This is a genomic window from Mesorhizobium sp. M1252, from assembly GCF_040318265.1.
GTDB lineage: Bacteria > Pseudomonadota > Alphaproteobacteria > Rhizobiales > Rhizobiaceae > Mesorhizobium.
Map to the genome: position 1 here is coordinate 1 of NZ_JAMYLX010000009.1, position 56,167 is coordinate 56,167.

54 protein-coding genes, 2 tRNA genes and 3 pseudogenes (1 of these 59 cut by a window edge) are annotated in these 56,167 nt (G+C 61.9%); 30 read left to right on the forward strand and 29 right to left on the reverse strand.

All coding sequences use genetic code 11. The features are described 5' to 3' along the window. Positions 1-472: 472 nt before the first annotated feature. The 3 genes and pseudogenes from NKH22_RS18650 to NKH22_RS18660 all read right to left on the reverse strand — a co-directional run bounded on the left by NKH22_RS18650 (position 473) and on the right by NKH22_RS18660 (position 2,095). On the reverse strand, positions 473-1,270 hold the full coding sequence (locus NKH22_RS18650; RefSeq protein WP_156936044.1) for an alpha/beta fold hydrolase: 798 nt from the start codon (positions 1,268-1,270) through the stop codon (positions 473-475). Positions 1,271-1,413: 143 nt separating this feature from the next. Beyond that, positions 1,414-1,587, reverse strand: a pseudogene (locus tag NKH22_RS18655) (IS110 family transposase); the annotation flags it as partial. A 262-nt stretch (positions 1,588-1,849) separates the two neighbouring features. Further along, positions 1,850-2,095, reverse strand: a complete 246-nt coding sequence (locus NKH22_RS18660; RefSeq protein WP_023804518.1) for a hypothetical protein — start codon at positions 2,093-2,095, stop codon at positions 1,850-1,852. A gap of 679 nt (positions 2,096-2,774) precedes the next feature. Here NKH22_RS18660 and NKH22_RS18670 point away from each other — a divergent pair. Continuing rightward, positions 2,775-3,287 carry a helix-turn-helix domain-containing protein gene (locus NKH22_RS18670; RefSeq protein WP_081740608.1) on the forward strand — a complete coding sequence of 171 codons (513 nt, stop codon included), beginning with the start codon at positions 2,775-2,777 and terminating at the stop codon, positions 3,285-3,287. A 14-nt stretch (positions 3,288-3,301) separates the two neighbouring features. Here the strand turns inward: NKH22_RS18670 and NKH22_RS18675 are convergent, their stop codons facing one another. The 4 genes from NKH22_RS18675 to NKH22_RS18690 form a co-directional block, all read right to left on the reverse strand. Continuing rightward, positions 3,302-4,555, reverse strand: coding sequence for a CapA family protein (locus tag NKH22_RS18675; protein WP_352910467.1), 1,254 nt, complete (start codon positions 4,553-4,555; stop codon positions 3,302-3,304). 73 nt (positions 4,556-4,628) lie between these two features. Beyond that, the gene (locus NKH22_RS18680; RefSeq protein ID WP_023690243.1) at positions 4,629-5,477 is read right to left on the reverse strand and encodes a transporter substrate-binding domain-containing protein; all 849 of its coding nucleotides are present in this window, start codon (positions 5,475-5,477) and stop codon (positions 4,629-4,631) included. 50 nt (positions 5,478-5,527) lie between these two features. Then, entirely contained in the window at positions 5,528-6,277 is a 750-nt protein-coding gene (locus NKH22_RS18685; RefSeq protein WP_352910470.1) for an ABC transporter permease, read from the reverse strand. 12 nt (positions 6,278-6,289) lie between these two features. Beyond that, positions 6,290-6,949: an ABC transporter permease gene (locus NKH22_RS18690; protein ID WP_023683618.1), complete on the reverse strand. Its 660-nt coding sequence runs from the start codon at positions 6,947-6,949 to the stop codon at positions 6,290-6,292. Between the two features lie 269 nt (positions 6,950-7,218). On the opposite strand from NKH22_RS18690, the gene NKH22_RS18695 reads away from it, so the two are divergent. The 6 genes from NKH22_RS18695 to NKH22_RS18720 all read left to right on the forward strand — a co-directional run bounded on the left by NKH22_RS18695 (position 7,219) and on the right by NKH22_RS18720 (position 11,839). Further along, entirely contained in the window at positions 7,219-8,157 is a 939-nt protein-coding gene (locus tag NKH22_RS18695) for a LysR family transcriptional regulator (RefSeq protein ID WP_023690241.1), read from the forward strand. A gap of 973 nt (positions 8,158-9,130) precedes the next feature. After that, complete coding sequence (locus NKH22_RS18700; RefSeq protein WP_023684828.1) at positions 9,131-9,391, forward strand: metal-sensing transcriptional repressor; 261 nt, start codon at positions 9,131-9,133, stop codon at positions 9,389-9,391. After that, complete coding sequence (locus tag NKH22_RS18705) at positions 9,388-10,419, forward strand: cation diffusion facilitator family transporter (protein ID WP_023694080.1); 1,032 nt, start codon at positions 9,388-9,390, stop codon at positions 10,417-10,419. Before NKH22_RS18700 ends, NKH22_RS18705 begins: the two co-directional genes overlap by 4 nt. A 39-nt stretch (positions 10,420-10,458) precedes the next feature. Next, a complete protein-coding gene (locus tag NKH22_RS18710) occupies positions 10,459-11,172 on the forward strand; it encodes a HoxN/HupN/NixA family nickel/cobalt transporter (RefSeq protein WP_023690239.1) in 714 nt (237 codons plus the stop codon). 134 nt (positions 11,173-11,306) lie between these two features. Next, positions 11,307-11,495 carry a hypothetical protein gene (locus tag NKH22_RS18715; protein ID WP_023699951.1) on the forward strand — a complete coding sequence of 63 codons (189 nt, stop codon included), beginning with the start codon at positions 11,307-11,309 and terminating at the stop codon, positions 11,493-11,495. 98 nt (positions 11,496-11,593) lie between these two features. After that, a complete protein-coding gene (locus NKH22_RS18720; RefSeq protein ID WP_023723634.1) occupies positions 11,594-11,839 on the forward strand; it encodes a hypothetical protein in 246 nt (81 codons plus the stop codon). Between the two features lie 1,018 nt (positions 11,840-12,857). Here NKH22_RS18720 and NKH22_RS18725 read toward each other — a convergent pair. From NKH22_RS18725 to NKH22_RS18745, 5 genes and pseudogenes are all read right to left on the reverse strand, one after another. Then, positions 12,858-13,151, reverse strand: coding sequence for a helix-turn-helix domain-containing protein (locus NKH22_RS18725; RefSeq protein WP_081731668.1), 294 nt, complete (start codon positions 13,149-13,151; stop codon positions 12,858-12,860). 323 nt (positions 13,152-13,474) lie between these two features. Beyond that, positions 13,475-13,774 (reverse strand): DUF1236 domain-containing protein, encoded by a 300-nt coding sequence (locus NKH22_RS18730; RefSeq protein ID WP_023669226.1) that lies wholly within the window; start codon positions 13,772-13,774, stop codon positions 13,475-13,477. Between the two features lie 382 nt (positions 13,775-14,156). Continuing rightward, on the reverse strand, positions 14,157-14,423 hold the full coding sequence (locus NKH22_RS18735) for a hypothetical protein (protein ID WP_352910473.1): 267 nt from the start codon (positions 14,421-14,423) through the stop codon (positions 14,157-14,159). Between the two features lie 651 nt (positions 14,424-15,074). Then, entirely contained in the window at positions 15,075-15,200 is a 126-nt protein-coding gene (locus NKH22_RS18740) for a hypothetical protein (protein WP_023690236.1), read from the reverse strand. A 341-nt stretch (positions 15,201-15,541) separates the two neighbouring features. Beyond that, positions 15,542-15,739 (reverse strand): annotated as a pseudogene (locus NKH22_RS18745) (DoxX family protein); the annotation flags it as partial. Between the two features lie 608 nt (positions 15,740-16,347). Here NKH22_RS18745 and NKH22_RS18750 point away from each other — a divergent pair. The 3 genes and pseudogenes from NKH22_RS18750 to NKH22_RS18760 all read left to right on the forward strand — a co-directional run. Continuing rightward, positions 16,348-16,560: pseudogene (locus NKH22_RS18750) on the forward strand (nucleotidyl cyclase domain-containing protein); the annotation flags it as partial. A gap of 261 nt (positions 16,561-16,821) precedes the next feature. Then, positions 16,822-17,112 (forward strand): hypothetical protein, encoded by a 291-nt coding sequence (locus tag NKH22_RS18755; RefSeq protein ID WP_023690232.1) that lies wholly within the window; start codon positions 16,822-16,824, stop codon positions 17,110-17,112. Beyond that, positions 17,105-18,292 (forward strand): site-specific integrase, encoded by a 1,188-nt coding sequence (locus tag NKH22_RS18760; protein ID WP_050588517.1) that lies wholly within the window; start codon positions 17,105-17,107, stop codon positions 18,290-18,292. Before NKH22_RS18755 ends, NKH22_RS18760 begins: the two co-directional genes overlap by 8 nt. A gap of 45 nt (positions 18,293-18,337) precedes the next feature. Here the strand turns inward: NKH22_RS18760 and NKH22_RS18765 are convergent. Further along, positions 18,338-18,414 (reverse strand) — tRNA-Asp (locus NKH22_RS18765). Positions 18,415-18,632: 218 nt separating this feature from the next. On the opposite strand from NKH22_RS18765, the gene NKH22_RS18770 reads away from it, so the two are divergent. Continuing rightward, positions 18,633-18,708, forward strand: a tRNA-Val gene (locus NKH22_RS18770). Between the two features lie 59 nt (positions 18,709-18,767). On the opposite strand, the gene NKH22_RS18775 is transcribed toward NKH22_RS18770, so the two are convergent. Further along, positions 18,768-19,349: a hypothetical protein gene (locus tag NKH22_RS18775; protein WP_245260656.1), complete on the reverse strand. Its 582-nt coding sequence runs from the start codon at positions 19,347-19,349 to the stop codon at positions 18,768-18,770. A 57-nt stretch (positions 19,350-19,406) separates the two neighbouring features. Here NKH22_RS18775 and NKH22_RS18780 point away from each other — a divergent pair, with 57 nt between their 5' ends. Continuing rightward, positions 19,407-20,228, forward strand: coding sequence for a M15 family metallopeptidase (locus NKH22_RS18780; protein ID WP_155921664.1), 822 nt, complete (start codon positions 19,407-19,409; stop codon positions 20,226-20,228). On the opposite strand, the gene NKH22_RS18785 is transcribed toward NKH22_RS18780, so the two are convergent. The 5 genes from NKH22_RS18785 to NKH22_RS18805 form a co-directional block, all read right to left on the reverse strand. After that, positions 20,229-20,999: an SDR family oxidoreductase gene (locus tag NKH22_RS18785; protein ID WP_023731526.1), complete on the reverse strand. Its 771-nt coding sequence runs from the start codon at positions 20,997-20,999 to the stop codon at positions 20,229-20,231. 13 nt (positions 21,000-21,012) lie between these two features. Continuing rightward, complete coding sequence (locus NKH22_RS18790) at positions 21,013-22,008, reverse strand: ABC transporter permease (protein WP_023711512.1); 996 nt, start codon at positions 22,006-22,008, stop codon at positions 21,013-21,015. A 160-nt stretch (positions 22,009-22,168) separates the two neighbouring features. Further along, positions 22,169-23,209 (reverse strand): sugar ABC transporter substrate-binding protein, encoded by a 1,041-nt coding sequence (locus NKH22_RS18795; RefSeq protein ID WP_023694097.1) that lies wholly within the window; start codon positions 23,207-23,209, stop codon positions 22,169-22,171. A 40-nt stretch (positions 23,210-23,249) separates the two neighbouring features. Next, positions 23,250-24,014 (reverse strand): ATP-binding cassette domain-containing protein, encoded by a 765-nt coding sequence (locus NKH22_RS18800; RefSeq protein WP_023694098.1) that lies wholly within the window; start codon positions 24,012-24,014, stop codon positions 23,250-23,252. Beyond that, positions 24,011-25,177, reverse strand: coding sequence for an ROK family transcriptional regulator (locus tag NKH22_RS18805; RefSeq protein WP_352910478.1), 1,167 nt, complete (start codon positions 25,175-25,177; stop codon positions 24,011-24,013). The genes NKH22_RS18800 and NKH22_RS18805 overlap by 4 nt, the downstream gene beginning before the upstream one ends. A gap of 212 nt (positions 25,178-25,389) precedes the next feature. Here NKH22_RS18805 and NKH22_RS18810 point away from each other — a divergent pair, with 212 nt between their 5' ends. Further along, positions 25,390-26,571: a M24 family metallopeptidase gene (locus NKH22_RS18810; RefSeq protein ID WP_352910481.1), complete on the forward strand. Its 1,182-nt coding sequence runs from the start codon at positions 25,390-25,392 to the stop codon at positions 26,569-26,571. Between the two features lie 423 nt (positions 26,572-26,994). Here the strand turns inward: NKH22_RS18810 and NKH22_RS18815 are convergent, their stop codons facing one another. Both NKH22_RS18815 and NKH22_RS18820 read right to left on the reverse strand, forming a co-directional pair. Continuing rightward, entirely contained in the window at positions 26,995-28,278 is a 1,284-nt protein-coding gene (locus NKH22_RS18815; protein ID WP_023694101.1) for a M23 family metallopeptidase, read from the reverse strand. Between the two features lie 164 nt (positions 28,279-28,442). Then, positions 28,443-28,910: a peroxiredoxin gene (locus NKH22_RS18820; protein WP_023694102.1), complete on the reverse strand. Its 468-nt coding sequence runs from the start codon at positions 28,908-28,910 to the stop codon at positions 28,443-28,445. A gap of 162 nt (positions 28,911-29,072) precedes the next feature. Here NKH22_RS18820 and NKH22_RS18825 point away from each other — a divergent pair, with 162 nt between their 5' ends. After that, positions 29,073-32,459 carry a hypothetical protein gene (locus NKH22_RS18825; RefSeq protein ID WP_352910484.1) on the forward strand — a complete coding sequence of 1,129 codons (3,387 nt, stop codon included), beginning with the start codon at positions 29,073-29,075 and terminating at the stop codon, positions 32,457-32,459. Positions 32,460-32,476: 17 nt separating this feature from the next. Here the strand turns inward: NKH22_RS18825 and tyrS are convergent, their stop codons facing one another. Continuing rightward, positions 32,477-33,730, reverse strand: coding sequence for a tyrosine--tRNA ligase (tyrS, locus tag NKH22_RS18830; protein WP_352910486.1), 1,254 nt, complete (start codon positions 33,728-33,730; stop codon positions 32,477-32,479). Between the two features lie 254 nt (positions 33,731-33,984). On the opposite strand from tyrS, the gene NKH22_RS18835 reads away from it, so the two are divergent. The 4 genes from NKH22_RS18835 to NKH22_RS18850 are packed head-to-tail and all read left to right on the forward strand — an operon-like array spanning position 33,985 to position 37,682. After that, the gene (locus NKH22_RS18835; RefSeq protein WP_023694104.1) at positions 33,985-34,719 is read left to right on the forward strand and encodes a glycosyltransferase family 2 protein; all 735 of its coding nucleotides are present in this window, start codon (positions 33,985-33,987) and stop codon (positions 34,717-34,719) included. Next, positions 34,712-35,044, forward strand: coding sequence for a lipid-A-disaccharide synthase N-terminal domain-containing protein (locus NKH22_RS18840; protein WP_023669132.1), 333 nt, complete (start codon positions 34,712-34,714; stop codon positions 35,042-35,044). Before NKH22_RS18835 ends, NKH22_RS18840 begins: the two co-directional genes overlap by 8 nt. A gap of 58 nt (positions 35,045-35,102) precedes the next feature. Then, positions 35,103-36,746 (forward strand): ArnT family glycosyltransferase, encoded by a 1,644-nt coding sequence (locus NKH22_RS18845; protein WP_352910489.1) that lies wholly within the window; start codon positions 35,103-35,105, stop codon positions 36,744-36,746. A 30-nt stretch (positions 36,747-36,776) separates the two neighbouring features. Next, positions 36,777-37,682 carry a phosphatase PAP2 family protein gene (locus tag NKH22_RS18850; RefSeq protein WP_023826176.1) on the forward strand — a complete coding sequence of 302 codons (906 nt, stop codon included), beginning with the start codon at positions 36,777-36,779 and terminating at the stop codon, positions 37,680-37,682. A 30-nt stretch (positions 37,683-37,712) separates the two neighbouring features. Here NKH22_RS18850 and NKH22_RS18855 read toward each other — a convergent pair whose 3' ends face one another. After that, positions 37,713-38,360 (reverse strand): FMN-binding negative transcriptional regulator, encoded by a 648-nt coding sequence (locus tag NKH22_RS18855; protein ID WP_023700865.1) that lies wholly within the window; start codon positions 38,358-38,360, stop codon positions 37,713-37,715. Positions 38,361-38,572: 212 nt separating this feature from the next. After that, positions 38,573-39,247 (reverse strand): alpha/beta hydrolase, encoded by a 675-nt coding sequence (locus NKH22_RS18860; RefSeq protein ID WP_023669128.1) that lies wholly within the window; start codon positions 39,245-39,247, stop codon positions 38,573-38,575. Positions 39,248-39,502: 255 nt separating this feature from the next. Here NKH22_RS18860 and NKH22_RS18865 point away from each other — a divergent pair, with 255 nt between their 5' ends. The 9 genes from NKH22_RS18865 to sufA all read left to right on the forward strand — a co-directional run bounded on the left by NKH22_RS18865 (position 39,503) and on the right by sufA (position 47,465). Continuing rightward, on the forward strand, positions 39,503-40,666 hold the full coding sequence (locus NKH22_RS18865; protein ID WP_027049529.1) for a cysteine desulfurase family protein: 1,164 nt from the start codon (positions 39,503-39,505) through the stop codon (positions 40,664-40,666). A 185-nt stretch (positions 40,667-40,851) separates the two neighbouring features. Then, positions 40,852-42,369 carry a Fe-S cluster assembly protein SufB gene (gene sufB, locus NKH22_RS18870; protein WP_023684859.1) on the forward strand — a complete coding sequence of 506 codons (1,518 nt, stop codon included), beginning with the start codon at positions 40,852-40,854 and terminating at the stop codon, positions 42,367-42,369. 306 nt (positions 42,370-42,675) lie between these two features. Beyond that, on the forward strand, positions 42,676-42,840 hold the full coding sequence (locus NKH22_RS18875; RefSeq protein WP_156033695.1) for a hypothetical protein: 165 nt from the start codon (positions 42,676-42,678) through the stop codon (positions 42,838-42,840). Positions 42,841-42,844: 4 nt separating this feature from the next. After that, entirely contained in the window at positions 42,845-43,132 is a 288-nt protein-coding gene (locus NKH22_RS18880) for a hypothetical protein (RefSeq protein ID WP_155929798.1), read from the forward strand. Further along, positions 43,125-43,880, forward strand: a complete 756-nt coding sequence (gene sufC, locus NKH22_RS18885; RefSeq protein ID WP_023684862.1) for a Fe-S cluster assembly ATPase SufC — start codon at positions 43,125-43,127, stop codon at positions 43,878-43,880. Before NKH22_RS18880 ends, sufC begins: the two co-directional genes overlap by 8 nt. Before the next feature lie 43 nt (positions 43,881-43,923). Next, positions 43,924-45,192 carry a Fe-S cluster assembly protein SufD gene (sufD, locus tag NKH22_RS18890; RefSeq protein WP_023684863.1) on the forward strand — a complete coding sequence of 423 codons (1,269 nt, stop codon included), beginning with the start codon at positions 43,924-43,926 and terminating at the stop codon, positions 45,190-45,192. A 137-nt stretch (positions 45,193-45,329) separates the two neighbouring features. Beyond that, complete coding sequence (locus NKH22_RS18895) at positions 45,330-46,571, forward strand: cysteine desulfurase (protein WP_023697558.1); 1,242 nt, start codon at positions 45,330-45,332, stop codon at positions 46,569-46,571. Between the two features lie 21 nt (positions 46,572-46,592). Beyond that, the gene (locus NKH22_RS18900) at positions 46,593-46,979 is read left to right on the forward strand and encodes an SUF system Fe-S cluster assembly protein (protein WP_023684865.1); all 387 of its coding nucleotides are present in this window, start codon (positions 46,593-46,595) and stop codon (positions 46,977-46,979) included. Between the two features lie 105 nt (positions 46,980-47,084). Further along, a complete protein-coding gene (gene sufA / locus NKH22_RS18905) occupies positions 47,085-47,465 on the forward strand; it encodes a Fe-S cluster assembly scaffold SufA (protein WP_013532156.1) in 381 nt (126 codons plus the stop codon). 149 nt (positions 47,466-47,614) lie between these two features. Here sufA and NKH22_RS18910 read toward each other — a convergent pair whose 3' ends face one another. Beyond that, positions 47,615-48,112 (reverse strand): GFA family protein, encoded by a 498-nt coding sequence (locus NKH22_RS18910; protein ID WP_023697559.1) that lies wholly within the window; start codon positions 48,110-48,112, stop codon positions 47,615-47,617. 83 nt (positions 48,113-48,195) lie between these two features. On the opposite strand from NKH22_RS18910, the gene NKH22_RS18915 reads away from it, so the two are divergent. After that, on the forward strand, positions 48,196-48,519 hold the full coding sequence (locus NKH22_RS18915; protein WP_023669120.1) for a TfoX/Sxy family protein: 324 nt from the start codon (positions 48,196-48,198) through the stop codon (positions 48,517-48,519). A gap of 201 nt (positions 48,520-48,720) precedes the next feature. On the opposite strand, the gene NKH22_RS18920 is transcribed toward NKH22_RS18915, so the two are convergent. Then, positions 48,721-49,638, reverse strand: a complete 918-nt coding sequence (locus NKH22_RS18920) for a pseudouridine-5'-phosphate glycosidase (protein ID WP_023822401.1) — start codon at positions 49,636-49,638, stop codon at positions 48,721-48,723. A 70-nt stretch (positions 49,639-49,708) separates the two neighbouring features. Next, positions 49,709-50,653 carry a carbohydrate kinase family protein gene (locus NKH22_RS18925; RefSeq protein WP_023669118.1) on the reverse strand — a complete coding sequence of 315 codons (945 nt, stop codon included), beginning with the start codon at positions 50,651-50,653 and terminating at the stop codon, positions 49,709-49,711. A 282-nt stretch (positions 50,654-50,935) separates the two neighbouring features. Here NKH22_RS18925 and recA point away from each other — a divergent pair, with 282 nt between their 5' ends. Both recA and alaS read left to right on the forward strand, forming a co-directional pair. After that, entirely contained in the window at positions 50,936-52,039 is a 1,104-nt protein-coding gene (gene recA / locus NKH22_RS18930; RefSeq protein WP_023669117.1) for a recombinase RecA, read from the forward strand. A gap of 260 nt (positions 52,040-52,299) precedes the next feature. After that, positions 52,300-54,966 carry an alanine--tRNA ligase gene (alaS, locus tag NKH22_RS18935; protein WP_352910493.1) on the forward strand — a complete coding sequence of 889 codons (2,667 nt, stop codon included), beginning with the start codon at positions 52,300-52,302 and terminating at the stop codon, positions 54,964-54,966. 113 nt (positions 54,967-55,079) lie between these two features. Here alaS and NKH22_RS18940 read toward each other — a convergent pair whose 3' ends face one another. After that, positions 55,080-55,661 carry a demethoxyubiquinone hydroxylase family protein gene (locus NKH22_RS18940; protein ID WP_352650355.1) on the reverse strand — a complete coding sequence of 194 codons (582 nt, stop codon included), beginning with the start codon at positions 55,659-55,661 and terminating at the stop codon, positions 55,080-55,082. Positions 55,662-55,679: 18 nt separating this feature from the next. Continuing rightward, positions 55,680-56,167: the 3' portion of a glutathione S-transferase family protein gene (locus NKH22_RS18945; protein WP_352910495.1), read on the reverse strand. Its footprint extends 127 nt past the window's final position; 488 of the gene's 615 nt are visible here — the last part of the coding sequence; the start codon falls outside the window, past its right edge; it ends in the stop codon at positions 55,680-55,682.

A 56,167-nucleotide genomic window follows, 5' to 3' on the forward strand; every position in this document is an offset into this window, starting at 1 on the left:
GTCTTGGTCATGGTGGCGTTCCTTCCAGGGAATCGGTGACGTTGAACATCACCAGCCTGCCATGACCGCCCTCTCTCAGCGAATTTGCAGAACTCTCAGCACACTACCGAGTCTTGTCCGGGTTCATGACGAATGCCTCGCACATTTCAGTTGCGGGCGATCGGCGCTTCGGCGCGCCGGTCACCAGCTATTGCACCAGGTATCGGTCATACTTTTGGATTGGTTCGACGCCTGATTGCGAAACGCAATGTGCGGGTGTCGGCGCTGGAGCCGGGCCACACCCCGCGCGCAGATGTCTGGCCTTTAGAATTCGGTTTCGCGACGTGACGTCAGCGCAGCGGGTGTCGAGGCGCCCGCTGCGCTTTCAGTTCTGCAATGCCAGGTCGCGCTATGATCGCGACGATCTGCCTGACGCCTCGGCAGGTTCCTGTTGGCCGGGAGGAAGCGCCCTACCTGCCCCCGCTGCCAGATGTCATTTGGCGGCTTCGACCGCTTCCAGAATGACCGCGGCTACTTCTTTTGGGTGCGACAGCATCGGGACATGGCTGGACGCAATGGTTTTGACATGGGCGTTCATGGTCTTCGCGCTGTCTGCAAGCAGCTTGGGATCGATCATCTGGTCATTCTTGGTGACCACTGCCCAGCTCGGTTTCGACTTCCAAGCCGCCGTCGTCACCTTCTCGTCGAAGTTCCCACCGCGCACTGGGCCTTGTGTGACCGCGATCAGATTGGACTCCGCCTTCGGAACATCCGGAGCGAAGTATTTGGCGATATCGTCGTGCGACAGCGTCAGAAAGCCCCCGGCATCAACCTGCGGGTGCGCCAATCCGGGCGGGGTCGGGTAATTTTTGTTGAGATCGGACGTCGACTGCCCATCGCCAGGAGAGAAAGCGGCGACATAGACCAACGCCTTGACGTGGTCGTCATTGCCGGCCTGGGTAATAACGGTCCCTGCCCAGGAATGGCCGACCAGAATGACAGGGCCTTTTTGCTGCGCGATGGCGCGCTGCGTGGCGGCCACGTCGTCGGCAAGCGAGGTCAGCGGATTTTGAACCGCGACAACGTTCAGGCCCTTTGCCTGAAGCAGTGGAATGACTTTGTCCCAAGACGAGCCGTCGGCGAATGCGCCATGGACAAGAACGACTGTTGTCGGGGCAGTCTGCGCCAGCCCCGGTGTCGAACCGCCGGCGGCAGCCAGGAGCGTGGCTGCTGCAAACATCCCGATGCCTGCTCGCCGAATGCCAAGCTTTGAGATGGCAATCCTTATCATGACCTCTCTCCTTTTCATTTGCTTATGATGCCCAGACAGATGCCCGTTCAAAGAACGAAGTGCCATTGCACGTTGGTATAGCCTATACTTTTGGATTGGGCCTGACAGGCGCGCCTTGGACGAGCCAATGAGGATTGCCCCATCAGCGGCCCCGTCTCGAACACGATCCGCCGGGCATACGGTGCGCGCTTGCGGATCACCGCCGCGAGCAGTTGCGGGTCGGACGCGCACTTGCCCCGCCAAATCCTCTTGCCGCCCTGCCGGATCGATATTGCCGTCTCTTTCATGGATACGTCGAGACCGATATACTGTTCCATGGCTGTCCTCCGTTCGATGCCTGGGCCCGGTGTCGATCGTGAGCCCGTTCTTCATCCTATCGGGGGACAGCCAGCCGGCTAGAGGTTCGAACATCGCCGCCACATCGAAGGTGGCCACCGCTCCCGCGATTACGTCATGTTCGTTCTCCGGCCCCTTTTCAGTCGTTCAATGTCACCTGTGCGGATGGCCGCACCTAGTGCAAAAAGCAAGCGGACGTCGGCGATGAGATTTAGACGATCGCTCGAAGCTGCGCCTTGTTCGCTATTGCCGTTTCGCCAAGCGCACGCCAGCGCCACCGCCGTTTTCCGAAATGAACTCGATGCCCGCCCTTTCCAGGGCACCACGGATCGCATTCCGATTTGCTATTGTGATTGGAGGGACGCCATCCGCAGCTTCTGCGCGCCTAACTGTGGCTACTCCCACGCTCGCCGCATCGGCCAAATCTTCGGCACTCCAACGTATTAATCCTCGCGCTCCTCTGATCTGGGCGCCCATAATTTCTTTCATATCATCTAATTTCAAGTTGATCACTTATGGCTCATGTGATATGAAATCGCTCACATAGTTTTTCTGCTTCCAAAGTTTCATAGGAGCAGGGGCTCACATTTGGACTCGGCTGAGGGACGTGCGTCGGGGGGGCATCCCAGCCTGACCACAACCAAGCTTCAGGAAACTCGGATCATGGCTGATTCCGACAATATCACGACTTTGCCTCTCGTCACCCGCCGGGGGGTAGTTGTGGCGGTTGCAGCTACGAGACCTGTCCTTCCGCCAACGGGACATTCAAACCTGAGGATCTAAGAGCCGAACACCTTCACCCTTTTGACCAGCGGACAAGAATTCGACACCTGCTTTTATCAGAGCCGCCTCAATGGCCTGCAAAGTGCTGATCCGGGAATCTACCGTGCCGTTTTCCAACCGGACCAACGCATTCAAAGACACAATTGACTTGGTCGGCAAGCTCCTGCTGCGACCAACCAAGCAAAGCCCGTGCGGCTCGAATCTGTCGTGGACTGACCATAAGTCCACAATCGGCAGGCAGATTTTCTTTGCCACCAATAGGGTAATTTTGAACCCTATAAGGTATTTTTAGTGGCGATTCGACCTGCAGATCACATCGGTGCGAAGAGCCCGGCGCGTAGCGACAGACTCTCTGTTCGGCTGACTAGTGGAGGATCGAAAGGCCTTGTTGAAACAGCAACGCTCCGTCCTCCTTCGGACGGGGCCGAAGCCAAATATCGACAGAGACCCTCATCTCGCCGATCAGCATGTCGGCAGGCAGATTGCGACCGTTCGCGTCCAGTCTGACGTATCGCAAGCCCAGCTTGCCCGATCGATAGGCATCAGCTTCCAGCAGCTCCAGAAATATGAGAACGCGCGGAATCGCGTGAGCGCTTCGATGCTCTACGAGATCGCCAGCTCGCTCGGCGTTCCTGTCAGCCGCTTCTTCGAAGGCCTGCCGGGAAACGATGAGACCCGCGTCGAGGCGCGGCCCCTCCCGGTCGATGAGCGCCTGGATTTCATTGCCAGCGCGGAGGGCCGGCGCCTGATCGAGGGGCTTGTCAAACTTCCGCCGCGTGTGCGCGGTCGCGTCTCGTCCCTAATCACAGCGTTAGGAGAAGAACTGGCCGTGATGGACACAAAGGCGGATAGCGAGACAGCCGGCGAATCCGCGCCGGCTGAATTAAAGACGCCCTGAGGGCAGGCGGCTTGTCAGCCGAATTTTCGTGCAGCGGGCACGGCGATGCGGCCGCAAGCCGAGGACACTTCGATTTCGACCCCGAACGCCCGCGAGCGGGTCGCGAATCCCTCGAGGACCTCTCTCGCCGCGCTTCCCGTCACGGCGACGGGCACCAGTCTGCCTGTTGCCGATCCGAGAGACTGAGGGTCCGAACCGATCGCGACGGGCAAGAGATCTATGCCTGCGAGGTTTCCGCCCGCATCATAGCGGCACGCGGCGACGATGCTTTGCCAGACTTCCGGTGGGTTCCATTCGGTTTCGTCGGGGTGGACGTGGAATAGGAAGTTTCCGAGGCCGTAAAAGATCGGGGAGCCATTGTAGATTTCCACGGCCTGCAGCACCGGAGCGCCGTGGCTGACGAGCAGGTTCGCGCCGGCGTCGATGCACATCCGCGCAAAGGTCTGCACCCAGCGGGGCACGTCCTGCCAACCTGGTTCCCAATGATGGTGGTGCAGATAGGCAATGACGAAATAGCCTTGTGCCGCCGCGTGCCGGATGGCGGACAAATGGACACTCGCGCTCCACTGATCGACTTCGATCAGCCGGCCGAAATCGGCGGCTTGCGTGAACACGGTGCCGTAGAAATTGATCTCCTTGCCGGCCGCCACCTCCATCGGGTCCTCCGGTTGCGCATAGTTGGCCAATTCAAACGGGGAGCTTTGCAAATGAGCGCCCAGCCTTGCCAGTCGCCGGAAATGTCCGTCAGGCACCCCTATCTTGCGAACGGTGTTCAGGCGATTGACGCCGGGCCGAGCCGGCCGGAAGGCCGTTCGGTCTTCGGCATACATGCTGGTCGGGCCGGGGCCTGCATCCATCGCAAGAAGCGCGACCTCGCGCGCGCCCAGCCGGCGGCGACCCGGTTTCCTGGCGTCAGTCTCGTCGGCTCCGATGCCGGCATGCAGGAAACCGCGTGCTTCCACTTCCTCCAGGGTCGAGAGGATACCGCCGGCGCCGAGATCGAAGGCGTGGTTGTTTGCCAGAGCAAGCGCGTTGAAACCGATGGCCTGCAATGCGTCGAGCACTTCAGCCCTGGAATATCCGAAGTATTTGCCCTTGGTCGGCCACCCGCCGTGCTTGCCCAGGATCGTCGACTCGAAGTTGGTAAAGACGACGTCGCCTTGGCGCAGGAAATCCGTAACCGCGATGAAGCGTTCGTCTTTGAGGTCACGGATGTCGTGCTTGATCAGGGATTGGCCGGTAACGACCGCGCAGAACTGGTCTTTCATGGAGCTCGCCTTGAAGGAGGGGAGGGCGCTGGCGTTCCGGCCGGCACCTCGTCAATGTCGAAGTCGGTTGCCTCTATTGCGAGATGGCTGGCGAGATATCGCTTTTGAACCATTTCAGGCTCAGCGCCTTGATCGTTCCATCCTTCGTGGCCGCGTCGATGGCGGCGTTGAACTTGGCGAGCAACTCCGTATCGTCCTTGCGCAAGCCGGCGCCGACGCCCGGCCCCCAGAGCCCGCCATTAAGTTCAGGGCCGAAAAACACCACATCCGAACCGGAAGGCGTCTCCAGAAAATCGCGCCAGGTGAAATAGTCGGCGAGGCCGCCGTCGATGCGACCCGCGGCAAGATCGAGCTTCATGTTGTCCTGGCTGTCATAACTTCGAATGGTCACGACATCGCCCAGCATTTCCTTCACGACTGCTTCCGAATTCGACGAGCGCAGGGCCCCGATCGCCCTGCCGGCGAGTGTCGATCTGAGGCGTTCGATGGTCGCCTTTTCCTTGTCGCCGATGGTCGAAAGGTTGACCTTTTCCTTGGTGTCGCCGGCGACGAGACCCAGGTCCTTGCGCACCACGAACTGGTTGAAGCCGGTGGCGTAGGGGATCGAGAACGCGATCGACTGCTTGCGTTTTTCCGTGATCGCCATGCCAGACATGATCACGTCGAACTTGCCGACAAGCAGTGCCGGGATGATCCCGTCCCAATCCTGCGGGACAAAGGTACATTTGATCTCGATGCGACGACACAGCTCCTGTCCAACATCGATATCGTAACCGTAAAGTTGACCGTTCGCGTCGGTGCCGTCCCAGGGCGGCGAGGCGCCTTCAGCGGCAATCGATATGACGCGCTCGCTTTGCGCGCTCGCCGGGACTGCCGACATCAGGGATACGATAGAAACAGCAATAGCCAGGGGTATGCGCATGATGCACCTCTTCGTTGGTTGGATGGAAAGGGGAGCCCAGAACCTGGGCGTCAGGGCAGGGGCGTCGTGATCTCTGGGTCAGGTAGGGCGGGGCGCAATCGCGCCTTTCGTCGGCGAACCGGATGGCCGTCGGTCGACAGCCATCGCTCCAGCAACTGGATCGCTTTCACCGCGATCGAGGTGAGCGATAGGTAGATCGCTCCGGCGACGATGAAGATTTCGTACGGCGCGAACGTGGTCGACACCATCTGTCTCGCCATGCCGGTGATCTCAAGCAGCGTCACGGTGCTCGCGAGCGACGAGCCCTTGATCATCCCGACGATCTCGTTGCCGTAGGCCGGGAGCGATATCCTGAAAGCGATCGGGAAGGTGACCAGGCGAGCGATCTGGAAGCGTTTCAAGCCGAGAGAAGTGGCCGCCTCGGTGACACCCTTAGGCACGGACTGGAGACCACGGCACAGGATCTCGGTGGTGTGTGCCGCGCTGTTCAGCGAAAATGTCAGAAGGGCACACCAGAAGGGGTCGCGCAGGATCACCCAGAAGATGCTTGTTCGCACCGCCTCGATCTGAGCGAGGCCGTAGTAGAGCAGAAAGAGCTGAACCAGCATCGGCGTTCCGCGGATCACATAGGTGTATGCGAGCACCGCGAGCGAGAAGCCGGGACGTCCGAACGCGCGGATGAAGGCCAGCGGCACGGAAAGAAGAAATCCGGCCGTCAGCGACAAGACCGTCAGGGTCAAAGTGAGACCAACGCCCGAAGGCAAGACAACCACTGCGTCAAATATCAAGCCGAGGTTCATGGGCCTTCCCTCCTACCGGCCGAGAGCCGGATAGCGCCGCTCAGTCAGCCGGATCGACAGCAACGTGACGGTGGTCAGCGAGAGATAGAGAGCGGAGGCCGCAAGGTAGAAAGTCAATGGTGCGCGCAAGGATCCGGCCCCCACATACGCAACGCGCATGATGTCGGTCAGGCCGACGATCGAGACCAGTGCGGTATCCTTGAAGAGCGAAATCCAGAGATTGCCATAGGCAGGCAGCGCCAGCCGCAGCATCTGCGGACCGATGACGAACATCCAGCGCTGCCAGGCGTTCAGCCCAAGCGACTTTGCCGCTTCGGTTTGGCCCGCTGGCACTGCCGCAATCGCGCCGCGAAACACTTCGGTCGCATAACCGCTGAAAATGACCGAGAGCGCGATAACCCCTGCGGTGAATGCGTTCACCTCGACATACCGGCCGGCGATCTTGCTGGCGAGCGTGGTTCCGCCGAAGTAGATGAGCAGGATAACGAGAAGTTCTGGTACACCACGGACGACTGTGGTGTAGGCGGCCACGACCGCGTTGAGGCGCGGCTTTGCCGTGCCCTTCGAAATCGCCAAAAACAGCCCGAATGCCGTACCCAGGCAGCCGCTGACAAGAGCCAGGCTTATGGTCACGGTAAGTGCGACAACAAACTGAGTAGTAAAACCACCCATGGGGCGCTTTCCTCGGCTCGCAATTGCCGCAGGATACGCCGGTCTTTATTGCCGAGACCAAGCCATATAACCCAAGGTTGCGAGTTGTTATATTTCTAATGTGCAGTTAATTTGAGATACTGGCCAATTCTAACGCTTGAAATTACACACTCAATCTATAACTTTTATTATTTTATCTATAACGCGTCGTTATATACTGAGGCAGTTCGTTGCTCCCCAGGTTGGCGTTGTCTGCCGCCGGGTGGTTATCAGGGAAAGGCGCGCAGGGAATGGAGTTATTGCAGAGCGACCTCAAGCTCCGTCAGCTGAAGGTCTTCCGGGAAGTGTTGCGGGCCGGTTCGACTAGGCGGGCGGCGGTTGCGCTCGGGATAAGCCAGCCGGCCGTCAGTCAACATGTGAAGCAGCTTGAGACCACGCTCGGCATCACACTCTTCAAGAGATCAGCCAACCGCATCGTCCCCTTGCAGGAAGCCTGGGAACTCCTGCGAAACGTAGAACTGGCCCTGACGTCGCTGGATCGCCTGGACGCGTCGATCTTCGCTATGAAGAACGAGGAAAAGCAGCGGATTGCGATTGCCGCGCCCTCTGTTTTCGGTTTCGTGACCTTGCCCAAGGTCGTGGCGATTATCCGCTCACAGACCGCTTCGAATGTCCGGTCGATTTCTGGAAGCTACGAGCAGATCGGCGAACACATCCTGGCCGGCCGCGCCGATCTTGGAATTTCGAGACTGCCTCTGGATCCAGGCTTGTTTGAATGGGCGCCGCTTGGGTCGGCACGAAACGTATGCATTTTTCATCCCGACCACCGCTTTTCAAAACAGACCTGCATCGAGGCGCAAGACCTGGCAGGCGAAACGATCGTCGATATCGATCCCCAGTTTGCCGCCCACCAGATGAACTTCAATGCCTTGCGCTTCGCCGGCGTTGAGCCGGACATACTGGTGGAATTCGATTGCAACGGTCACGAAGCCGGATACGTTTCGGCTGGCCTGGGCATTTCGATCACAAACGAGATCATCGCACGTGAGTACGCGGCGTTTCAGTTGGGAGTAAGGCCAGTGGAACCGTCCGCGCTCTATCACTACGTGGCGATTTGGCAGAGGGGCAGGACCTTTTCCAACGCCTTGAATGTATCGCTCGAGGCGATAATCACAGCGTTTTCGAAGACGCCGACGAGAGAGCAACAGTTTCTCCAGACGTCGTCCTAGCCGGCCATGGTTTATTTCGGTTGGGACGTGCCGCATAAGGCCCAACCGGGAGGCTTTCTGCGAAGTGGCGCGAATGGCTAGCCTGAACGGCCAAACTGATAGCGAGCGCTCCGCGAACGGCTGGATCGACGGCCCCTATCCGGCGCAGATGGTGCCGTTGGCCGTTCCCGAAGCGGTGCAGGAATTGGTGGCTTCCAGTCTAGAAGTCCAGTCTCGCCCAATGGGCGGCCCTACGCCGCCTTAAGCGCAGGCAATTGCGGGATTACTCTCACCAGGCAGGGTGCTCGTCTGGACTGGCACTGGCAATCCGAAAAGCGGACAGACCTCCCAGAGCGCCGGCAGCTTGTTGCAGAGCTTGCGCGCTCCACGCCGTCCTTTCATGGCGCGGCGAAGTTTCTGTGTCGCGCTCGCTGGGCAACAACTCGCCGCTCCCTGGATCCTTGGGGAGCGACGAGCGCGGGTTGCTACCGAACCTTCCGCCGTCGTTGAACTATGCTGGATGAGTCCAGCTACTCCAGATCGATTGCCCGCCGGCTCATGCTGGCGGGCTTTTTGCGTCAGCCGGGAACATTCCCGCTCCAAGGCAGTTCGGTCACACCCGGCTCGTTCTTCAGCGGTCCGGCCGGTGACCAAGATGCGTCCCTCACTCGTCATGGTCGGCCCGCGCAGCCTCGGAAGCAGGCGCGGGCCATCCATCACAAAGCCCGCTGATCCGACCGACGGGCTTCTTCAGTTTCACCACGCAAAGAAAGGCCCGGTCGTGAACTGACCCCATAAAGTTGGACGGTTCATTGAGTTGGTAGGTTTAATGGCTGGTTCCTGTATTGCACAGGGGCCAGCCCTTTCAAGCCTAGATTCCAATTTCCGGAACCATTCAGCGCCATGGATACACGCTCTGCGGGGTGGCTGATCAAGAGCCGATCTGCGCTCACATCATACTTGACGCATCCTCCCCGGGGGGATACCGGTGGGCATGTCCGAAGGCATCCATAGTTCTCATCCGGCTATCGTGAAGCGCTTAAAGCGCGCACAGGGGCATCTTGCATCCGTGCTTGGCATGTTCGAGGCGCAGCGATCCTGCCTGGACCTGGCGCAGCAACTCCATGCAGTGGAGAGCGCCATCAGCAGCGCAAAGCGAGAACTGATCCACGATCATATCGAACATTGTCTGATCGACACGGAAGCGGGAGGCAACTCGCTGGCAGAGCTCAAGCAACTGGCGAAATACCTATGACCAGTATCGGCGCACGCGTCTTGGATTGGTTCGGCTTCGGGTCACATGATCATGACGCGCATGCTCATGACGATGGCTCGCACGGCCATACGCACGGGGTCATCGACGCAACGATTGCAACCACTGACCGCGGCATCTGGGCCATCAAATGGTCGTTCGTCATCTTGGCCATGACGGCGGCATTGCAGATGGCCGTGGTGTTGGTGTCACGCAGCGTGGCGCTGTTGGCCGATACGATCCACAACATAGGCGACGCCACAACCGCCATTCCGCTCTGGATCGCATTCATGCTGGCACGACGCAAGCCGTCACGGACCTTCAGCTACGGCCTTGGCAGGGTAGAGGATCTGGCCGGTATCATTATCGTGCTGATCATTCTGTTCAGCGCCATCGTCGCCGGGTACCAGGCTATCGAGCGCCTGGTCAGTCCGCAGGCAGTGACTCATCTCGGTTGGCTGACCGCGGCGGGCATTGTCGGCTTCCTCGGGAATGAGGCCGTCGCGGTGTTTCGCATCCGTATCGGCAGGGAAATCAACAGTGCGGCGCTCGTCGCCGACGGCTACCATGCCCGCACCGACGGGCTTACCAGCCTTGCAGTGGTCATCGGCGCCATGGGCGTCTGGCTCGGATTTCCACTGGCCGATCCGATCATCGGGCTTCTCATCACGGTCGCTATATTCGGTATCGTCTGGCAATCGGCGCGCTCAGTGCTCACCCGCATGCTCGACGGCGTCGAGCCGGGCGTGATGGCCGAAATTCAGCATGCCGCTGCGCATGTGCAGGGTGCTCGCGTTGTCGACGCCAAGGCCCGCTGGATTGGCCACAAGTTGCATGCCGACATCGCTATTGCAGCCGACGGAACCTTGCCTCTCTCAGAGGCAAACAAGATCACGGCGGCGCTGGAGAACGAACTGTTCGAACACATGCCGGCGCTCGCAGCTGCCAACATCCGGTTTTCGACCGACCAAGGTGAGCACGAGCATCCGCACTCTCATGATCAGGGCGAACATCACGGCCACCAGCACTGACAACTGCCGGAAACCACTCGCTTTTGCCGGTCTCGGCTGATGTTCCAGGCGCTTGTCGAATTTCAGCGCTCCATATACCTGGCGCTCGCAGATCAGATAAAGCTGCTGTCAGTTGGCGGTGATTGGCTTGCGTTCCTTGCCTTTCTGCCGATGGGCCTCCTGTTCGGTGCGGCACATGCTCTGACGCCCGGCCACAGTAAGGCTGTCTTGGCGACTTACCTTGCAGGTTCGGATGCGAAGGTTTCGCGCGGCCTCCTGGTGTCGATTACGCTGTCCTTCACTCACGTGGCGACAGCGGTGCTGATCGCCGTATTCTCCCTGCCGCTCGTCTCGATTGCATTGGGCAGCGTTGGACGCGCACCACTGCTTGAGGGTGTGAGTCGCGGTCTGCTCGGGCTGATCGGCGTCTGGATGCTTTGGCGTTCGGTGAGCCACGGCCACCATCACAAGCATGAGGGCGAGGCCGTTGGAGTCATGGCCGGTTTGATTCCGTGCCCGCTGACCCTTTTTGTCATGACCTTCGCGATTTCCAGAGGGGTGCCGGGAGCTGGAATTCTGTTCGCAATCACCATGATGGTGGGCGTGGCCCTAACGCTGTCCAGCGTGGCGGTACTGTCGATCTTGTTTCGGGAGCACCTGGTGCATTTTTTCGACAGCAGGCCACGGCTGTTCGATACCATATCGCGAGCAATCGAAGGCGCAGCGGGCCTTGCCCTCGCCAGCGTAGCGGTCTGGCAACTTACAGCCGGATAGAGCCACAGCTGTCCACAGACCCTCTCCTTTCTTAGGAAAAGGCGATGAGAAGCTGCGGCACGCAAGGCTGCTGGAATTCTGGGAGGATGATGGAAATGGCCGTGCCTAAGAAATAGCGCGCCACCTACGCCTGGATGTACGGCGCCCAAGCGCGCAAGGATGGCAAGGAGCGTGAGGCGCCAGCTTACTGGCAGGAACATGCCGATGCGTGGCTGCAGGGCTTTGACGGTGTGGCGATGGCTGGTTTTGGTAAGACCAAGACCGTCAAAGACGAGATGGAAGCCGAGGTCGACGAAGCCGCCGTCGAGCGGCCCGCCGAATAGCCATTTTGCCGTATGCTGTATGGTCGTTTTTAATTGGAGAAAGGGCTTCGTTGGGCCTATAGAGATTGCGTTTACCATTGCCTTTTTGGGAGGATGCGATGGTTGCAACGCCCATAGAAATCGCTCAAGCCGCTACTGCGACTACGGCCACCTTGCTGAAGTGGCAGAAATCCATGGAGGAACGCGCCACGTTTCGCCAGAACATGGATCAATCGCGCAGGGCGATACAAGCCTCACGCGATCTGCTGAAGCGCCTTCGCCAACGTCATCGCGACGACATGGCGGAAAGTTCGGAAAATGCCAACCCGTCTACTGCGCCGATATCGCAACGCGCCGGCAGCTAGCGGGAGGCGACCAGAGCCGATGTGATGGGTAAAGTTTCACTGGCCGTTCCTTGGGTGGGCAGGCAAGTTAAACTTTGTCAACGAGCGGCCTTTTTCGCGCTCGCGGAAGCGCCACGTGGCTTTCGACCAGGCGCACGTGCTCGGCGTCGACAGTCACCAATGGCCGGAGGCTGACGGTTACCTTGTCCCCGTCGATGCGTGTGACAGGGCCGATCAATTCCATATGCTGGCCAATTACAGCCTTCGAAGTCGAATCGACAACAGAATGCGGGAAGTCGTAGGAGGGGATCGTCACGCTTATGCGATCGGGCGTCACGCGGCCGCGCACAATCGCCGTGACTGCGACCTCGTCGCCAACTTTGATAGTTCCCCGAGCCATGCCCAAGACTTTGGAGCAGCCGGCGCCAGCGTCAAGATGAGGGGGAGCTAATAAAACCCCTCCGCGCCGCGATGCAACATCCAGCGCTAATGCGGATTCCACCTTGAAAGATCGATTCCCCAGGTCTTATAATCCGTAATTAGCCTGTTGGAGGTGGAGGGAACTGCGATGGGCGGCACAGTTCAGAACACAAACTCAGACAGTGTGGAGTGGCCGAAGCCTGCTGAGAACGGCTGGTCCGCGTTATAGAGAAGGGCAAGGAAGACAGCTGATCGAGCTCGAATCTTATGCCATGGCCTCTGCGGAAGGCCAACGGATCCGTCTAATCTCGAGAAGTTCGGTCGCGAGGCTTTGCCGGTCCTGTCCCATTCCACTGGATGAACTGCGCGACGTACCTTTAGAATTCCAATGCCCCTCCTGTTCACGCCGTATGGTGAGAAGGGGATCCTGGCTGAAAACGATTGCCGGTTTCAAATGCGATAGTTGCAGGTCCAGAGTGCGGATCGGCTACGAAGAGAAGCTGGCCATATTCGAGCGGCACCTTAGAAAGGTGAGCGCCAGCACAAAGTCAGTGAACAACCGCCCTTGTTAGCGGCCGCTTTAGAGATCGGGTGCAGTGGGTACACGGGCTTTTCCCCGCTATCCTTTTTTCTCCCGGCCCCGCCACCGTCTATTATCGGCGGCTAGGCCGCTATCACCTTCTGAGCGGGCTAGCGATGGAGTGCCTTGGACGGTGAAAACGATTCCGGCATCCTCAAACGCTTTGCGGATGGCGGCGATGTTGTGGGGACGCGGTTTCCTGTATCCGTTCTCAAAAGCGCTGATCACCATCTCGCTAAGATTGGCCTTGGCGGCAAGTCGCACACGCGGCCAGTTCAGTAGGGCTCGTGCTGCTCTGACTTGATCTGCTGAGAGTACGGTTCGGCTGTCCACAGCCAGTCGAACATTTAGTATCGCTAAACTGTTCCCCTTGACCTTCTGCGATTTCTAACGGTGTGAGGCCGGCCTGTCGCAAGCCGTCATCGATTGTGGCTGCAACCTTTCGGACGGTTGTTACCTCGGCACCAACAAGACGTGCTGCCTGCATTCTTGCTTGGAGATCAGCCAAGCGGGCAACCAGGGCTTGCGTCCTCTCGAGTTCAGGGTTCGTCATGTTCATTGTCCAGCTGAGTGGCAATTCGATTTGTCCGGCTGAGTATCGTTTGAATGCACACACTCGCCACCCAAGGGTGGCGAGCGTGGGTTCGTTCGAAATCTCAGTCGTAAACTTTCACGATCTTGCGGGTACCCGGATCGACCAGGACCGTGCGGTTGTCGACCACCACGTAACGGTATTTGACGTTCGGGACCTCGTGGATCTCCACAGTTTCCGGCAGAGCTGTCCCGACGTTCAATTCCACGCCGGGAAGGTTCACCGAAGCCAAGGGCTGCTTCTTAACATACTCACGGATGACCGTGTCCTGTTCCGGCTGGATGATAATGTCGTCAGCGGCGGCGGAGCCGATCCCCGCCAAGAGCAACATGGCTGCGGCGGTGTTCACAAAGTGCATCTTCATATCTTCTCTCCTGCAAGGACCGGCACACGACGACCATCGTCCCGCACTGCCCGGCAACCAACTTTGAACCGGGGTAAACGTTCCCGCCTACGCACCTTTGTCTAATCCGATTGGTCTAAAGTCCGACCGTACAACGCAATGGTCTTACCTTTGGACTAGGCGGAACGGATTGGGCTTCAGCTTGTTGTTTCTCCACAACGGGAGAGAACAAATGGATCAAAGTGTTGGCCAGGCGCGATGGTTGCTCGCACCGATTTTTGCAACAGCCGTTACCTTTCTGGTAATGGCGGTCGTCCTTAGCTGACATGTCTTGGATCGGCGCAGCCAGGTCCCTTCCTGCGCTGATAGGATTCGCGAGTTGCTTGAGCGGCTGGCAAATCCTCTATTTTACCGTGCGCTGGGCCTGCTCCTTCAGCAGGCGGGGCGCTTCGTTCAGCTCATGTAACTTGGGAGGTTTACTATGGATCGGCGATCCTTTTTGACAGCGATATTTGGGGTTGCAGGGGCAGCAGCCTTTGCAGGCGCGGTCCGGCCTATCAACGCATTGGCCGGTGTTCCAGCGGCAAAAAGCGGCATTCTCGAAGAACTCGACGCGCCAGACGCCTTCGACAACGAAGGTACTCACGCGGAAGTGGAGCCGGTCAACCATCGGCGCTACTACGACCAAGATTACGACCCAGACTACGACCCAGATTACTACTACCGGCGCCGCCGCCGCCGGCGCGGCTGGAGAAGAGTCTGCCGTAGTTACTGGCGACACGGGCGCCGTCGGGTCCGGTGCTATCGCCGACGTGGTCCTTCGGTCGTCTTGCGATTTTAGCTAGTCGGCTGCTTCTGCTCATGGCCCGTTCCGGCTGACGTGCTGAGAACGGGCCGGTGCTGCCTCACGGTGGCTGGCTTCAGTTTTTGTGTGGCACGATGTAGCGACTGCTCACCGCACCCGCCCCTGTGCCCCGCGTGACGACAATCGTGCTATACCCGGCTGGAAGGGAACCTGTAGCGGAGGGATCAATCGAACTGCATCGCCCCACGATCTCCCCGTTGGGAGCGCCCTCGAGCCTCACGGCTAACGCTAACTGGCATGTCTCAAGGGATCCGAACATGGACGGTGATGTATCGAGTGGCTTGCAGACTCCCTGGGCGGGACTGCAAGAAAGCAAAATCATCACAGCTGCAGTTGCCGGATCCATTCGTGAAGCTCCGTTGTTCGACGAGCCTCAACGCGGAATAGCGAGCTTTGTTTCGCAGGTGCTAAAATATGAGTTTTCTGGTCTGGCTCACGGTGGCGGACTTTTCATTGTCACAGCTTTCGCCTCTCAATTGTCGATCCCGAACGGTAAAACAGCCATCCGACGAGACACACCGAGAGGATTGCGATGGCCAGAAGGATGCCGCCGGCAATGTTCACCATCAACATGAAATCCATCGGACCTCTCCCTCTTATATGCCGACAGTCGGAAACTCGTGAAATCAACATGGGTGAACAGGTTGCGAACATGCTGCTACGGTTTTTGCAGAGCCACGGGATGAGACGAGACGGACCAGCACGACAGGGACTAGCTCTCGTCGCAACAAATTGACACACAAGGACTCGACGGAGTCGAACGGCAAGGGCAGGGACGCCATCAAGCGAATTTCAAAACCGGTGCCTTGGCCGACGGGTAATCGCTGATAACATCAAGGTATGCCCTGAGGTGAGGTCACAAGGCAGTGTGCTGGGTGCCGATTGGGCGGGCGGGTTGTATGATGCCCGGCGTATTGGCCGGTTTAGAATGGAAGCTTGATTTCGCCGACCGAGAGAGGCCTACCGGCCGCTATGAGCGCCGCAACCGTCTCTCTGTCCTGTTGCCGGCGCTTCACGAGGCCGTTCAGCACCCTGTCGAGAGATATCGCGCCGGCGCCGGCTAGGGCCAGGACGAACATGTCGCCCGCTTTGGCGAGATCCTTTTCGAAATGCAGCAATTTCACGACCATATCGCATCCGCAGCGCATGAGTTCGATCCCGACCGCGGCAGCACCTTGCGGTAGACAGGTGAGTCAGCCGGCCGCAGGCGGCCGACCGCTCGCCTTCCAGAGGTCCTGGAATGCGCCGACCGACCCCGTCGTGCTCGTCAATGTGTAGGTTTGCAGTGTGGTGTTCCTTCAAGGTCAATCAGCAGCTTATGCATGGAGGACCACGGCAAGCGGCGTTTTATTCCCGGACAGCGCAATTTCTGTCTCGGCAATGTGATTGGTCCGGGCGCCTCGTTTTTTTAACGCTCTTTGGCCCGCAACATCGGCCGTCCAGTTCGGGAATATCGGGGCCTTTCAAGAGGATATTATGAGAGCAGCGACGCGTCGGGCGACGAAGGGGGAAACAACTTCGCAGTCTCGTGCGACAGCGGCAAAGCTGCCTTCCTCAGCAGCGTCGAGTAAGTGGCGGAGCAGGCTTGTGTCCTGTCACTGTAGCCAATTTCCACCCGAGCCGAGAGGAGGCGCCTGGCTCAGCGTCTGCTTGCCGGCATCCTGTGTGGGGCGGGAGCGCGGGGGGCAGTCCAGGCGACCGGCAGGCAACACTCGCGTCTGTCTATCGCGGCGATGGGAGCCTCGTCGAGTTCAGCAGCGTTGTGGAAGCAGTCCGCTGCGCGCGTCAAAACGCTATTGCTAAGCACAATGCCGGGGTGCCCGATGATCGTCGCATTGAGTTCCGGATTGGCATTCACCTGGGTGACGTCGTGCAGGAGCACGATGGCGACCTGATAGGTAGTGGCGTCAACATCGCCGAGGGTATCCGGGTTGCCCGGGCGTAGCGGCTTTGAAGCCGCCGATTATAAGTATTCTCGCCCTGTGGCCGCCGATTCTGCGAATTAAGGATTGGACGAATAGGCATGGGGGAAAAAGGCCGTTATTCTAAGCCTCATTCACCCTCGATGCAGGAATAACGAGATCACGGAGTAGGAAAATCGCATGCTGTGCGGCGGAGGTGCTGACACGGGCGAAATTCACACCCGCTCAACGACAAGCGCCCATCCGCTGTCCCGATGGACGGTGGATAGAGTTTTGGTGCCATGAGCCAAACCCACACATTACAACCGTCATCTATCCGCTTCCCGGTACAGCCGCGGCTCGTGCCGGCGGTCAAGGCGGCGCGTTATCTCCACCTGACGCTGCGGGAATTCATGGAATTGCTGCCCGCGTTGCAGGATCAAGGCTTTCCCAAGGCCTGCCCAATCACCGGCAACTACGACATGGTTGCGATCGACTCCTGGCTCGATCGACGCTCGGGTCTTGCAGGATCGGGATCCGGCGGGCAGTCTAGCATTGACATTGCAAGAGCGAGGCTGGCGACCCTTGGGTAAGATCAAGTTGAAGCACTACGTCATCCGTAAGGGCAGGTACGGCTACTGGCTGCCGACGCCGAAGATGGTCGAAGCTGGCTTCAGATGCATTTCCTGTGGAATCGACGGGCCTGAGGCTTGGACGATAGCCAGGGAGTGGGAAGACCGCTGGCAGGAACTCCGCAAGGGCAGGGAGCCGTCGCGCCTGCATGTATGGCCAAAGGATTCCATCGGAGACGCCTTTGCACGCTATCGCCGCATGGATGCATGGAAGCGCAAGCCACCGCGCACCCGCGAGGATTGGGAACGCGGCTGGACCTTCATCGAGCCGTACTTCGCCGACCTGCCGCCAGCCGACATCACCCTCGAGCTGCTCGACGACTGGTATGGCCGTCTGCTCCGGGTCAAAGGTGTCGACATCGCCTACCGTGCCGTAAAGACGTGGCGTTCGCTCTATAATGTCATGGCCGGCATGAAGCTATGCCCGCCCGGCTCCGACCCATCGCAGGCGATCCGCCGCCAGACGCCACCACCGCGCCACCAGACCTGGACGGCAGGCGAGGCGGTGCGCATGGTCAAGGGCGCCTGGCGCGCCGGCTACCGCGGACTGGCCTGCGTCATCGCCGTTGCGTGGGACACGAGCTTCTCACCCGTCGACGTGCGCACGCTCACACCGGCGCAGGCAATGCAGACAGCACAGGAATGGGGTTTTCTGATTGCACGCAGCAAGAGTGGCGAGGCGGCTTTCGGCACGCTGTCGTCACGCACGCAGCGCCTGGTGCTGGCCTATGTCGAATCACTAGGCGTCACCCTGCTTGACGATGCGCCGATCTTTCGCTCGCGCGGTTTCGCGCCGGGCCCGAAGGGCGGCCGGCCGCGCGCGGGCGTGCCTTACACCAAGGATTCTCTGGTCGACGACTTTGCCGATCTGCGCACGCTGGTGTTCGGGACATCGGAGAAGCGGCGGCTGATGGACATGCGGCGTTCCGGCGCGGTCGAGGCAAATGCCGGAGGCGCGTCGGTCGAGGCAATCTCGGCCAAGATGGGCAATTCGATCGACGGGAACAAGGCGCTGCAGAAGACCTATATGCCGGTCAATCTGGCCGCCGTCCGCTCAGCTGACGCCAGCCGCCGCAAGGGCAGAAAGCTGCTTGGCCTGGAACGGAACGAATACAGAAAGTTGAAACTCTCCGCAGAATGAGAGTTGAAACTTTTCAAGGGGCGGTAGCTAACCCCTTGAAATTAATGGCGCGAGTGACGGGGCTCGAACCCGCGACCTCCGGCGTGACAGGCCGGCACTCTAACCAACTGAGCTACACCCGCGCATTGGACGAGCACGTGTCAGCCGTGTTCGTCGTTGGGGCGGTGGATAAGGGGTTCGCCACCGGGTGTCAAGCGCAGCTGGACAGCATAAACGCAAACAGGAGAAGGTTTTTTGATGGGCGGCACTTTGCCCGCGAAAACCACTGTGCGGCTAAGCTCGCAGCTGTTCATTTGGCCTTGCGAAGCCGGTTGCGACCGCTTAAAGGTCCGGCCGGAGCGGGCGATTAGCTCAGTTGGTAGAGCGCTTCGTTTACACCGAAGATGTCGGCGGTTCGAGCCCGTCATCGCCCACCAAGATCCCGGATTCCGGGCGCGGCCTCAAAGAGCCGCACCCCTTTCATGCCGGCACCAGTCTACTTCCTGATGTAGCAGGTCTTCTTCGCACGGGGAGCGGGATCCTCGTCAAAGGCATCGTTGCCGCAGCGCACGCCGTTCCTGAAAACGCCTTGCGTGAACCGACCGCGCGCTCCGTATCTGACCACTTGGCGGCCACGGAAATCACAGAACTGATTCTCTCGGGCGCAGGCCACCCATCTGCCGCGGCCCTGGCCGTAATCATCATCGCCGTAATTGTCGCCGTCGTCGTCATTGTCGCCATAGTCGTTACCGCCCCCGCGCTTCACGATATAGCAAGCCTTGTCGCGGCCGGGCGCCGGGTCGCCAAAGACTCGATTCGTACACGGCACGGCACGACGATCGATGAAGCGCGAAGTGGTCTGCCCGCGCGCGCCGTAGACCACTTCCGAGGGGTAGGGCAGGCGGCAGATTTCGCCTTCGTCGGCGCATCGCTGCATCCGCTGGGCGGATGCGGTGGCTGGAAAAAGAATAGACACGGACGAGGCCAGGCCGACCAGGCAGATGAATGTAAACGTCATCCGGATCAAAGCATTGAAGGTTTTTGACACAATTTGTCTCCCGTTCGATTCGACCAGCATGGTACAGCAGCCTTGTTAAATGCACGATGAACGAAAGCCCTCCGGGACGGCAGCACAATGATGGATCATCCAGGGCGCCTGATGCTGCGGTTGCTGTTCGCATTGGCAATCGTCGGCACTGGACGCTCCTCCTATGCAGGGAATGCCGGCGACGGCGTCGACCAGCCGGCCGCCAAGGCCGCCTTGCTCAAGGCCTATCCCGGACTTTTCGCCATTAAGGGCAATGTGCTGACCTGGACCGACGGCACCACGATGGTGTGGGACGACGGCAAGGCGCGCGACGCCGAGGCGCTGCTGGAGAGCCCCGACATCGAAGACATGTTTCGCTACGTCTATCCCAGAGCAGCCGAGGGCGCGCTGGTCCCGGCGGAGGATTTCGATCCCGGCCGTATCCGCAATGAACCTTTCTTCGAGAAGCTCTACGGGGCAAGTGCCGCCGAGGTGGGCAAGCACATCGCCAACGTCAAATGGTTGCCGAAGCTCGGCAAGAAGACCGTGCAGGTCACCAGGATTTTCGGCATCAACGACCGGCTGGGCAAGGTCTCCGCTGCGCTTGAGGCGATGCCCGCGGAGCTGAGCCGTTACGGGCTCAAGCCCGGCGGCGGCTTTGTCTGGCGGCCGATCGCCGGCACCGACCGGTTGAGCGTTCACTCGTTCGGAGCGGCCTTCGATATCAATGTCGGCTTCTCCGACTATTGGTACAACAACAGGAACAAAACCAACCCGAAGGCCCACATTCCCTTCAAGAACCGGATTCCGCTGGAAATCGTGGAATTGTTCGAGAAAAACGGCTTCATCTGGGGCGGGCGCTGGTATCACTACGACACCATGCACTTCGAGTACCGGCCTGAGTTGCTGCTGTACAAGAAATCCGGCTGATCACGGCGGCAGCAGCCGGAAATCCTTGCCTTCGGGCAGCAACTGGCCGCCGTCGACGACGATGGTCGTGCCGGTGATGTAGCTGGCATCGTCCGAGGCGAGGAACAGGAAGGCGTTGGCGACGTCGCGCGGGCTGCCGAGGCGTCCGAGCGGGATCGAATCCTCCATGTTCTTGATGTAGGCGGCGCCGCGATGCAGCTCGATCGCTTCGGTCAGGATGTTGCCGGGCTCGACGCCGTTGACGGTGATGCCGTAGCCCGAAAATTCCAGCGCCGCCGAGCGGATGAAGCCGTTGATGCCGGCCTTGCTGGCGGCATAGTGGCCGTGGCCGGGGCTGGTGACGTGCGGACCGGTGATCGACGAGGTGTAGAGCATGCGCCCGTAACCTTGCACCTTCATCGGCGCCAGCGCCGCCAGCGTGGCGTTGAACGTGCCGCGCAGATTGACCGCCATCACCCGGTCCCAGTCGTCCGGGCTGGTGTTTTCGATCAGCTGCCAGGGATAGATGCCGGCATTCTGCACGACGATGTCGAGGCGGCCATGGCGGCTCAGCGCCAGCGCCACCGCAGCTTCTGCATCGGCCATTTGCGAGATGTCGGTGCGAATGAAATCCGCGCCGAGCTCGTCCGCGGTCGCCTGGCCGGCTTCGGCCTCGCTGTCGGCCAGGACCAGCCTTGCGCCTTCCTCGGCAAAGCGCAGCGCAATGCCCTTGCCGATGCCGCGTGCGCTGCCGACGATAAGCGCGACCTTGTTCTCAAGCCGTCCGGTCATGCGAGCCGTCCTCTCATGCCAGTCTTTGGCGAATGGTTTGCTTGAAGGCGTCGAGCAGCACGGCGGCGAGCACCAAAAGGCCGTGGATCACCTGGGTGAAATTGGCCGGCAGGCCCATCAGGTTGATCGCCGTGTTGATGGAGGAGAGCAAAAGCACGCCGGCATAGACGCCGGGCAAGGTGCCGACACCGCCTTTCAGGCTGACGCCGCCGATGACGACGGCGGCAAAGGCGTTGAACAACAGCCCGGTCCCGAGATTGGCGGTGGCGCCCGAGGTGCGGATGGCGAGCAGCCAGCCGGCGAGGCCGGCAATGGCGCCGGCCAGCACGAAGGCGATGATCAGGTTGCGGTTGACGCGGATGCCGGCGCGGAAGGTCGCTGTCTCATTGCCGCCGATCATTACGAGGTGGCGGCCGAACGGCGTCTTGGCCATGATCAGCGAGAACAGGACGAAACAGGCGACGGCGATCCAGGCGGTCAGCGGTAGGCCGGCCAGCCGCTGGATGCCGAACCAGCGGATGGCCGGCGCCAGATCCTGTGCCGAGCGGCCGCCGGAAATCACCAGAACCAGGCCGCGCACCCAGATGTAGGACGCCAGCGTGATGATGAAGGCGCTCATCTTCACCTTGACCACGAGATAGCCGTTGAAGGCGCCGATGAGGCCGCCGAAGGCGAGCGCAACGAGCAGCGAAACCGGAACCATCAGCCACTGCGGATTGAGCTGTATGCCCATGCCGATACCCGACGAGCAGAACAGGATGCCGACCGTCATGGCGCTGAGTGCGGCCACCGATTCCACCGACAGGTCCATATGGCCGGCAATGATGACCAGCGACAGGCCGATCGACATCACGCCGAGAACGCTCGAGGCTTCGATGATGTTGGCAAAGATGCCGAGCTGGAAGTAGTTGGGGACGAAGACGGAAAAGACAACCAGCACAAAGATCAGCATGAACCAGACGAGGTTGTCGAGGACGAACTCCAGGGCTTTGCGGCTGCGCGGGTTCATGGGCTGATCCGGTTGGCGCCCCCGAGAAAATCAGGCCGAGAAATCAACTCGATTTCGTCGTGTTCAGGCGCGGGTTTAGGTTCGCCACGGTGTCCTGGGACGCGGCGTCGTGAATGGGCAGGCTCCGGGCCGCAATGGCCCGGAGCGCTTCGCTAGGCGACTATTCGACAGACTTGATCGTGTCCGTCGGCGGCTTCTGGTTGCCCCAGAAGGCCGGATTGTCGACGTTTTCCTTGGTGATGGCGGCGCCCGGGATCTTGATGTTGGGGCCCCAGCTCTCCTTGGTCACGGTCGACTTCAAGCCGAGCACGTCATACTCGCCAGGCTTGATTTCCTGCTTGCCGGCGATCTTGTCCATGAACATCGCCACGGCCGCGGCCTGCGCGTAGAGCGGCTGCTCGACTTCGACATTGAGCCAGCCCTTGCGGATCAGGTCGAGACCGACCGGAGCGCCGTTCGAGCTCATCAGCATGACGTCGCCCGGCTTCTTGCCGGCGGCCTCGAGCGAGGCGACGGCTGCGACCGACAGGTGCGCGGCATGGCTGAAGATCAGGTCGATGTCGGGGTTGGCGAGCATCTGGTCGGCAACGATCGTGCCGGCGTTGCTGGCTTCCCATTGCATGGCCGGCAGCGAGATGATCTTGACGTCAGGAAACGCCTTCAACTTCTCCTCGAAACCCTTCTGGATGTCGAGCGTGTAGGGATCGCCGGGATCGCCGAGCACCTGCAGGATCTTGCCCTTCACAGAACCGTTCTTGGCGGTCAGAAGCTTTTCCGCCTGCTCGGCGGCGACGTAGCCGATCTCGACCGTGCCCGCCACCGAGGTGAAATCGGACGGGGTCGAGGTGATCTGGCGGTCGAACTCGACCACCGGGATGCCGGCCGCACGCGCCGCTTCGATGGACGGCTTCAGCGCGTTGAAATCGACGGCGGCCAGGATGATCGCCGCCGGCTTCAGCGCAATGACGTCGTTCATCTGCGATTGCTGCGCGTCGGTCTTGTTGTCGGCGTTGAGTGTTTTCACCTCATAGCCGACCTGCTTGAGGAACAGCTCCAGCGCGCTCACCGAGCCGGTCTGGAATTCATCGAGCAGGGTCGGGACCATATAATAGACGGTGCCCTTGGTCTGGGACATTGCCGGCGTGAGCGAGGCAAGAGCCAGTGCCAGGATACCGAAGACAAGAACCAGTATTCGCTTCATGTCGTTCGCTCCTCTTTTATACCGGACCCCTCTTTGTCCCTCAACCTGCCGGTCCGGCACCGGCAAGCGTCTCACCGGTGATCATGTTGATCACCGCATCGGGACTTGTTTTGTTGCGCGCGACATCGCCGGCCACGACGCCTTGCCGGATCACCACGATCCGGTCGGCGACCTGGAAAGCCTGTTGCATGATGTGGGTGATGATGACGACGCCGATGCCCTGGTTGGCCACCTGGCGGATCATCTCGAGACCGCGCCTGGTCTGCTCGACGCCGAGTGCCGCGAACGGCTCGTCAAGCAGCACCAGCTTGCCGCCCCAGTGCACGAACCGGTTGAGCTCGATGGCCTGGCGTTGGCCGCCCGAGAGATGCTCGACATTGGTGCGCAGCGACGGGATGCGGGTGCCGGCACTTGCCAGCGCCTTGCCGACCACGGCCTCCATGGCGCGCTCGTCGAGGATGGGGACACCGAGAACGTTGCGGGTGATTTCGCGGCCCATGAAGAAATTGGCGACGACGTCGACATTGGTGCAGAGCGACAGGTCCTGGTAGACGGTCTCGATGCCGGCAGCCTTGGCCTCGGCCGGCGTTTTCGCCAGGAATTCCTTGCCCTCGAACAGCATGCGGCCGGAGCTCGGCTCGAGGCCGCCGGCGATGATCTTGACCAGTGTCGACTTGCCGGCGCCGTTGTCGCCGAGCAGCGCCACGACTTCGCCCTTGCCGATCGAGAAGCTGATGCCCCTCAGCGCATGAATGGCGCCGTAATTCTTGGTGACGTTTTCGAGTACCAGCAGCGGTTCGGTCATGCCGCCACTCCCTTGCTGTGCATGAGGTCGGACCGGCGCTCGCGCTCGGCAATGAACATCTGGCCGAAGCGCGGCGACAGCACGCCCGAAACGGCTAATGCGGCAGCGCCGCGCAGCACCGAATGCTTGCCGCCGGTCGCCACCGTCACGCGCGGTGTCTTGCGGTCGCGCCGCGCCGAGACCGAATTGGGAAGCTGTCCCGCCGCGCCGACCAGCTTTTCGAGCAGGTCGGTGGGCGCAAGCCCGCCGAGGATGACGGTTTCCGGGTCGAACACATTCTCGATGGTGACGATGGCGTTGCGGAAGATCGGCGCGATCTCGGCCACCCAGGCGGCGTCGCTGATGTTGCGGCGGCGACGTGCTTCGAGCGAGAGATACCGTTCGAGGCAGCCGCTGTTACCGCATGGGCAAGGCTCGCCACCGGGAACGGCAGGGATGTGTCCGATTTCGCCGGCATTGCCCCAGGCGCCGCGCATCACCGCGCCGTCATGCACGATGACGCCGCCGAGGCCGACGCCGAAATAGAGGTAGTAGTATTCGGAATAACCGGAGCCGAGACCATAAAGCCGTTCGCCCATGGCCGCCGCCGCCATGTCGGTTTCGAAGAAGGCCGGCAGCCCGGTCGACGCCGCCAGCCGTTCCGGCAGCGCGACATCCTTCCAGCCGGCCATGGTCGTCGGGCCGACGAAGCTCATCGACTCCACGCCGAACGGTCCAGGCAGCGCCATGCCGATGCCGAGCACGCGTCCGCCGGGCCGCAGCGCGGTCAGCTCGGGCACCATCGCGCCGATCAGCTCGAAGGCATGGTCGGGCGTCGCATGCGGCGCCTCGCGATGCATGCTCTCGATGACATCGCCGCTGAGATTGATGAGCGCCGCGTCGATCCGCAGCGGGGTGAGGTGGACGCCGACGGCATAGCCGCCCTCGGGGTTGATCCTGAGCGTCGCCGGCGGCAACCCGCGTCCGCGCGGCTCTTCGCGCAGCGACAGCACATAGCCATGCTCTTCGAGTTCGCGAACGATGGTCGATACGGTCTGGACGGTGAGGCCAACGCGGCCGGCAATGTCGCCGCGAGCTATGGGACCGTGAAGGCGGATGGACTCCAGCACGATGCGCCGGTTGTAAGGCCGCCCGAACTCCTGATTGGTTCCCCGCAGTGCCATGTCCCGCGCCCTTTAGGAAGGCTAAGACTTGCACAGGCAATTTATTCAGTCAAATGGAATTCAAAAATAATTCGGAATGGTTCCCAGACGCGGTGCAGGACCTGTCCCATGCGCCGCGCTGGCCGATTGCAGCCGGGCTGAAACCACCGCAATGGTGAATGACGTCAGGCGGGCGCGGGGCTCGCCCGACCAGTGATCCAGCAGGAAAACCGATGATCGAATTGCCTTTTGCGCGCGATGAGTACCAGCGGCGGCTCAAGAAGATCCGCGCCGAGATGGCGGCGCGTGGGCTGGAACTGCTGGTCGTCAACGATGTCGCCAACCAGCATTACATCACCGGCTATGACGGCTGGTCGTTCTACACGCCGCAGGTCGTGCTTGTCCCGATCGAAAACGAGGCCGAGCCGGTCTGGATCGGCCGCGCCATGGATGCGGCAGGCGGCTTGCTGACGGCCTGGATGAAGCCGGAGAATGTGGTCGGCTTCCCCGAGGACCACGTGCAGCGCGCCGATCGCCATCCGATGGACTGGATAGCGGCCTGCATCGTCGCCGAGGGCTGGGGCGCGAGACATATCGGCATCGAGCTCGAAGCCTATTATTTCTCGCCGAAGGCGCATGCCCGGCTCGTCGCCGGCCTGCCCAATGCGAAATGGCACGACGCCGATCTGCTGGTGAACTGGATCCGCGCCGTCAAATCCGCGCCCGAAATTGCTTATCTGCGCAAGGCTTCGACACTTGCCGAATCGGCGGTTTCGCGGGCCTTCGAAGTCATCGCGCCAGGCGTGCGCGAATGCGATGCGATTGCCGCGATCCAGGCGGCGCAGATTGCCGGCAGTCCAGACTTCGCCGGCGACATCACGGCACTGCCGCCGACCATCCTCGGCGGCGAGAATGCATCGGCTCCGCACATCATGTGGAGCGATCGGCGCTTCGGCAAGGACGAAACGATTGCGCTCGAACTTGCCGGTGTCTGCCGCCGCTATGCCGCAGGCCTCGCCCGAACGATGCAGCTCGGCAAGACGCCGGCCCGTGTCGCCGACACCGCAAAGGCGGTGATCGAAGGCATGGATGCGGTGCTCGACGCGGTCAGGCCGGGGACCACAGCCGAAGCGGTCGAGGCCGCTTGGCGCAAGGTTATCCAACGCTACGGGCTGAAGAAGGGGTCGCGCATCGGCTATTCCATCGGCGTCGCCTATCCCCCGGATTGGGGCGAGCACACGATCAGCCTGCGGCCCGGCGACAAGACCGCGCTGCAACCCGGCAATGTCGTGCACTCCATTCTTGGCATGTGGATGGATGGCTGGGGCATCGAGATCAGCGAGACCATTCTGGTGACCGAGACCGGCCATGAGACGCTAACCAAATTCCCGCGAGACATCCATGTCAAATCCTGACCGGCCCGCAGCACCGGGCGGTGCCGCGACCCCGCCATCGATGCCGGAATTCTCGATCGGATGGTCGAGATCCGCCGTCATCTGACCGCCATCCCGAATTATCGAACCGCGAGATTGGCACGCGAGCTTATCTCAGGCCGATGCTGGCCGGGCAGGGGATATCAGATCCGCGACGTCGCCCGCTACGGCCTGGCCGTCGATATTGTCGGCTCCGGGAGGCCGTCAATCGCAATGTGGCGATAAGGGTGATGCATGCCCGTGGCCATGACGCCTATGCCTCGATGGGCTTCGCAGTGGCCGTGCATCTGTCTCAGCCCAGGGACAGTTTTGTCGGCACGGGTCCGCGCTTGGTGCGACCTTGGATCCGGAACCAGCGGGCAGGGCGCGGAGAAGTCGGGCAGCAACCAGCCGCCTGGCTTGACCCTACAGATACTGCTCGACCTTCTTGCCGACGGTCAGGAAGCGCAGCGGGTCGATGGCCTCGCCATTGTGGCGGACTTCGTAGTGCAGGTGCGGGCCGGTCGAACGGCCGCTGCTGCCGGTCTTGCCGATGATGTCGCCGGCTGCGAGTTTTTGGCCGACGGCAACGTCGATCTCGCTCAGATGGCCGTAGCGCGTGGCAAAGCCGTTGCCGTGATCGACCTCGACCATGCGGCCATAGCCGCCGTTCCAGCCGGCCTTGGTAACGATTCCGGCCGCCGTGACCTTGGCTGCCATGCCGACCGGCGCACGGAAATCCATGCCCGAGTGCAGGGCAGCGGTGCCGAGGATGGGGTCAGTGCGCACGCCGAACGGGCTGGTGACGGAGTGGCCCGGCGCCGGGTTGGCGAGCGGCAGCCGCCGCGCCTCTTTCTTCAACTGGTCGAGCGTATCCAGCGCCTCGTCCAGTTCCTTGACCTTGCTGTCGAACATCATCGAGCTGTCAAGCGAGATCAGCGGTCCGCCGACATCGCTTTCGTTTTTGCCGAAATCACTGTCGACCGGCAGACCGGCCGCTTCCAGCGCCTGGGTGATGGCATCGGCGTTCTTGTAGGCGTTGTCGGCCAGGGTTTCGATGCGGGTGAGTTGCTGGCTCTCGATAGCCTTCAGTGAATCATTGATCGAGACGAACAATTTGTCGGCGCGGTCCGCAGCCGTTTCGCTGGGCAGCGGATCGGAACGTGTCGACCACAGCGAGAATGGCCTGGTGTCGCCCGAACCAAGGCTGGCGACCGAATAGGCGAGTGGCTCGCCGCCAGTCAGTTCGGCATGTTCGTCGGGTTTTGTTGTCGCTGCGGCATCAGCGGTTGGCAGCGTCCCGACTTCGTTTTCGGCCCGCTCGAGAATCGGGCCGAGGCGGCCATGGCGCTGGCTGAGCTGGCTCTGCCGCTCGATCAATTCGCTGACCTTGGTTTCCATCAGTTTTTGGTCGAGAAGCTGGCGGCTGGTGATGCGGTCGACCTGCGCGCGCAATGCGGAAATGCGATCTTCATAGGCCTGCTGCATGCGCGCCTGCCGGGCCGTGGTGGCGCCGATCAGATCGTCGCGCAGTACGAGATAGGAGGTCGCCAAGAGATAGCCGATGGCGATCGCCGCCAGTGCCGAGCCGAGAAAGGCGACGAGCCACGGCCGGATGGTGAAATGCCGTATTTCATTGCCCCGCGCAATGATGACCGTATGCGGCTCCTTGCGCCTGCCGAAGACCGCTGACTGACCGGTTAGGTTCACGGGACCAAGCTTTCGTTACGACACCAACGAAGCCCGATTACACATTATTAGGGTTAACAAAGTTTTGCCGTCGCGGGCGCGCTAGTGACCAACGGTGTCAGCCAACCGCATATATGTCTTATGCCCCTAATGCACTGCGCGGCGTTGGCCAGATCGGTGGCGCCTCAGAGCGCGCGGACCGCCTCCAGCACTGCTTCGGCATGGCCTTTCACCCGGACCTTGCGCCAGATCCCGGCGATCCGCCCGTCCTTGCCGATCAGGAACGTCGCCCGCTCGATGCCCATATAGTTCCGGCCATACATCGTCTTCTCGACCCACAGATTGTAGGCCTCGATCACCTTGCGCTCCTCGTCGGCAACCAAGTCGACGGTGAGATCGTATTTGGTTTTGAACTTGTCGTGCTTCTTCACGCTGTCCGGCGACAGGCCGATCACCACGGCGCCGGCCTTTTCGAACTCCGGCTTCAGCTGCGAAAAGCTGATCGCCTCATTGGTACAACTTGTGGTGTCGTCCTGCGGATAGAAATAAAGTACAACGGGCTTCCCCCGCATCGAGGCAAGGCTGAGTGAGCCGCCGCCGTCGCGCGGAAGATCGAATTGCGGCGCAACGTCGCCAACGTCGAGATCAGCCATATCGATGCCCTTGTTTGAGGTTACGCGGCCCTAAATCAAAGAGATAGAGCATGATGTCGTCCGAAAACCGCCTCACACTTTTCGGCATCATGCTCTAGCCTGCGTCGTTATAATGTCGGGCGGGGATTCGTCCACGATCGAATTCGCACAACGGAAAATTGCGTGGATCAGGAAGAACCGCAGCACGAGAAAATCCGGTTCAGGCGTGACGAGATCACCGACCTGGGGGCTTTCCCGTCCGCTTGCCGCGTGCCGCCGCTCGGTAAGGCACGGATCGGCCGCGGCTTTCGCATCCTTGCCCGGCTGTTTGCCGGCATTGGAGCCCTTGTGCTGCTGGCAGCGGCCGCCGTCTACGTCATCGGCGCCACCGGCATCGGCAACGAACGGCTGCGGTTGGAAGCCGAAACGGCGATCGAGAAACTGGCCGGTTTCGACGTCAAAGTCGCCGTCGGTCCTGCCAGCCTGACACTTGACGGATCGAGCTTCATTGCGCTGCAGGTCAAGGATGTCAGCGTCGAGACGGCCGACGGCAAGCCGATGGCCGATGCCGGGCGCGTCCGCTTCGGCATCCGGTTGATCCCGCTGCTTTCGGGCGAGGTTCGGCTGACCAGCGCCAGGATTTCCGACGCCCATATCGTCACCGCGGCAATGCCGTCGGGTGGCGACTGGACAGCGCGCCTGCGCAATCAAGACGGTCTCATCGATCCGGAAAAACTGGCCGCCGCCGTCTTCAGTGACGTCAATCGTGCACTCGATGCCGTGCGCGAGGATTCGATGCGCCGCATCGATCTCAAAAATGTCGCGTTCGAGCTGCCCGAGGCCGGATCGGTCAAGCTGGTCACGATCGCCAACGCCACGGTGCTGCAGTCGGGCCCCGGCAGCATGGAGTTCTCGTCCGAGGCGGATGTCGATGGCCGCGCGCTCACCGTCACGGCCACCGCCACCCGCGATACGAGCTCGATGCGCGTCACCGCCTTGAACGCCGCCATCGACATGGCGGATGTCGCGGAGACCACGCCGGCGGCCGGCGGGCGAACCGGCGCGATGGCTTTGAAGCTCACCGGATCCGAAGGCTCGGGCGAGACCGATTCGCGGCTGACGGGCTCGCTGTCGCTAACCGGCTCGGTGCTCGACCTCGGCACACGCGGGCTGTTGCCGGCCGATGTCGATGTCGACGCCGCCCTCGTCTCCGGCTCCAACAAGATCGATGTCGGCAGGCTGGTTCTAAAGACCGGGCGCTCGGCGTTCAATTTCGCCGGCTCGATCGGGCCAAAGCCGTCGACCGGCGCGGCCGGCGAGGAGCCTTCCTATCGTTACGACCTGACCAGCGACGGCTCGACGCTGGCGCCTTCGGAATCGCCCGAGCCGGCGCTGAATTTCTTCGCCCGCATCGCCGGCGTCTATCAGGTCAAGAGCCGCAAGCTTGTCGCCGACCAGATCGGTATCAGGTCGGGATCGGGGAGCGAAGTGCTGGGAACCGCTGCGGTTTCCTTCATCGACAACGGACCGCCGGGTATCTCGGTGTCGCTCAACGTCCACGACATGGCGGTCTCGCACGTAAAGCAATTGTGGCCCTGGTTCTCCGCCAAGAACGCGCGGCTGTGGGTGCTGCAGAACCTGTTTGGCGGCCGCGTCGTCGATGCCAGCCTGCAGTTCCAGGTCGTGCCGGGGCGTCTCGGCAACGGCGTGCCGCTTTCGGCCGACGAGGTGTTCGGCCGCTTCCAGGTCGAGGGCTCGCGTTTCGACACCGCCGGCCGCATCCCGCCGATACGCGATGCCGTCGGCGTCGTTTCCTTCCACGGCAACGATGTCGACGTCGCGCTGTCCTCGGGCAGCATCTATATGCCGAGCGGCCGCACCGTGGCGGCAAGCAATGGCACACTGTCGGTAAAGGCGGCAAACCACCCGCCGGTGATCGGCGCGCTCGACATCGACGTCGCCGGCGAGGCGCCGGCCATCGCCGAACTTGCCTCCTACGAACCGATCAACGCCATGCGCCATGTCGGCATCTTGCCGGACGACCTGTCGGGCACGGTGACCGGCCATGTCAAGGCCGCCATTCCGTTGCAATCCGGCGTCGACACGTCGAAGCTCGATTGGCTGGTATCGCTCGACTACAAGGACCTGTCGCTCGCCAAGCCGTTCGAAGGCCAGATGGTGACCGATGCTGACGGTTTGATCGAAGTCGGGCCCGGCAAGGCGGTGATCTCTGCCAAGGCGCGGCTGAACGGCATTCCAGCCCAGCTCGATCTGGTCGAGCCGCTCAGGGATGGCGGCCCGCCGCGCAGCCGCAAGGTGGCGCTTGTGCTCGACGACAAGACGCGCGCCATCGCCATGCCTGGCCTGTCGCCGCTGATTTCCGGCACCATCAAGGTGGCAATCGACAAGAGCGGCGAAGGCGGCAGCCAGAACGTCGACGTTGACCTGACGAGCGCCAGGCTGGACATTCCCTGGGCAGGCTGGAGCAAGGGGCCGGGCATTGCCGCCAATGCCACTTTTACCATGAGCAAGTCCGGCGATACCACGACGCTGTCCGACTTCGACCTCGACGGAAAGAGCTTTTCGGTCGAAGGCGATGTCGTCCTGGTCAAGGGCGCGCTGTCGTCGGCCCGCTTCAGCAAAGTCGCCTTGAACCGGGGCGACGATGTCGCCGTGACGGTGAAGCGGTCGGGCAAGGGCTTCGCCGTCGATGTCAGCGGCAACGCGCTCGATGCCCGCTCGCTGATCAAGCAGTTCACCTCCGATGTCGATACCGCCACCAAAACCACCGGCACGGACGCGGTTTCGGTCAGCGCCGACGTCAATTCGCTAACCGGGTTCCATGACGAGGTCCTGTCCAATTTGAAGCTCGACTACAGTGCCGCCGGCTCCAGGGTGAACAGGCTCAAGGTCAGCGCCGCGGCAAGTTCCGGCGCCGCCATCACCATCAGCAATACGGCAGGCAATGGTGCTCGCGCGCTCACCATGAAGTCGGCCGACGCAGGCGCCATATTGCGCTTCCTCAACATCTACGAGCACATGGAAGGCGGATCGATCACGCTGGCGCTGAGCGGCACAGCCGACGGCCCGATGCGGGGACAGGTCGATTCGAGCAACTTCTTCATCGTCAATGAACCCAAGCTCGCCTCCATCGTCTCGACCACGCCAACCGGCGACAGCCGCAGCTTGAACGAAGCGGTCAAGGGCAAGATCGACACTTCGCGGGTAAAATTCGAGCGCGGCTTTACCGAGATCGACAAGGGGTCGGGCTATTTGAAATTGGCGAATGGCGTGCTGCGCGGCCCGCGCATCGGCACCACCTTCCAAGGCACGCTCTACGACCAGAACAACAATATGGACATGACCGGAACCTTCATGCCGGCCTATGGCCTCAACCGCATCTTCGGCGAGTTGCCGCTGGTCGGCGCTCTGCTCGGCAATGGCCGCGACCGCGGGCTGATCGGCGTCACCTACCGGCTTAAGGGCAACGCCAACAAGCCGGTGCTGGACATCAACCCGCTATCGGTAATCGCGCCGGGCATTTTCCGGTCGATCTTCGAGTATCGCTGAGGATCCCAGAAGACGGCTCAGGCAGGCCGCACAAGCACGTGCTTTTTCTTGCCCACTGAAAGCTTTGCGACGTTTTCCGGACTCAAATCCTGAGGCGTCACCATCCGCCGGTCGTCCGCCACCGGCTGGTCGTTGAGGCGCACGGCGCCACCCTGTATGTGACGCCTTGCCTCGCCGTTGGACCCGGCAAGGCCCCCGCTGACCAGCAGCGACAGGATGCCGATGCCGGCTTCCAGCGCGGCGCCGTCCACTTCCACGGTCGGCAGCGTTTCGGCCGTCACGCCTTCCTCGAAGGTCTTGCGCGCGGTCTCCTCGGCTTGTTGCGCCGCCTCGCGGCCGTGCACGATGGCCGTGGTTTCGGTGGCCAGCACCTTCTTGGCCTCGTTGATCTCCGAGCCGCCAAGGGCGGCCAACCGCGCGATCTCCGAAAGCGGCAGCCGGGTGAAGATCTTCAGGAAGCGCTCGACGTCGGCATCCTCGGTGTTGCGCCAGTATTGCCAGAAATCATAGGGCGAGAAGAGGTCGCCGTTCAGCCACACCGCGCCCTTGGCCGATTTGCCCATCTTGGCGCCCGACGATGTCGTCAGCAGCGGCGTGGTCAGCGCATAAAGCTGCGGCGTGCCCATGCGGTGGCCGAGATCGACGCCGTTGATGATGTTGCCCCACTGGTCCGAACCGCCCATCTGCAGCCGGCAGTCGTGGCGGCGGCTGAGCTCGACGAAATCATAGCCTTGCAGGATCATGTAGTTGAATTCAAGGAAGGACAGCGACTGTTCGCGCTCGAGCCGCAGCCTGACGCTGTCGAAGGTCAGCATCCGGTTGACCGAAAAGTGGCGGCCGACATCGCGCAGGAACTCGACATAGTTGAGCTTCATCAGCCAGTCGGCATTGTTGACCATGATGGCGTCATTGCCAGTGTCGCCGAAGCGCAGGATGCGGCCAAAAATTCGCTTGATGCCTTCGATGTTGGTGGCGATCGCCTCGGGCGTCAAAAGGCTGCGCTGGTCGTCACGGAAGGAAGGGTCGCCGATCATCGAGGTGCCGCCGCCCATCAGTGCGATCGGCCGGTGGCCGGTCTCCTGCATCCAGTAGAGCATGGTCGCCGATATCAGATTGCCGATGTGCAGGCTGGTCGCCGTGGCGTCGTAGCCGACATAGGCGGTCACGATTTCCTTCGCGAAAAGTTGATCCAGCCCGGCCTCATCCGAAATCTGGTGGATGAAGCCGCGCTCGCTCATGACGCGCAGGAAATCGGACTTGAAGGCGGGCATTGTTTCTTCCTGAAAGCGCCGGGTCCGAACGGCCCGGCATGGCCTGAACGCGGGCGTTTAGCATCCAAGCGCGTCAAGCAAAAGTGGTTTCCGATTTTGCGCCGGCATGGACAGCCTATTCTGCACTGCCGCGCATGCTTGCTTCATCCTGTCGGCTGGCGTAATGAGGCGCCGCGCCAACGGGTTCGATCCGCTGGAACGGCACCGCACGGCATCCACCGAATGCCATATCTTGTGACAGAGCCCGACGCGATATGCCGGACGCATTGATATCCATCGTCATTCCCTGCCGCAACGAGGCGGCGAACCTGCCGCTGCTGATCGACGAGATCGAGGCGGCGATGACCGGGCGCGACTTCGAAATCATCGTTGTCAATGACGGTTCGACTGACGACACCGCTTCGGTGCTTGCCGCTGAAGCCGCCACACGTCCGTTTCCGCTTCGGCAGCTTCGGCACGAAAAATCCGCCGGCCAGTCGCTTTCGGTGCGCTCGGGCGCCTGGGCGGCGCGCGGCTCGATAATCGCCACCATCGACGGCGACGGCCAGAACGACCCGCAATATATCCCCGTGCTGGTCGATGCGCTGCGTCGGGCAGGGCCCGATTTCGGCGCCGCGCAGGGGCAGCGGTTGAAGCGCCGCGACAGCAAGATCAAGCAATTGGCATCGCGTTTCGCCAACTGGCTGCGCGGCGCGATCCTGCATGACGACACCCGCGACACCGGTTGCGGCCTGAAGGCCATCCACACCGATATTTTGCGCAAACTGCCGTTTTTCGACGGCACGCATCGTTTCGTTCCGGCGCTGGTCATCCAGGAAGGCTACCGCGTCGTCCATTGCGACGTCGTCGACCGCTCCCGCCGCCACGGCAAGTCGAATTACGGCATCTTCGATCGCGGCCTGCAGGGCGCGCTCGATCTCGCCGGCGTCTGGTGGCTTCGGCGCCGGCGCCGCAGAATGCCAAAGGTAGAGGAAATCACGCATGGCTAACGTGTTTCAGGAATTGGCGACCTGGCTGCACCAGGTTTTCGTCAAGCAGTTCGACGCCTGGGTTCTGCTCGGCTTCGTTGCCCAGTTCTTCTTCACCATGCGCTTCCTGGTGCAGTGGATCGCTTCGGAAAAGGCCAAGCGCAGCGTCGTGCCGATCGCTTTCTGGTTCTTCTCGCTGTTCGGCGGCGGGCTGCTGCTGGTCTACGCCATCCAGCGTGAGGATCCGGTGTTCATCGCCGGCCAGGCCATGGGCATGGTGATCTATGTCAGAAATTTATGGCTCATCGCCAATGAGCGCAAGGCGGCGATGACCAAGGTCGACTGAGCCACCAGTCCCGCCAAATCCAGTCTGTCCGGTGTTGACCAGTCTGTCCGGTGTCGAAATGAGCAGGAACTACATCTTTCTCTTCCTGTTCAGCCTGGTGATGACGGCGTCGGGACTGGCCTCTTTGCCGCCGCTCGACCGCGACGAGCCGCGCTTCGTCCAGGCGACCAAGCAGATGACGGAGACCGGCGACTATGTCGACATCCGCTTCCAGGACGCGTCGCGCTACCAAAAGCCGATCGGCATCTACTGGCTGCAATCGGCGGCGGTGACGCTGAGCGGCGAGGGGGCACAGGCGCCGATCTGGATTTACCGGCTGATCTCGGCGCTGGGCATCGCCATCGCCGTCGTCGCAATCGCCTGGACCGGGGCCAATCTGTTCGGCGCCAATGCCGGTCTTGCCGCCGGCCTGGTCATGGCGGCGATTTTCGCCACCGCCTTCGAAGGCCGTGACGCCAAGACCGACGCGATGCTGCTTGCCTGCTGCGTTCTGGCGCAAGGCGCGCTGGCGCAGATTTATCTGGCATCGCGCCGCAACGAGCCTGTCGCCGGCCATCTGCCGTGGATTTTCTGGGCTGCGCAGGGCGCGGCTATCCTCATCAAGGGGCCGATTGCACCGCTGCTGTCGGCGCTGACGGTGCTCACGCTGGTTGCTTTCGAGCGCGACTGGCGCTGGCTGGCGAGGCTGAAAGCCGGGCGTGGGCTGATTCTGGTGCTGTTGATCGTGCTGCCTTGGCTCGCCCTCATCACCTGGAAGAGCAACGGCGCCTTCCTGCAGCAGGCCGTCGGCAAGGATATGCTCGGCAAGGTCGCGCAAGGCGAGGAGTCGCACGGCGTTCCGCCGGGCTTCTACGTGCTGACCTATTGCCTGTTCATGTGGCCGTTCGGCCTTGTGGCGCTCGGCGCCGGACTGCAGGCGCTCAACCGATTGCGCGACGATCCGCGCCTGCGTTTCTGCCTCGCCTGGTACGTTCCGTTCTGGCTCGTCTTCGAATTGATCCCGACGAAACTGCCGCATTATGTGCTGCCGGCCTATCCCGGCATGGCCCTGCTCATCGGCTGGCTTTTGACGCTGACGCCGCAAGAGGCAAATGCGCCGCTCAGGCGCTGGCAGACATGGCTGTGGTGGGCGACCGCATTCGGCACCGTTCTGGTGACAGTCGGTCTCGCCGTGCTTTGCGTCGGTGCGCCGATCTATCTCATGAAGACATTTTTATGGTGGAGCGTTCCGGCCGCCGCGGCAGCATTGGGCGCCGGCTACCTCGCTGTTTCGCGCCAGACGCTGGTGCCGCTGGTCCGCATCGGCGGGGCTGCGGTTTGCGCCGGTATAACCTACGCCCTGCTGTTCGGTGTCATCGTGCCGTCACTGAAACCGATTTGGATGAGCCGGGAAATCGAGGCTGCGGTTCGCGCCGATCGTCCCTGTGAGATGAGCGTGCTCGCCTCCGCGCAATATCACGAACCGAGCCTGGTATTTCTGGTGGGCACAAAGACGGTACTGACCGATGTCGACGGGGTTGCGCAACATCTGCTTGGCGATCCGGCCTGCGCGCTGGGCCTGGCGCCGGTCGGCGATGAAAAACGGCTGGATGACCTGCTGGCAGGGCAAGGCAAGAAGGCCAGCCGCGTCGCCGAGATCGACGGCATCAACTATTCGTCAGGTGATAAATTGTCGCTCGGCCTGTACCGTGTGGCGAACTGATAGCTCTTCAATGATCGCGCCGAGCTCCGCATGTTGATGAAGTCGCCATCGCCGGCGCGTGCCGCTTTGCCTGCCATGCTCCGGCAGTCTGTCGCTAATTTCCGCGATACTTTCGGGATTGTACGGCATCGCCTGGCGACGCGCCCGGCGCGCTACCCGAAAATCCTGTGGTCGGTCTGGGTTGTGGCCTGGCTTTTGCTGACGATCGCGGTGTCGCTCCGTTTCGACCATCTTGCAGGGACCATGGCGAGGGAGTGGGCTTCCGGCTCGACCAATGTCTTCCGCATCGCCGAGTTTTTTACCTTCTTCGGCCTAGGCGGCTGGTATCTTGTCCCGTCGGTATTGGTGCTGATTGCCGCGAATCTGACGGATTGGCGCAGCCTTTCCCGGCGCGCGCGGATGACCTTCTACAACTGGACCTGCTTTGCTTTCATGGTGCTGGGTTCGATCGCACTCTCGGCCATGGTCGTCAACGTGCTGAAATATGGCGTGGGCAGAGCCAGGCCGATGAATTTCGACAAGCTCGGCGATCTGTCGCTGCATCCTTTTTCCTTGGAGGCGCGCTTTGCCAGCTTCCCGTCCGGCCATGCCACGACCATGGGCGTCATTTTCGGCATTGCACTGCTGTTGTTGCCCCAGCGCAGATGGGTGCTGCTGGCAGCAACCTTGTCGGTCGCATCGACCCGGATCTTTATCGGCGCGCACTACCCGAGCGACACTGTCGCCGGATTCGGCCTTGGCTGTGCTGTTGCCATCGTCTGCGCGATGGTGCTTGGCCGGCTGGGATGTATCTTCCGCTACACGGCGTCGGGGTTGCCGGTGGCAAAAACTACGTTCCGCCTATTCCGTCGGGCTCGCAAACCAAACCAAAACGATGCGCCGAGACAAGACGAATTTCCGCATTGGAGCAGCGCCGGCAAGCAACTGAATTGCTGACGCCTTTGGAACCATCTAAGACCACCCCAGCTAGCTGTCGATGCCACCCCAGCTCCGCACCAGCCGAGCCATGTCAGGCGCGCCGGCGGCGTCCTTCTCCAGCCCTTCGGCGACACCGACGCGGTCGGCGACAGGCCGGTTCTGGCTGACTTTCCACTTGCCGCTGATTTCGGCGATCTCGATCTCAAGCCCGACAATGCCCTTGATTTGCGACTGGATGAAGGTCGGCGGCGCATCGGTCACCGCCCAGGGTGCCTCGCGGGCGCCTTCCTGCGACAGCGTCAGCTCGGTGATCTGCTGTGCGATCCAGGCGGAATCCTCGATCACTCTGACGGTTCCTCGCACCTGGACAATGGCGTAGTTCCAGGTCGGCACGACCTTGCCGGTCTCGCGCTTGGTCTCGTACCAGGACGGCGTCACATAGGCGTCGGCGCCCTGGAAGACGACCAGCACCGGCGATGTCGGATTGTCGGCCAGCTGACGCCATTGCGGGTTGGCCCTGGCCAGATGGGCGCGCAGCCGGCCATTCGGCCCAACCTCTGCATCAAGCAGGAAAGGAATGGCATTGGCGACCGGGCCATCGGTGCCGTTGGAGATCAGCAACCCCAGCGGATGCGTCCGGATCAGCCCGTGCAGGACGTCCGGCCGCGTTTCCTGGAAATGGGGAGGCTGGTACATGATCGGTCATGCCTTCTTGCGCTGGCTGAACCGGCATTGTGCACCGTTCAGCCGAGCCGCGCCACATGTCAGGCTGGCTTCACCGTTTGGATCAGCCGAAATGGCATTGTCGCGCCCATGATGGGCACGACTGTGACGGCATCGGACCGGGAGTTTTTGTTTTGACGCAATTCCGGACGGAAAACCCGTTTGCACTTTTCCTGGAATTGCTCTTAGCGCAGCCGCTTCGGCCGCGGATCGGACAATTCGCCGGCCAGCCGTCGGTCGAGATAGTCGGCGCATTCCTCGAGCAGCAGATCGGCGTCGTTGGCGAAGAAGTGGTTGGCGCCGGGCAAGGTCTTCTGCGTGATGGTGATGCCCTTTTGCGTGTGCAGCTTGTCGACCAGGCCCTGCACATCCTTGGGCGGCGCCACCTTGTCGGCATCGCCATGGATGATCAGACCCGATGACGGGCAGGGCGCCAGGAACGAGAAATCATAGGTGTTGGGCTGCGGCGCGATCGAGATGAAGCCCTCGATCTCGGGCCGGCGCATCAGAAGCTGCATGCCGATCCAGGAGCCGAAGGAATAACCGGCCACCCAGCAGCTCTTGGAATCCGGATGCAGCGACTGCACCCAGTCGAGCGCTGCGGCGGCATCCGACAATTCGCCGGTGCCGTGGTCGAATTCGCCCTGGCTGCGGCCGATGCCGCGGAAGTTGAAGCGAAGCGTGGTGAAATCGCGCTTCTGGAACATGTAGAAGAGGTCATAGACGATCTTGTTGTTCATCGTGCCGCCGAATTGCGGATGCGGATGCAACACGATGGCAATCGGCGCGCTCTTCTCCTTGGAAGGCTGGTAGCGGCCCTCCAGGCGGCCGGCCGGACCGGTGAAAATGACCTCAGGCATGAAATACTCCAAATGGCATACGAATGCGCGGCGCCCGGAACAATTCTTACTCCAGCCCCAGCCCTTCCGGGCCTTGACGCAGGGCAAGCGTCTTCTTAGAAGCTAGTTTAGAATTGTTCAAAACTGGATAGCCAGCCGTGACGGCCCGGCCATCCTCGCCGCAAGCCGCGTAAATAGGACGTCTTGCCTTGCAATTTCAAGGAAATAACGCGCTATCCTTGCGGAAAGGGTCTTGACGGGATCGATTGGGTGAAAATGGCCGCAGCACGCGCCTATCTCGACTACAATGCCAGCGCGCCGCTCATTGCCGAGGCGCGCGAGGCGATGATTGCCGCGCTCGATCTCGTCGCCAATCCGTCGTCGGTGCATGCCGAGGGGCGCGCGGCGCGGCGCTTGATCGACACTGCCCGGCGCGATGTGGCAGCGCTTGTCGGCGCCAAGGCCGAGCATGTCGTCTTCACCTCCGGCGCGACGGAAGCCGCATCGACGCTGCTGACACCGGATTGGCGGATGGGCCGTGGCACGGCGCGCATGAGCCGGCTCTATGTCTGCGAGGCCGACCACCCTTGCCTGTTGAACGGCGGCCGCTTCCCGGCAACACAGGTTTCGCAGATCGGCGTCGACGCCGATGGCATCGCTGACCTCGCTCAGCTGACAGCCGCTCTGGCCGCGCATGACAAGGCCGAAGGCCTGCCGTTGGTCGCGATCCATGCGGCCAACAACGAGACCGGCGTCATCCAGCCGATCGAGGCAATCGCTGCAATCGTCAAGGCGGCGGGCGGCATTCTGGTGGTCGACGCGGTGCAGGCTGCGGGCCGCGTTCCCATCGATATGTCAGCGGCTTACGCCGACTATTTGATTCTGTCTTCGCACAAGATCGGCGGCCCCAAGGGTGTCGGCGCCGTCGTTGCGGCAGCCGATCTGATGATGCCGAAGCCGCTGATCAATGGCGGCGGCCAGGAAAAGGGCCATCGCGGCGGCACCGAAAACCTGGCGGCCATCGCCGGCTTTGGCGCCGCGGCGCGGCAGGCTTTGGCTGGACTGAAAGACGTCGAAGCGATCGCGCAACGCCGCGGCGAGGTCGAGAAAACACTCAAAACGCTGGTGCCGGACGCAGAAATCTTCGGAACCGGCGCGCCAAGGCTTGCCAATACGACATTCTTCGCTATTCCCGGCATCAAGGCCGAGACGGCGCAGATCGCTTTCGATCTGGCTGGCGTTGCGCTGTCGGCGGGATCGGCCTGTTCGTCGGGCAAGGTCGGGCCGAGCCATGTGCTGATGGCCATGGGTCATGGTGACAGCCTCGGGGCTTTGCGCGTGTCCATCGGTCGCGCAACGAGCGCCGGGGACATCGAACTGTTTCGTACGGCGCTGGCCGAAATCGCCCAGCGCCGGGCGGGCAGGGAACAAGCCGCCTGAAGGCTACAAAGAATTCAGGCCTCGCGGCCTGGTAGAGCCGTGCGTTTGCAACTGGCCGGGTGAATTCCCGGCCGAGACGCACTATATGAAACTTACGCCGCCTTCGGCGCCTCATGGGCAGCCCTCGGCGATGCCATAGTTTGAAAACTGTCGGGCCTTGACCCCGGCGTGGATGGAGAACGCTTATGCCTGCTGTGCAGGACACGATCGATCGGGTCCGAAAGATCGACGTCGACCAGTACAAATACGGATTCCAGACAGAGATCGCGATGGACAAGGCCCCCAAGGGCCTGAGCGAAGACATTATTCGCTTTATCTCGGCCAAGAAGGATGAACCGTCCTGGATGCTGGAATGGCGTCTGGAAGCCTATCGGCGCTGGCTGACGCTGGAAGAGCCGACCTGGGCGCGCGTCCATTATCCGAAGATCGACTTTCAGGACCTCTATTACTACGCGGCGCCCAAGAGCACGCCCGGCCCGACCTCGCTGAGCGACGTCGATCCCGAGTTGTTGAAGGTCTACGAGAAGCTCGGCATTCCGCTGCGGGAACAAGAAATCCTCGCTGGCGTGCAGAAGACCGACGTCTCCGATCTCGAGGAGCCCAGCGACAATGTCTACAAATCGGGCCGTGTCGCGGTCGACGCGGTGTTCGATTCCGTTTCCGTCGTCACCACGTTCAAGAAGGAGCTGGCGCAGGCCGGCGTCATCTTCTGCTCGATCTCGGAAGCCATCCGCGAGCATCCGGAGCTGGTGCAGAAATATCTCGGCTCGGTCGTGCCGACCTCCGACAATTTCTACGCCACGCTGAATTCGGCTGTCTTCACCGACGGCTCGTTCGTCTTCGTGCCCAAGGGCGTGCGCTGCCCGATGGAGCTGTCGACCTATTTCCGCATGAACGAGAAGAACACCGGCCAGTTCGAGCGCACGCTGATCATCGCCGAGGAGGGGGCTTACGTCTCCTATCTCGAAGGCTGCACGGCGCCGCAGCGCGACGAGAACCAGCTGCATGCCGCCGTCGTCGAACTGGTGGCGCTCGACGATGCCGAGATCAAATATTCGACGGTGCAGAACTGGTACCCCGGCGATGCCGAGGGCAAGGGCGGCATCTACAATTTCGTCACCAAGCGCGGCGACTGCCGCGGCGACCGTTCGAAGATCTCGTGGACGCAGGTCGAGACCGGTTCAGCGATCACCTGGAAATATCCCAGCTGCATCCTGCGCGGCGACGATTCCTCCGGCGAGTTCTATTCGATCGCCGTGTCGAACGGCTACCAGCAGGTCGACAGCGGCACCAAGATGATCCATCTCGGCAAGAACACGTCGAGCCGCATCATCTCCAAGGGCATCGCCGCCGGCTTCTCGCAGAACACCTATCGCGGCCAGGTTTCGGCGCACCGCAAGGCGACCAACGCCCGCAACTTCACCAATTGCGATAGTCTCCTGATCGGCGACCAGTGCGGCGCCCACACCGTGCCCTACATGGAAGCCAAGAATTCGACGGCGCAGTTCGAGCACGAAGCGACGACGTCGAAGATTTCCGAGGACCAGAAATTCTACGTCATGCAGCGCGGCATTCCCGAGGAAGAGGCGATCGCGCTGATCGTCAACGGCTTCGTCAAGGATGTTATCCAGCAGCTGCCGATGGAGTTCGCGGTCGAAGCGCAGAAGCTTATCGGCATCAGCCTTGAGGGTAGCGTGGGGTGACAAGGGCGCGCAAACGCGAATCCGTGGAAAAACATGTCTATCTGCGGGATCGAGTGGATAACTGGGAAGCGGGCCTGGGCCTTGCGTTCTGGTTTTGCGCGATAGGGATAGTGCTGCTCGGCGCGGCCTACTCGCCGGATGGCTTTTGGCGAGGACTTTGGCAAGCCCTGACGCAGATGTAGAATAACCGGGCGTAGGCGCTCGGATAGGCAATGCGATGGACACTGGAAGGATAGCGACCCGCCAAGCGTTCAGGACCGTGCACAAGGCATGGGATTGAAACTGAACGTTTGAAAGGAAGTTGAAATGATGGATACGGTTCCGATCGTTTTTTACGCTTTGGTGTGCGGCGCGCTCTGCGCTGTCGCGCCCTCTATCCAGTCGACGCCGCGCCGGATGGCGGCGGGCGCCGTGACCGGGCTGGTCTCGGCAATTATACTGCCGTTTCTGCGCCACTTGGTTGATGGCTGAAGAGATGACCATGACGCTGTCTCGCGACGAGATCTGGTTTGCGGTTCGCTGGCGGCGGCTGTGGGCGGTTCGTCGCGAGGGCAACATCGCCACGATGAAATACGCCGCGGCCGCAGTAGCCTCGGCCCTGGTAGGCGCCGTTTTGGCGGCGTTCGTCCATCCGATGGTCGGCCTTGCGGTTTTCGCGGTGGGGTTCGGCCTGTCCTTCTGGCGGTTCAAAACCCTGCAGCGCCGGCACACCGATTACACAGTCACCTACGACGATTATTTCAGAGAAAAGAACAATGCTTGAGATCAAGAACCTGCATGCCCGCATCGTCGATGACGGCACCGAGATCATCCGCGGCCTGAACCTGACGGTGAAAAACGGCGAGGTCGCCGCCATCATGGGCCCGAACGGCTCGGGCAAATCGACGCTGTCCTATATCCTCGCCGGCCGCGAGGACTATGAGGTCACCGAAGGCGATATCCTCTATAATGGCCAGTCGATCCTCGAAATGGATCCGGCCGAGCGCGCCACCGCGGGCATCTTCCTCGCCTTCCAGTATCCGATGGAGATACCTGGTGTCGCGACCATGGAGTTCCTGAAGGTGGCGATGAACGAGCAGCGCAAGGCGCGCGGCGAGGAGCCGCTAAAAATTCCGGAATTTTTGAAGCGGGTGAAAGAGGCGGCAGCCTCGCTCTCGATGGACATGGCGATGCTGAAGCGGCCGCTCAATGTCGGCTTTTCCGGCGGCGAGAAGAAGCGGGCCGAGATCCTGCAGATGAAGCTGCTGGAGCCAAAGCTCTGCGTGCTCGACGAGACCGATTCAGGCCTAGACATCGATGCGCTGAAGATCGTCTCGGACGGCGTCAACGCGCTGCGTTCGCCCGACCGTGCCATCATCGTCATCACCCACTACCAGCGCCTGCTCGAGCACATCGTGCCCGATAGCGTGCACGTCCTATACAAGGGCCAGGTGATCAAGTCCGGCGACAAGTCGCTGGCGCTCGATCTCGAAGCCAATGGCTATGCCGGCGTGATCGGCGAAGCCGCGTGAGACGCCAGAAGGCCATTTTATGCTGAAAGGCGGGGCAAAACTGATGAATATGCATACACAACCCCAGCGCACGCAGGCCGAAACGGCGCTGATCGACGCCTTTGGCGAGCGTCTGTCGTTGCTGCCGGGTGACGGCGCGGTGATGCTGAAGCGCGACGACGCCATTGAGGCAATCAAGCACGGGCTGCCGACGCGGCGCATCGAATCCTGGCATTACACTGACCTGCGCCGGCTGTTGACTGCGGTGCCGGCGTTCGATCCGACGGCCGCCGCTAAGGGGCTGGCGCCCATCGTCGAAGGTTCCGCCGTGCTGGCAGTTCTAAACGGCGTCTCGAGTGCGAAATTCCCTGCCATCGAAGGCGTGACCGTCCAGCGCCTGTCGGAAAAGCTGACCGACGGCTCGATTGCGCCCGGCCTCGACCCCTATGGCAGCGATGACGCCATCGGCGCGCTGAACACTGCTTTCGTCGCCGACGGCTATTTCGTCGACATCGCCGATGGCGCAGCACTGGAGAAGCCGATCGAATTGCAGAACCTGCAAGCCGGCGGACAGACCCATGTGCGCTTTCCCGTGCGTGTCGGCGCCGGCGCCAAGGCTGCGATCGTCGAGCGTCAGGCGGGCGAGGGCGCGGCTCTGGCCAGCTCCGTCAGCCAGCTGGTGTTGGGCGAGGGCGCCGAGGTGACCTGGCTGATCATCCAGGAACAGCCGGAAACGGCCACCCATCTGGCGCAGTTCAAGGCGCATCTCGGCAAGAATTCGAAGCTGACGCTGTTCTTCATGAATGCCGGCGGCAAGCTTGTGCGCCAGGAGATCGTGGTGAAGACCACGGGCGAAGGCGCCGACTTCAAACTGCGCGGCATCAACCTGCTCGCCGGCGACACCCACACCGACGTGACCATGGTGCTCGACCATGCCGTGCCGCATACGACATCGACGGAAGTGATCCGCAATGTCGTGACCGGCAAGGCGCGCGGCGTCTTCCAGGGCCGCATCAACGTCCACCAATACGCGCAGAAGACCAACGCCAAGATGGCCTGCAACACGCTGCTTTTGTCGGATGATGGCGAGTTCTCGACCAAGCCGGAGCTGGAAATCTTCGCCGACGACGTCATCTGCGGCCACGGCGCGACCGTTACCGAGATCGACCACAACCATCTGTTCTACCTGATGGCTCGCGGCATCGACGAGAAGAGCGCCCGCGGCTTGCTGGTCAAGGCGTTCGTGGCCGAAGTGATCGAGGAACTGGACGACGAAACCATCGTCGAGGCCCTGGAAACAAGGCTGGACGACTGGTTCGTGGCGCACGGGTAAGCGCCTCTTTCCCTTCTCCCCTTGTGGGGTCCGAAGGACGGGCGAGGCAAGTGACTCGCCCCGGGCGGTGGCCGAGCGAAGCTCGGTCGGATGAGGGGTGCGTGACGAAGTGAGGCGGTGCCTCAAGAGAGCTTGTAATGGACCAGAAGATCGAAACAACCCCATACGACGTCGAGGCGATCCGCCGCGACTTCCCGATCCTGTCGCGCGAAGTCTACGGCAAACCGCTGGTCTATCTCGACAATGGCGCCTCGGCGCAGAAGCCGCAGGTGGTGCTGGATACGATCCAGCACGCCTATTCCCAGGAATACGCCAACGTCCATCGCGGCCTGCATTTCCTGTCCAATGCCGCAACCGACGCCTATGAGAAGGCGCGCGAGACGGTGCGCCGTTTCCTCAATGCGCCAAGCACCGACAACATCGTCTTCACCTCCAACACGACAGCCGCCATCAACACCGTGGCTTACGGCTATGGCATGCCCAATATCGGCGCGGGCGACGAGATCGTGCTGTCGATCATGGAGCACCACTCCAACATCGTGCCGTGGCATTTCATCCGGGAGCGGCAGGGCGCCAAGCTGGTCTGGGTGCCGGTCGACGATCTCGGCATCTTCCACATCGAGGAATTCGAAAAGCGCCTGACCGACAAGACTAGGCTCGTCGCCATCACGCATATGTCGAACGCGCTGGGCACGGTGACGCCGATCAAGGAAATCGTGCGCATCGCGCATTCGCGTGGCATTCCCGTACTTGTCGATGGCAGCCAGAGCGCCGTGCACATGCCGATCGACGTCCAGGACCTCGACTGCGATTTCTTCGTCTTCACCGGTCACAAGGTTTACGGGCCGTCCGGCATCGGCGTGCTTTACGGCAAGAAGGATATTCTCTCGGCCATGCGCCCTTTCATGGGCGGCGGCGAGATGATCGAGGAAGTGACGGAAGACGTCGTCACCTACAACGAGCCGCCGCACCGCTTCGAGGCCGGCACGCCGCCGATCGTCCAGGCGATCGGGCTGGGTACAGCATTGGAATACATGGAAAAGATCGGCCGCGAGCGCATCGCCGCGCACGAGGCCGACCTCAAGACCTACGCGCACGAGCGGCTGCGCGCCATCAACTCGCTGCGCATCTTCGGCGACGCGCCGGACAAGGGCGCCATCATTTCCTTCGAATTGCAGGGCATTCATGCCCATGACGTGTCGATGGTGATAGACAGGCAAGGTGTTGCCGTCCGCGCGGGCACCCATTGCGCCCAGCCGCTGTTGAAACGCTTTGGCGTAACCTCCACATGCAGGGCATCGTTCGGCATGTATAATACCAGGGCCGAAGTCGACGCTTTGGCCGATGCGCTGGAAAAAGCGCGCAAGTTCTTCGGGTGACAGGTTCTTTGGATGACGACCATGGATGATGCGAGCCACACCACCGCGCCGGAAGCGGCCGTCAATCCGGTGGTTTCCGCCTCGGCAATTCCCGCCGACGAGCTGGCGCGGCTGACCGACGACATCGTCTCGGCGCTGAAGACGGTCTATGACCCGGAAATACCGGCCGACATCTATGAGCTCGGCCTCATCTACAAGATCGACATCGAGGACAACCGCGCGGTCAAGATCGACATGACGCTGACCGCGCCCGGCTGTCCGGTGGCCGGCGAAATGCCCGGCTGGGTGGAAAACGCCGTCGGCGCCGTCGAAGGCGTCTCCGGCGTCGAGGTCAACATGACCTTCGACCCGCCCTGGTCGCCCGACCGCATGTCGGAAGAGGCGCAGGTGGCGGTGGGCTGGTACTAGGTTGACTGAGGTTGGTGCACTTGCACCAGTGGTAAAACTTCACCATTTTAGGTGAGGAATCATTCGGCAGGCCTTGAACCTGCATGGAATGGAAGAGGAAAAAGAATGGGACGCTTCGCCGTCATCACGATGACCGAAAAGGCCGCCGACCGGGTGCGCGAGATCGTCGCCACGCGCGACAATGCGCATGGCATTCGCCTCGGCATCAAGAAGGGCGGCTGCGCCGGCATGGAATACACGGTCGACCTGGTGACCGAGCCCAATACCAAGGACGACCATATCGAACGCGACGGCGCGCATGTCTATGTCGCGCCCGAGGCTGCCCTTTTCCTGTTCGGCACCGAGATGGATTTCGAGCAGACCACGCTGCGCACCGGCTTCACCTTCCACAACCCGAACCAGAGTTCGGCCTGCGGCTGCGGCGAATCCGTCGAACTCAAGCCCGCCGACCTGAAGGCGCTGGCTGAGGCGCGCGCTTCGGCCTGATCTTCCTTCTCCCCGTTCACGGGAAGGTGAGGAATGGTCCACGCAGCGGGCGAAAAGCCAATTGCTTGGCTTTTCGAATGACGAACGGCCCGAAGGGCCGGATGAGGGGCAGCGCTGACCATCGGAAGTCGCGCTCCGCGCCTCCCTGCTTACTTCACCCACATCTTCGTCCGCTTGTGCCAGTCGGCGATCGATTCCTCGGGATAGACGTCGAAGACCTTGTCCTTCTTGCCGATCACCGGCTCGACCCAACTCGCCTTGTATTTCAACATCAGATGCACCTTCTCCGGCGGCTTCGGCAACTCGCTGTCGATTGCCGAGGCGAAGGGGTGGACCAGGTCCGGCCATGTCGGATCGTAGAGCCAGAGCGCCGAACCGCACTTCTTGCAGAAATTGCGCTCGCCCGTCGAAATCTCACACTTTGGATGCTCGTCGTCCGCGATCTCGGCCTGGTAGACGCCGAGATTGCGCTTGCCCTTGATTTTCAGCGTCTTGTAATCGGCGCCGAGATTGATGGCGAAGCCCCCGCCGCCCTGCTGCTTGCGGCAGATCGAGCAGTAGCACAGCATGAACGGCACCGGCGTGTTGCTCTCCACCTCGAAATGGACGGCATCGCAGCGGCAGGATCCCTTGAGCAGCAGCGGCATGACAAAACTCCGACGGATGGCTCTCAACTTGCCAGCATGGTTTTTGATTGCAGCCATGGCAAGCCCGGTGACATGATTGCGGCATGGACAATGAACGCATCGAAGAACTGTTCGAAGGCCTCGGCCCGGTCAGTATCCGAAAACTGTTCGGCGGCAAGGGTATCTATTTCGACGGCGTCATCGTCGCTATCGTGCTGCGCGGCGAATTGCTGCTCAAAGCTGACGAGCAAAGCGCGCCCGACTTCGAAGCCGCCGGCTGCAAGCAATGGACCTATACCGGCACCCGCCACGGCAAGCTGGTCGCGATGCCGTACTGGAGCATTCCCGACGACGCGTTTGATGATCCTGACGAGATGAGGGTGTGGGCGCGCCGGGCGTATGAGGCGGGACGAAGGGCGGGGAAGTGAACCGGGACCGCCGCGTTTCTTCCCACCCCCCTCTGTCCTGCCGGACATCTCCCCCGCAAGGGGGGAGATCAGTTGTCACATTGGCCTTCGCCAATCACCAACGTTGAAAATGGGAGCCTGCGGCTAAGCTGTTAATCTCCCTCCTTGCGGGGGAGATGGCCGGCAGGCCAGGGGGGTGCTGTCCCGCCGACGTAGGCGACCCTACAGCGCCTTCGCAATCCTCGCCGCCAACCGCGCATTGTTCTCGACCAGCGCGATGTTGGTCTTCAAGCTCCGGCCGCCGGTCAGTTCGAGGATTTTGCCCAACAGGAACGGCGTCACCGCCTTACCGGTCACATTCTGCACTTCCGCCGCCTTCTGCGCGGCCTCGATGTAGCCGGCCATCTCGTCGGCCGGAATTTCATCGTCCTGCGGCACCGGGTTGGCGATCAGCATGCCGCCGACCAGGCCAAGTGCCGCCCTGGTCTTGTAGAAATGCGCGATCTCTTCCGGTCTGTGCAGGGTCAGCGGCGCGCGGAACGGCGAATGCCGCGACCAGAAGGCCGGCATCGTCTCGCAGCCATGGCCAATCACCGGCACGCCGCGCGTCTCCAGCACTTCAAGCGTCTTTTCGATGTCGAGGATCGCCTTGGCGCCGGCCGAGACGACGATGACCGGCGTGCGCGCCAACTCGTCGAGATCGGCCGAGATGTCGAAGCTCTTTTCCGCGCCCTTGTGGACGCCGCCAATGCCGCCGGTGGCGAACACCTTTATCCCGACCATGTCAGCGGCGATCATGGTGGCGGCGACCGTGGTGCCGCCGGTGCGGCCTTGCGAGACCGCAAAGCCGAGGTCGGCGCGCGACAGCTTCATGGCATCGCCGGTCATGGCCAGCGACTCGCGCTCGCCGTCGGACAGTCCGATCTTGATGCGGCCGGCGACCACGGCGATCGTCGCCGGCACCGCGCCATTGTCCAGGATGATCTTTTCGACATTGGCGGCCATGGCGCCATTGTCGGGGTAAGGCATGCCATGGGTGATGATGGTGCTTTCCAGCGCCACGACCGGGCGGCCAGCGGCGAGCGCCTCGGCCACGGGCGCGTGGATGTCGATAAAGGGGCGGGCGCTTTGCGGTGTCATGATGGTCTCCGATCCGGAGATCCGCGCGTCCGCTTGGACGTCGCGCTCCGGCAATGGCAATTGGCCGCCCTCATGCCATTTCCTGCGCGTCGGGCACAAGAGCCAGTGCCTCGGTGAAGATCGCGGCGGTGAAGGCCGGCACGGCATCCGAACTTTCGATGGCGAGCGTCGCCGCGGCAACGCCTTCGCGGAGGGCTTGGCGCAATGCCAGGCCGCGCAGCAGGGCAGCGATGGTGGCGCCGGCCAGCGCGTCGCCGGCGCCGGTGACGTCGGCGACTTTTCTCGGCGCCGGCGGCAGGATAGAGAAGGCGCCGGCTTCGTCGAATCCCAGCACCGGGCCGTCGCCCGCCGTCACCACGCCACTGGTGAGGCCGCTGCAGCGCAGTCCGTCGACGGTCTCGCGCTCGGTGGCATTGGCATCGACGCCGGCCAGCACCATGGCCTCGCGCCGGTTCATGAAGACCTGCGCGAGTTCCTTCAGCACCGGTATCAGCCGCACCACCTTGGCCGGCGAAATGGCGATGGCGAACACCGGCTTGCCGGCGGCGAGCCCCACCAGCCGCTCCAGTGCCGTTGATGGCAGATTGGCGTCGCAGAGCACCGCATCGGCCTCGGCGACCACCTCGCGCACCTTGGAGCGGCGGATCTGCTTGGGGAACGCCAAATCGTAGAGCGCCATATCGGCAAAGCCGGTGATCAGCTCGCCGTCGCGATCGATCAGCGCCGTGTAGCTCGGCGTCGTGCGGTCGAGGAAAACCGCCGACAGGTCGGCAATGCCGGAGTCGGCGATGGCGCGCGCAACCGTCTCGGCCGAGGCATCGCCGCCGCGCACCGACAAAAGCGAGGCCGAGACGCCGCGCCGCACCAGGCTGCGCAGCGCGTTGAATACGCCGCCGCCGACATCCTCGCGCATCGTGCCGGGGTTGGACGCCGCGGGCACGTACGTGCCCGACACCTGGCCGCGGCGATCGATATGGGCGCCGCCCACCGCCAGTATCTTTGCTGATTTCACCATGCCGGCGATATGACCTTTGTTATTCGAACCAGACAAGCGCTAGGCTGTGCGGCGGAGCTTCGCAGGCAAGCCGGCGATTCGGCCGATCGAAACAGCCGGCGCGTCTGGCCCAATGGTGGATACATCCGGAAACGAAACCATGAGACAAAAAAAGAACAAATCCGGATAAAGATTGCTTTTCAGATATTTGACCCCTCTTGCCAAACGAGAACAAAAGTAGTACAAAATGGGCAGGGATTACGGATTGTCCGGCCTTCATTGACGACCAAGGGGTGATGTATCATGGCTCAGAATTCTTTGCGGCTTGTAGAGGACAAAGCGGTGGACAAATCAAAGGCTCTGGACGCGGCGCTGTCGCAAATCGAGCGCGCCTTCGGCAAGGGCTCGATCATGCGGCTGGGCGCCAATGAGCAGGTCGTCGAGATCGAAACCGTGCCGACCGGATCGCTGGGCCTCGACATCGCGCTTGGCGTCGGCGGCCTGCCGCGCGGCCGCATTGTCGAGATCTACGGGCCGGAAAGCTCGGGCAAGACGACACTGGCGCTGCACACAGTTGCCGAAGCCCAGAAGAAAGGCGGTATCTGCGCCTTCGTCGATGCCGAGCACGCACTCGATCCGGTCTATGCCCGCAAGCTCGGCGTCGATCTGGAAAACCTCTTGATCTCGCAGCCGGACACCGGCGAGCAGGCACTGGAAATCTGCGACACGCTGGTGCGTTCCGGCGCCATCGACGTGCTGGTCGTCGATTCGGTGGCGGCACTGACGCCGCGCGCCGAAATCGAAGGCGAGATGGGCGATTCGCTGCCCGGTCTCCAGGCTCGTCTGATGAGCCAGGCGCTGCGCAAGCTGACCGCCTCGATCTCGCGTTCCAACACCATGGTCATCTTCATCAACCAGATTCGCATGAAGATCGGCGTCATGTTCGGTTCGCCGGAAACCACGACCGGCGGCAACGCGCTGAAATTCTACGCTTCGGTGCGCCTCGACATCCGCCGCATCGGCTCGGTCAAGGACCGCGACGAGGTCGTCGGCAACCAGACCCGGGTCAAGGTGGTCAAGAACAAGCTGGCGCCGCCCTTCAAGGTGGTCGAGTTCGACATCATGTATGGCGAGGGCGTCTCCAAGACCGGCGAACTGGTCGATCTCGGCGTCAAGGCCGGCGTGGTCGAGAAGTCCGGCGCCTGGTTCTCCTACAATTCGCAGCGTCTCGGCCAAGGTCGCGAAAACGCCAAACTGTTCCTGCGCGACAATCCCGACACGGCGCGCGAGATCGAACTTGCGCTGCGGCAGAATGCCGGGCTGATCGCCGAGAAATTTCTTGAAAATGGCGGCCCCGAGCGCGGCGAAAGCGACGACGGCTTCGAGGAAGAATCCGGCGCCATGTAGGGCACGGCCATAAATCCGGTCTATTACCCGATGCTTAAGTAACCGAGTTCTTTAGTATTGCGTTTCAAACCGCCGGCCTTCGCGCCGGCGGTTTTCGTTTTTGGGCAGCGTGAAGCCGGCTTGGCAGTTGCCGGCATGGCCCAATTCCGTGTTTCTGGACAGGGTGGGGCGTGCCCGCTAAAAGGCCAAGTCAATCTTCTAAAAAGCAGAGACCAGTGTCCGCCGGCCGTGCCGGCGGTTTTCGCGAAAAGGCAGCAGTCATGAGTGGCGTGAACGAGATCCGGTCGACATTCCTCGACTATTTCCGCAAGGAGGGCCACGAGGTCGTGGCCTCGAGCCCGCTGGTGCCGCGCAACGACCCGACGCTGATGTTCACCAATGCTGGCATGGTGCAGTTCAAGAACGTCTTCACCGGCCTGGAGAAGCGGTCCTATTCGCGCGCCACCACTGCGCAGAAAAGCGTGCGCGCCGGCGGCAAGCACAACGACCTCGACAATGTCGGCTACACCGCGCGCCATCTGACCTTCTTCGAAATGCTCGGCAATTTCTCCTTCGGCGACTATTTCAAGGAGCGCGCCGTCGAACTGGCCTGGAACCTGATCACCAAGGAGTTCGGGCTGAACAAGGACAAGCTGCTGGTGACCGTCTATCACACCGATGACGAGGCGGCCGGCTTCTGGAAGAAGATCGCCGGTTTCTCCGATGACCGCATCATCCGCATCCCGACCTCCGACAATTTCTGGGCGATGGGCGACACCGGACCGTGCGGGCCATGCTCGGAAATCTTCATCGACCGTGGCGAGCACATCTGGGGCGGCCCTCCCGGCAGCCCGGAGGAGGACGGCGACCGCTTCCTTGAATTCTGGAACCTGGTGTTCATGCAATATGAGCAGGTCACCAAGGATGAGCGCATCGACCTGCCGCGGCCGTCGATCGACACCGGCATGGGCCTGGAGCGCATGGCGTCCATCCTGCAAGGGGTGGAGAGCGTCTTCGAGACCGACCTGTTCCGCCACTTGATCGATGCGGCGTCATCGGCGCTCGGGCAGGGCCCGGACAAGGAGACGGTCGCCTCCTTCCGCGTCATTGCCGACCATCTGCGCTCGTCCTCCTTCCTGGTTGCCGACGGCGTGCTGCCGTCGAACGAAGGCCGCGGCTATGTGCTGCGCCGCATCATGCGCCGCGCCATGCGCCATGCGCAGTTGCTCGGCGCCAAGGAGCCGTTGATGTGGAAACTGGTGCCGGCGCTGGTGCGCGAGATGGGCCAGGCCTATCCCGAACTGCTGCGCGGCGAACAGTTGATCACGGAAACGCTGAAGCTCGAGGAGACACGCTTCCGCAAGACGCTGGTGCGTGGCCTCGGCCTGCTCTCGGAGGCGACGGATACGCTGCACGCCGGTGACATGCTGGACGGCGAGACGGCGTTCAAGCTCTATGACACGTACGGCTTCCCGCTCGATCTGACGCAGGACGCACTGCGCCAGCGCAACATCTCGGTCGACCTTGCCGGATTCACCCATGCGATGGAGCAGCAGAAGGCCGAAGCGCGCAAGCATTGGGCCGGCTCCGGCGACGCGGCCACCGAGACCATCTGGTTTTCTGTACGCGAGAAGGCCGGCGCCACCGAATTCCTCGGCTACGAGACCGAACAGGCGGAAGGCCTCATCCAGGCGCTGGTCAAGGACGGCAAGACCGTCGATAGCGCCGGCAAGGGCGACGTGGTGGCGGTGGTCGTCAACCAGACGCCGTTCTATGGCGAGTCGGGCGGCCAGATGGGCGACACCGGCATCATCTCCGGTGAAGGTTTCTCGATCGAGGTTTCCGACACGCAGAAAAAGGCCGACGGCCTGTTCGTGCATCTGGGCAAGGTGACGAACGGCACGGTCAAGCCAGGTGCAGCCGTCGAGCTGAAAGTTGACCATGCGCGCCGCACCCGGCTGCGTGCCAACCATTCGGCAACGCATCTGATCCATGAGGCGCTGCGCGAGGTGCTGGGCACCCATGTCGCGCAGAAAGGTTCGCTGGTCGCGCCCGAGCGCCTGCGCTTCGACATCTCGCACAACAAGCCGATCTCGGCCGAAGATCTCGAAGAGGTCGAGCGCATGGCCAACGAAATCGTCGTCCAGAACAGCCCGGTGACGACGCGGCTGATGTCGGTCGACGACGCCATCGCCGAAGGCGCCATGGCGCTGTTCGGCGAAAAATACGGCGACGAGGTGCGTGTCGTCTCGATGGGCACCGGCGTGCATGGCGCCAAGGCCAATAGACCCTATTCCGTAGAACTTTGTGGCGGCACCCATGTCCGGGCGACCGGCGATATCGGCCTGGTGCGTGTCGTCTCCGACAGCGCAGTCGCCGCCGGCGTGCGCCGCATCGAGGCGCTGACCGGCGAAGCCGCACGAAAATATCTCGACGAGCAGGACAGACGTCTGAAGGCGACGGCCGCTGTGCTGAAGATCTCGCCGGCCGACGTGCCGGCGCGTGTCGAGACGCTGCTCGAGGAGCGCAAGAAGCTCGAGAAGGAGCTGAGCGAAGCGCGCAAGAAACTGGCGCTGGGCGGTGGTGCCGCGGCCGATGCTCCGGCCACCACCGAAACCGTCGCCGGTATCGGCTTCCTCGGCAAAGCGGTTTCCGGCGTGTCGCCGAAGGATTTGAAGCCGCTGGCCGATGCCGGCAAGACTTCGCTCGGCTCAGGCGTCGTCGTCTTCGTCGGTGCGGGCGAAGACAACAAGGCAAGCGTCGTGGTCGCCGTGACGGACGATCTCGTCGGCCGCTTCAGCGCTGTCGATCTTGTGCGCGTTGCCTCGGCCGCATTGGGCGGGCAGGGCGGTGGCGGACGGCCCGACATGGCGCAAGCCGGCGGCCCGGACGCCTCGAAGGCCAATGATGCGATCGCCGCGGTGAGGGCGGCGCTGGAGGCAGCCTGAAAGCCAGCCTATGCCTGATCTGGTTTTGTGTGCGGCTTTCCGGCCTTCGCCGCCGTGCTTGCCATTCTGTGGCTGATAGTGGCAAGCCGGCAATCAGCTCTTAGACGGTCCGTCTAGCTAGTTCTTTTCGCCGCCTTCAGGGCGCGCGTCATTCTGCTGGAATCGCCCCAGGTGGACAGCCAGATCAGCACGTCCGTGGCGATCGAAATCAGCGACCGTAAAAAGTTCAGCGCCGGGCCGGGCGATTTCAGCTGCTCTTCGGCGTGATGGAGATGGGCGAGCTCTTCCTCGCGGATCGCCAGGATGATGCCGTGCAAGTCGTGGTCGCGATTGGCGAGGAAAAACAGCTGATCGTCCAGATGGCGATGCACCGCCGCTTCAACCGCCGCCGTGCAGGCCCAGATGCCTTGCGGACCAATCAGGGCGGTCACAAAACCCAGCAGCCAGCCACCCCAGCTCCAGAATTGCATCACCCGGCACGGTCGCGCCTTCCGCGCCGGCATGGCGGCACGGAAGGCGGCGCAATGCGTGCGCTCGTGCCCGAGCATCTCCGACAAGGATGGCACGCAATCCGGCCAGAAGCGCCTGGCGACAAGAATCTGCGCCGAATAGATCCTGATCGCACCGAACTCACCGGCGTGGTTGACCCTGACAATTCTTGGCGATGGTGAGCGCGTCCTGGCGAGATGGGTCAGCCATGGCCCGAACCCATATCAGCCCGCCGCCAGGCTCGGACGTTTTGCGATGCCGTCCCACCAGGCCTGGATGTCGGCGAACGCCGCAAGCAGCTTTTGCCCGTCGGCGACCTTGACGAAATAGGCGATGATGGATGCCGCATGCAGGTCGACCAGCGTCAGCTGGTCGCCGAGCAGCCACGGCCCGGGAGGCTTGAGTGCGGTGAGCACCCGCAGCACCGTTTCCGCCTGGCGCAGCCCGTTGGCGACCAGTGCCTCGTCTGGCGCTTCCTTCTCAAGCCGCTCGACGGCGACGTCCCAGACCATCGATCTGTAGGCATAGGCGTCGAGCATGCCGATGATCTGGTTCATCGTTGCGCGGGTGCGGGCGTCTTTTGGCTGCAGTGCCGGGCCGTCGAACGCCTCGTCGACATAGCGGGCGATTGCGCTGGTTTCGAACAGGCGAAACCCGTCATGCTCGACGGCCGGAATGCGGCCGAAAGGGTGATGCTCGAAGTACCAGGCGG

Coding starts and splice junctions, on each gene's coding strand:
- NKH22_RS18710 (WP_023690239.1), top strand. CDS start 10,459: ATGTTCCAGGCGCTTGTCGAATTTCAGCGCTCCATATACCTGGCGCTC.
- NKH22_RS18675 (WP_352910467.1), bottom strand. CDS start 4,555: ATGAAAGACCAGTTCTGCGCGGTCGTTACCGGCCAATCCCTGATCAAG.
- NKH22_RS18735 (WP_352910473.1), bottom strand. CDS start 14,423: ATGGTTGACCGGCTCCACTTCCGCGTGAGTACCTTCGTTGTCGAAGGC.
- NKH22_RS18700 (WP_023684828.1), top strand. CDS start 9,131: ATGTCCGAAGGCATCCATAGTTCTCATCCGGCTATCGTGAAGCGCTTA.
- NKH22_RS18695 (WP_023690241.1), top strand. CDS start 7,219: ATGGAGTTATTGCAGAGCGACCTCAAGCTCCGTCAGCTGAAGGTCTTC.
- NKH22_RS18690 (WP_023683618.1), bottom strand. CDS start 6,949: ATGGGTGGTTTTACTACTCAGTTTGTTGTCGCACTTACCGTGACCATA.
- NKH22_RS18860 (WP_023669128.1), bottom strand. CDS start 39,247: ATGCCTGAGGTCATTTTCACCGGTCCGGCCGGCCGCCTGGAGGGCCGC.
- NKH22_RS18720 (WP_023723634.1), top strand. CDS start 11,594: ATGGTTGCAACGCCCATAGAAATCGCTCAAGCCGCTACTGCGACTACG.
- NKH22_RS18780 (WP_155921664.1), top strand. CDS start 19,407: ATGATGGATCATCCAGGGCGCCTGATGCTGCGGTTGCTGTTCGCATTG.
- NKH22_RS18740 (WP_023690236.1), bottom strand. CDS start 15,200: ATGGATTTCATGTTGATGGTGAACATTGCCGGCGGCATCCTTCTGGCC.
- alaS (WP_352910493.1), top strand. CDS start 52,300: ATGAGTGGCGTGAACGAGATCCGGTCGACATTCCTCGACTATTTCCGC.
- NKH22_RS18855 (WP_023700865.1), bottom strand. CDS start 38,360: ATGTACCAGCCTCCCCATTTCCAGGAAACGCGGCCGGACGTCCTGCAC.
- NKH22_RS18835 (WP_023694104.1), top strand. CDS start 33,985: ATGCCGGACGCATTGATATCCATCGTCATTCCCTGCCGCAACGAGGCG.
- NKH22_RS18650 (WP_156936044.1), bottom strand. CDS start 1,270: ATGATAAGGATTGCCATCTCAAAGCTTGGCATTCGGCGAGCAGGCATC.
- NKH22_RS18810 (WP_352910481.1), top strand. CDS start 25,390: ATGATCGAATTGCCTTTTGCGCGCGATGAGTACCAGCGGCGGCTCAAG.
- NKH22_RS18685 (WP_352910470.1), bottom strand. CDS start 6,277: ATGAACCTCGGCTTGATATTTGACGCAGTGGTTGTCTTGCCTTCGGGC.
- NKH22_RS18660 (WP_023804518.1), bottom strand. CDS start 2,095: ATGAAAGAAATTATGGGCGCCCAGATCAGAGGAGCGCGAGGATTAATA.
- NKH22_RS18680 (WP_023690243.1), bottom strand. CDS start 5,477: ATGCGCATACCCCTGGCTATTGCTGTTTCTATCGTATCCCTGATGTCG.
- NKH22_RS18805 (WP_352910478.1), bottom strand. CDS start 25,177: ATGGCACTGCGGGGAACCAATCAGGAGTTCGGGCGGCCTTACAACCGG.
- NKH22_RS18880 (WP_155929798.1), top strand. CDS start 42,845: ATGACCATGACGCTGTCTCGCGACGAGATCTGGTTTGCGGTTCGCTGG.
- NKH22_RS18785 (WP_023731526.1), bottom strand. CDS start 20,999: ATGACCGGACGGCTTGAGAACAAGGTCGCGCTTATCGTCGGCAGCGCA.
- tyrS (WP_352910486.1), bottom strand. CDS start 33,730: ATGCCCGCCTTCAAGTCCGATTTCCTGCGCGTCATGAGCGAGCGCGGC.
- NKH22_RS18900 (WP_023684865.1), top strand. CDS start 46,593: ATGGATGATGCGAGCCACACCACCGCGCCGGAAGCGGCCGTCAATCCG.
- NKH22_RS18790 (WP_023711512.1), bottom strand. CDS start 22,008: ATGAACCCGCGCAGCCGCAAAGCCCTGGAGTTCGTCCTCGACAACCTC.
- recA (WP_023669117.1), top strand. CDS start 50,936: ATGGCTCAGAATTCTTTGCGGCTTGTAGAGGACAAAGCGGTGGACAAA.
- NKH22_RS18875 (WP_156033695.1), top strand. CDS start 42,676: ATGATGGATACGGTTCCGATCGTTTTTTACGCTTTGGTGTGCGGCGCG.
- NKH22_RS18910 (WP_023697559.1), bottom strand. CDS start 48,112: ATGCCGCTGCTGCTCAAGGGATCCTGCCGCTGCGATGCCGTCCATTTC.
- NKH22_RS18715 (WP_023699951.1), top strand. CDS start 11,307: ATGTACGGCGCCCAAGCGCGCAAGGATGGCAAGGAGCGTGAGGCGCCA.
- NKH22_RS18730 (WP_023669226.1), bottom strand. CDS start 13,774: ATGAAGATGCACTTTGTGAACACCGCCGCAGCCATGTTGCTCTTGGCG.
- NKH22_RS18920 (WP_023822401.1), bottom strand. CDS start 49,638: ATGACACCGCAAAGCGCCCGCCCCTTTATCGACATCCACGCGCCCGTG.
- NKH22_RS18840 (WP_023669132.1), top strand. CDS start 34,712: ATGGCTAACGTGTTTCAGGAATTGGCGACCTGGCTGCACCAGGTTTTC.
- NKH22_RS18795 (WP_023694097.1), bottom strand. CDS start 23,209: ATGAAGCGAATACTGGTTCTTGTCTTCGGTATCCTGGCACTGGCTCTT.
- NKH22_RS18915 (WP_023669120.1), top strand. CDS start 48,196: ATGGACAATGAACGCATCGAAGAACTGTTCGAAGGCCTCGGCCCGGTC.
- NKH22_RS18705 (WP_023694080.1), top strand. CDS start 9,388: ATGACCAGTATCGGCGCACGCGTCTTGGATTGGTTCGGCTTCGGGTCA.
- sufB (WP_023684859.1), top strand. CDS start 40,852: ATGCCTGCTGTGCAGGACACGATCGATCGGGTCCGAAAGATCGACGTC.
- NKH22_RS18850 (WP_023826176.1), top strand. CDS start 36,777: ATGTTGATGAAGTCGCCATCGCCGGCGCGTGCCGCTTTGCCTGCCATG.
- NKH22_RS18925 (WP_023669118.1), bottom strand. CDS start 50,653: ATGGTGAAATCAGCAAAGATACTGGCGGTGGGCGGCGCCCATATCGAT.
- sufC (WP_023684862.1), top strand. CDS start 43,125: ATGCTTGAGATCAAGAACCTGCATGCCCGCATCGTCGATGACGGCACC.
- NKH22_RS18895 (WP_023697558.1), top strand. CDS start 45,330: ATGGACCAGAAGATCGAAACAACCCCATACGACGTCGAGGCGATCCGC.
- NKH22_RS18755 (WP_023690232.1), top strand. CDS start 16,822: ATGAGCCAAACCCACACATTACAACCGTCATCTATCCGCTTCCCGGTA.
- NKH22_RS18820 (WP_023694102.1), bottom strand. CDS start 28,910: ATGGCTGATCTCGACGTTGGCGACGTTGCGCCGCAATTCGATCTTCCG.
- sufD (WP_023684863.1), top strand. CDS start 43,924: ATGAATATGCATACACAACCCCAGCGCACGCAGGCCGAAACGGCGCTG.
- NKH22_RS18845 (WP_352910489.1), top strand. CDS start 35,103: ATGAGCAGGAACTACATCTTTCTCTTCCTGTTCAGCCTGGTGATGACG.
- NKH22_RS18775 (WP_245260656.1), bottom strand. CDS start 19,349: ATGCTGGTCGAATCGAACGGGAGACAAATTGTGTCAAAAACCTTCAAT.
- NKH22_RS18865 (WP_027049529.1), top strand. CDS start 39,503: ATGGCCGCAGCACGCGCCTATCTCGACTACAATGCCAGCGCGCCGCTC.
- sufA (WP_013532156.1), top strand. CDS start 47,085: ATGGGACGCTTCGCCGTCATCACGATGACCGAAAAGGCCGCCGACCGG.
- NKH22_RS18800 (WP_023694098.1), bottom strand. CDS start 24,014: ATGACCGAACCGCTGCTGGTACTCGAAAACGTCACCAAGAATTACGGC.